The organism is Haloferax denitrificans ATCC 35960 (genome assembly GCF_000337795.1).
In the GTDB taxonomy this organism is placed as follows: Archaea; Halobacteriota; Halobacteria; order Halobacteriales; family Haloferacaceae; genus Haloferax; species Haloferax denitrificans.
Map to the genome: position 1 here is coordinate 108315 of NZ_AOLP01000005.1, position 41881 is coordinate 150195.

Below are 41881 nucleotides of genomic sequence, written 5' to 3' on the forward strand. Positions count from 1 at the left end.
GAGCGTCGCCTCGGCGGCCGAGACTATCCAGCGGTCGCGCACGTCGGCGTCGACGGTGTTGACGCTCTCGGGGCGGACCGAGGAGTACACCACGTCGGCGTCGTCCGGTTCGTAGGTGCGGGCCTTGCCCGCGAGCGAGACGAACGCCGGGGGCGTCGCCGCGTCGAGGTAGGCCATCGGTTCGGGCTGGTACTGCCCGGCGTAGGTGACGAACGCGCCCGTCGGGTCCGCGATGCGCCCGCGGAGCACCTCGTCGTTGACGTGTTCGACCTCGGTGAGCACGCCCGCGACGAACGTCCGGTTGAGCCGCGCGCCGGTGGGCGTGACCACGTAGTTCGGCGCGCGCTCCTCGTCGCTCTCGGAGTACGACAGCGACGCGTCGTCGAACTCGGCGGCGAAGACGCGGTAGGCGATTTCCCGCGTGCCGACGACCGGCGAGGCGCTCATGCGCGCACCTCCGTGAGGAGGGCGGCGGCGCGTTCGGCCGGGTCGTCGTCGGTCTCCTCGAACTCGTCGGCTTCGAGGTTCGCGCCGTACTCGTCCACCGAGAGGTTCCCGCGGACGCGGTACTCGCGGCCGACGAGCGTGTCGGCGATGTCGTCGGCGACGACCTCTTTGTCCATCGCCTCGCGGGCGGCCTCCATCGCGTCGGCCATCGTCCCGCCGTAGATTTCCTCGGTGAGGTCGCGGTCGAGGATGGCGGTCACCGTGCCGGTGCCGTCGTCGAGAATCGCCTTCACGCGCATGTCGTCTTCGCCGTCGACCTCGCCGTGCTGTCGGCACTGGCCGTTCTGGACGACGCGGCTACAGTCGGGACAGCGCTCGATGAGCCCGGAACCGTCGCGCACTTCGAGGACGTTCCCGAGCACTTCCACGTCGAACATCCCGCCGGCGTCGACGGCCTCGCCGACCTTCAGGCGCGGCGCGGAGTCGGTCACGGAAACGGGGTCGTCGAGCACGTCGAGCGTCGTGAACTCCGAGAGGTTCACCTGCGGCACGCCGCGGAACTCGCGGACGTACACGTCCGAGAGTCGCAGGCTCGCGCCCTCTTTCACGTCGGGACGGGGTGCCCAGTCGGTGAAGGGGAGCCGCCCGGACTCGTCGGCGACGACGCCCGAGAGGATTGTCGTCTCGCCGTTGCGGCCGTCGATGGTGCGCGAATCGACTTCGAGGACGCGGACCTCGACGGTCCGGCCGCGGTCGCCGGCCTGCAGGTCGATGAGGTCGGCCTCGCCGCCGATGCGGTCGTCGTAGGGCGTCTCGACCGTCTCGGACTCCACGCCGACCGTCGAGGACGCGCCGATGTTCAGTTCGGGCTTGCCGTCCCACTCGCGGACGCCGGCGTTGCCGATGACGACGGAGTCGCCCGGCTCGAAGCCGAAGTCCTGCCACGCCGTGTAGGAGATGACGCCGGACTCGTCGGCGAGTTCCCCCTCGCGGATGGTCTGTTCGTCGCCCTGATAGACGATAGAGCGGGTGCCCACGGTGAGCACGCGGACCGTCACCGAGACGTTGCCGCCGTCGGGGTCGATGTCGGCGATGCGCTTCGTCGAGGGCGCGCCGTCGCTCCCGCCGGAGCTTCCGCCGCCGTGTTTTCGTCGGACGCTCTGTTTCGCCTCGTCGAGCGGGACGCTGTACTGCAGGAGGTTCTGCAGGTCGGATTTGACCTCCTCTTTGTCGACACCGAGGGCGGAGGCAAGCTCCTCGGCATGCTGGTCGAGTTCCATCGAGTCGGGATTCGCCCCCGTCGGATAAAAAGTGTTGCCGGGCGGTCGGGCGACCGGACGGTCGGGTGACCGGCCGCGGGCGAATCACTAAGTGCTCGCGTGCCAGTTGGACTCGTATGTCGAACGACGAGGGCCCGGACGCCGGCGACGCCGACGAGGAGATCTCCTTCTCCGTGACCATCGAAGACGGCTGGACGACTATCGTGATGGAAGGCGACAAGGACAGCGCGGTCGTCGTCCGCTCGGCGTCCGGCGAGCGAATCTACCTCCCGCCGGAGGGGTTCGACGCCGAGGCGGCGGCCGACAGCGCGTACCAATCGTCGGACAGCCCCTACCAGTCGGCGTACGACTCGCCGTACCAGTCGGTCCAGACCGACGATTCGCCGTACCAGTCCGCCCGCGGCACGATGCCGCGAGAGGGGATGGTGCCGACCCGCGGCGGCTACCGGATTCGCCACCCCGAGCCGGTGACCGACGTGCGACTCCTCCGCTGAGTTCCGATACCGTCGATTTCTGAGCCGGCGTGCTGACCCCCGAGTTCGACGGTCAGTTCGCGTCGGACTCGGCGGCGTCCGCGTCGCCGGCGTCGACTTCGTTCTCCGCGCCGGCCGAGGGGTCGTCGTCCCCGTCGAGGATGCTGTGGTAGTACGCCACCGTCTCGTCGACGACGCGGTCCCACGTGTATGGTTCGTACTCCGGTTCGCCGTCGAGCGAGAGGCCGTACTCGATGCCGTCGGCGATGGAGCGCGAGTCGGGTTCGACCTCGATGACGCAGTCCTCGGGGAGGACCTCCGCCGCGCCGCTCTCGGTGGCGACGACGCGCGTTCCCGTCGAGAGCGCCTCGACGATGGTGATGCCGAACGGCTCGGACAGCGACGGCGAGACGAACAGGTCCGCCGAGGCGTAGTAGTCGCCGAGCGCCTCCTCGGGGACGTAGCCGGCCCACTTGATGCGGTCTTCGACGCCGAGCAGTTCGGCGAAGCGCTTGAGCTGAGCGGTGAGGTGGCCCGACCCGCCCATGACGAGCGTCACGTCGTCGCGGGCGAGTTTCTCCATCGCGTAGACGAGATGCGAGATGCCCTTCTGGTCCGTGTGCCGGCCGACGAAAAACAGCATCTTCCCGTCGATGCCGAGTTCCTCCTTGAGGTCGCGGCCCGTCGTCTCGCACTCCGAAAAGCCGTTGTAGATGACGTGGCAGTCGCCGCCGTACTCGCGTTTGACCTTGTCGGCGAGGAGTTCGCTCACCGCGAGCAGGTGGTCACAGCGCTCGGCGATGCGGCGCTCGGTCTCGACTTCCCGTTGCGGCGGGTCGATGTTGCGGTCCGACGAAAGCGAGTGGAACGTGGTCACCCACTCCACGTCCTCGTTGTTCGATTTCGCGCGCGACCCCGGCCCGTAGCCGAACCAGTCGTGGGTGTGGACGATGTCGGCGTCGGCGGCGCGCTCCGCGAACGTCGAGCCCAGCCGTCCGATTCGGGTGATGATGTCGCCTTCGCCCGTCGGGACCCCGACGATGCCCTCGCGGTCCGGCGCGTACTCCGCGGGGAGCACGAGTTCGATGTCGACGTCCTCGCGGTCTTCGAGTCGCTCGAACATCTCGCCGACGTGCGTGTCGAGCCCGCCGCTGACGTTCGGCGGAAACCCCCACCCCAGCATCAGGACCTTGGCAGTCATAGATGACACAATGTACCACAGAGGCCTATTTAATTCCTGTCCGGCAATACTCCGACGCCACTTCACCGAAAGGCGTTTTCGCCGCGGCGACGACCCGCGAGTATGCACGTCCACGTCAACGCCGCCGCGAGCCTCGACGGCAAGCTCTCCTCGCGCCGCCGCGAGCAGGTGCGGATAAGCGGCGACGACGACTTCGCCCGCGTGGACGAGATTCGCGCGGCCGCCGACGCCGTCGCCGTCGGCGTCGGGACCGTCCTCGCCGACGACCCGCATCTCACGCTCGACGACCCCGCCCTCGCCGCCGCCCGCGAGGACCGGGGCGACTCGCCGCACCCCGCCCGCGTCGTCGCCGACTCGCGCGCTCGAACCCCGACCGACGCCCGGATTCTGGACGACGCGGCGACGACTTACGTGCTCGTCTCCGAGGCCGCGCCCGACGCCCGCCGCGAGGCGCTCGAAGCCGCCGGCGCGGAACTCGTCGTCGCGGGCGCGGAGCGGGTGTCGCTCCCCGACGCCCTCGACGCGCTCGAAACCCGTGGCATCGACCGACTCATGGTCGAGGGCGGCGGCGAACTCATCTTCTCGCTGTTCGAGGCCGGCCTCGTCGACGAACTCACCCTCTACGTCGGCTCGATGGTCATCGGCGGCCGCGACGCGCCGACGCTCGCCGACGGCGAGGGCTTCGTCGCCGACTTCCCCCGACTGTCGCTCCGCGACGTGGAGCGCGTCGACGACGGAGTGCTCCTGACCTACGACTGCTGAGACTCGCTTTCGAACCGGCCGGTTTCGCCGCGAACGCGGAGTTTCGCGGTCGTGCGTCGGCGCGCAAACAGGCGCAATGGGTAAGAGTGTCGCGCCGGTACGTGGAGATATGAGCACTCCGAAGACAACCGACGTGCCCGTCCATATCGAGAGTTCGGACCAACTCGACGAACTCATCGCCGACAGCGCGGTCGTCCTCGTGGACTACCACGCCGACTGGTGCGGCCCGTGTAAGATGCTCGAACCCACCGTGAAGGAAATCGCCGAGGAGACCGACGCCGTCGTCGCCAAGGTCGACATCGACGAACTCCAAGAGCTGGCCCGCGAGCAGGGGATTCGCAGTGTCCCGACCCTCCAGTTCTACGCCGGCGGCGAGCAGGTGAAGGAGGTCATCGGCGTCCAGAGCAAAGCGGACCTCGTCGACATCATCGAAGCGGCCGCGTAAGCCGGCGTCAGCTCCCCTCGGCTCCATTCTTCGTTTTTCTATCACGGCGAGCGACGGCGCGGCGCGCGCTCGGGTGCGTTCGGGCGTCGTCGCTCTCGGGGGAGTTCGGTCGAAAAGCGATGTCAGAAGGCCGCTCAGAAGGGCGCGTCGGACACGTCGGGTTCGAACCCCGCGCCCGAGTCGTCGTCGTAGAAGCCGCCGGTCGAGGCGTGGACCGCGTCTATCTCCTCGAACTCGGCGACCATGCGCGCCTTCAGCGCCTGAATCGTCATCGGCGAGATACCGCACCCGGAACACGCGCCGGTGAGGGAAATCCACACCTCGCCGGTCTCCTCGTCGATGGCCTCGATACCCGCGTCGCCGCCGTGCATCTCGATTTGGGGGAAGTTCCGCCGCATGAACAGGTCGAGCCGTTCTTCGAGGGACTTCTCCGACGTCTGCGAACTCATACCGAGACGTGGGGTGCGGGCGAGCATAACGATTGCTCCGAACGGGGTCGCGGCGAATTTCGCGAGACGCTGTCGGGGAGGTCGGTCGGCGAGGGCTTTTTACCACGGAGAGAGTATCGGAACCTATGATTTCACTCGACGAGGCAGTCACGGCCCGCCTGGAATCCCACGGCGCGCGGTTCGAGGTGCTCATCGACCCCGACGCGGCGCTTTCGATAAAGCGCGGCGAGTTCGACGGCGACCTCGAAGAGGTCATCGCCGCCGAAGACGTGTTCGAGGACGCCTCCCGCGGCGACCGCCCCGCCGAGAACGACCTCGAAGAGGTCTTCGGGACGACCGACCCGCTGGAGATAATCCCTCAGGTCGTCAAGAAGGGGGAGATTCAGATCACGGCCGAACAGCGCCGCGAGATGCAAGAACAGAAGCGCAAGTCGCTCATCAACCGCATCGCGCGAAACGCGGTGAACCCGCAGATGAACGACTCGCCGCACCCGCCGGAGCGAATCGAGCGCGCGCTCGAAGAGGCCGGCTTCAAAATCGACCCGATGGAGCCCGTCGAGTCGCAGGTCGACGACGCCCTCGACGCGCTCCGCCCCGTGTTGCCCATCAAGTTCGCCGAGGTCACCGTCGCCGTCCAACTCCCCGCCGAGTACGCCGGGAGCGGGCAGGCCCAGATTCGGAGCTACGGCGACCTCGAACGCGAGGAGTGGCAGAACGACGGCTCGTGGGTCGGCGTCATCACGTTCCCCGCGGGGATGCAAAACGACTTCTACGACAAGGTGAACAACATCACGAGCGGCACGGCCGAGACGCGCATCGTCAAGGACGAAGACGAACTCTGAGACGGTCGGGGCGTCTTCGAGGCGCGGCGATTACCCCTTATTACCCCTTCTTGAAGCCGACGAGGAAGCCGCCGGAGAAGCCGGCGGAGACGGACAGCGTCGAGAGAATCGTCGAAATCCAGTCCGGCGGTGTGCCGGCCGCGGCGTCCTGCGTGGCGCTCACGAGTCCGCCGGTGAGGCGCTCCCAGTCGACGGTGAGGATGCCCCGCGATTCGAGGAACTTGAACACGGCGAGTTCGAGGCCCACGATGACGGCGATGAGCTTCGCGATTTTCTTGGCCGCGAAGCCGATGATGCCGCCGATGACGGCCCCGCTCCCGAACTCGATGCCGAGCTGTTGGGGGTCGATGCTCAGTTGTAAGGGGTCCATACGGCGAACAACCCGCCCGTCGATATAAGTGATTTGTGGGGAGACTGTCGCCGTCACCGAACTGTCAGGTCGCGGCCGGGCAACCTACAAGAGTCCCGGCGTCCAAACGCGGCCATGGAACGGGAGGTGACGGGACGCCATCTCGACGCGTGACCCCGGCCGAGCGGGGCTTAAGTGCCTCCGGCGGCTAGTACCGACTGACACAGTGCAGGCAACGTACCCCACAATCGAGGTGCGGCGATGAGCCGCGTCGTCGTCGCGAAGCGCGTCGACCGCGGAGACGCCGACCTCACGGAGATATCCGACCTCGCCCGCGCGGCGGGCCACGAGGTCGTCGGCGAACTCACCCAGACCCGCGAGGAGGACGCCGCCTTCCACTTCGGCGAAGGGAAAGTCGGCGAGTTAGCGTCGCTCGTCGCCCGCGAGGACGCCGCCGCCGTCGTCTTCGACAACCGGCTGGGCCCCTACCAGACGTACAACATCGCCCAGAAGCTCCCGGACGACGCGGAGGTCATCGACCGCTTCACGCTCATCCTCGACATCTTCGGCCAGCGGGCGAACACCCGCAAGGCGCAGTTGCAGGTCGAACTCGCCGAGCTACGCTACGAACTGCCGCGCGCCGAGGCGAAGGCGTCGCTGGCGAAGCGCGACGAGCGCCCCGGCTTCATGGGCCTCGGCGAGTACGACGAGAGCCGCGAGCAGGACATCAAGGCCCAGATTTCGCGCATCAAGAACGAACTGGACGCCATCGCGGACAAAGAGGAGACCCGGCGCGAACAGCGCCGCGAGTCCGGCTTCGACCTCGTGGCCCTCGCGGGCTACACGAACGCCGGGAAGTCGACGCTGATGCAACGGCTCGCCGCCGACCTCGAAGTCGGCCAGAACGACGACCTCCACCCGGACCTCGACCCGACCGCCGAGTCCCAGGACAAGCTGTTTACCACCCTCGGGACGACCACGCGCCGCGCCGAGACGGGCAAGCGAGACGTGCTTCTCACCGACACCGTCGGCTTCGTTTCGGACCTCCCCCACTGGCTGGTGGAGTCGTTCAAGTCCACGCTCGATTCGGTCTACCGGGCCGACCTCGTGTTGCTCGTCGTGGACGCCTCCGAGCCCGTCGAGGAGATGCGCGAGAAGCTCGTCACCAGCCACGACACGCTCTACGAGCGCAACGAAGCGCCCATCGTGACCGTGTTCAACAAGGTTGACAAGGTCGAGGCGGCGGAACTCGACGAAAAGCGCGCGGCGCTGTCGGCGCTCGCGCCCAACCCCGTCGCCGTCTCGGGGCTGACCGGCGAGAACGTCGAGGAACTGGCCGCCCGCGTCGAGGACGAACTGCCCCCGTGGGAGCGCGAGCGGCTCCTGTTGCCGATGGCCGACGACACGATGAGCCTCGTCTCGTGGCTCTACGACCACGCCCACGTCGAGACCGAGGAGTACGAGGGCGAACAGGTCCACGTCGAGTTCGAGGCGCGCCCCGCTATCGTCGAGAAGGCGCGGGCGAAGGCCGCCGACCTCTCCGTGCCGGCCGACTCGGCCTGACCCGAACCGGGCCGTCCGACCGGACGCGGGCGGCGAGAGCCGGGCCGCCGGTTCGACTCAGTCGAGCGTCGCTTTCTCCTTCGTGACGACCTCCACGTCCGAGATTCGCGTCCCCGGATACTGGCCGTCGTCGTCTTTCTCCGCGGCTTTCACCATGTCCCAGACGACGTTGAGGCCGGTCGTCACGCCCTCTAGCGCCTCCATCTCACAGCCCGTCTTGCCGGTCGTCCCGACCGTGACGGAGAGCGTGACCGACTCGTCGGCCACCTCGAACTCGGTGTCGACGTTCGTGATGGGTATCTGGTGGCACATCGGAATCGTCTCCCACGTGTGCTTGACGGCCTGAATCGCGCCGATTCGGGCGGTCGCCAGCACGTCGCCCTTCCCGATTTCGTCGTCGCGGATGGCCCGAACCGTCGAGGCGCTGAGGTGGATGGTCCCGCGGGCGACCGCCCGGCGGCGGCTGTCCGGCTTCGCGCCCACGTCGACCATCTGGACGTTGCCCTCCTCGTCGACGTGGGTCAGGTCGCGGTCGTCGCCGTCGGCCGACTCGTTCGACTCCGCACCGGCGCGCTCGTCGCTCATGCTTCGTCACCTCGCAGGGCCGCGGGCAGTCGTTCGAGCAGGTCCGTGGCGACGAGGCCGCCGCCGAACGCCTCGGCGGCGAGGTCGCCCGCGCGGCCGTTTCCGTAGGCCGCGACGGCGGCCGCGTCGAGCGGGGGCAGGACGGCCGCGAGCGCGCCGGCCGCGCCCGCCAGCACGTCGCCGGTGCCGCCGACGGTCATGCCGGGGTTCCCGGTTCGGTTGACGCGGACCGCGTCGCCGTCGGAGACCACGTCGTACGCGCCCTTCACGAGGAGCGTGTGGCCGAGGTCGGCGGCGAACTCGCGGACGAGGTCGCGTCGCGTCTCCCAGTCGGCGTCGGTCTCGCCGCCCATCTTCCGCAACTCGCCCTGATGGGGCGTGCAAATCAGGGTCGCCTCGGTATCCACCTCGGGGACGACCTGCAGGGCGTCGGCGTCGACGACGGCGGTCCCGCCGTAGGCGGCGAGGAACTCGCGGACCGCGGCGAGCGACTCGTCGGCGTCGCCGAGACCGGGACCGAAGACGACCGCGTCGCGGTCGGCGGCGAAGTCGAGGAGGTCGGGGACGTGTTGGAGCGCGAGTCGGTCGCCCGAAAAGCCGCGGACGATGAGGTTCTCGGAGTAGCCCTGTACCTCGCGGGCGACGGCCTCGGGGCAGGCGACGCGGGCGAGGTCCGCGCCGGCTCTGAGGGCCGACTGCGCGGCGAGCGCGGGCGCGCCGGTGTACGGGCCGCCGCCGACGACGAGCACGTCGCCGTGGTCGCCCTTGTGGCTCTGGGCGTCGCGGTCGAGCGCGAGCAGGTCGCCGGGACCGGTGAACAACTCGGCCGCCTCGGGAATGCCGATGTCGGAGACGACGACCTCGCAGTCGAGGTCGCCGAGGCCGGGCTTGTCGTCGTGGAAGGTGACGACCCGGTCGGCGTCGACCGCGAGTCCCGCCGCGTCGCCCGTGTCGGCGTCGACGCCGGAGGGCACGTCCACCGCGAGGACGGTCGCCGAGGAGTCGTTGATGGCGCGCGCGGCCGTCGCCTCGGGTTCGCGGAGCGCGCCGGTGACGCCGGTGCCGAGCATCGCGTCCACGACGAGGTCGGGGTCGCCGAGGTCGAAGCCGGCCGAGTCCGTGACGGTCCGGCGGTCGGCCTCGGCCGCGACGAGGGCGTCCCAGTTCTCGCGGGCGATATCGGTCGAAATCGTCTCGGGGCGGCCGAGCAGATGGACGGTCACGTCGTACGCCTTCAGGAACCGCGCGGCGACGAGGGCGTCGCCGCCGTTGTTGCCGCGCCCGGCGACGACTGCGACCGACGCGCCGGGGTCCGCGAGGTCGCGGCACGCCCGCGCGACGGCGTTCCCGCTCGACTCCATGAGCTGTTTCCGCGGCACGCCGAGCGCCTCGGCGTTCAGGTCGACCGCGGCCATGCGTCGACTCGTAATCATACGCCCCCGTTTGCCCGGCGGCGCGTTAACACATGTGGTCGCGGGTCGGATTCGCAACGTTTGACACGGCGGCGGCTGAATCCGCGGTAGTGACTCGCCGCCTCTTCGGAACTCTCTGCGGACTCGTCTTCCTCGTCAACTTCGGCCGCGTCGCGTTCCCGCCGCTCGTCGAGACGCTCCAGACGCAGTTCTCGGTCGGTCCGGCGACCATCGGCGTCGTGACGAGCCTCGTCTGGCTCGGGACCGCCATCCCGCGCATCCCCGTCGGCTACCTCCTCACGCGCATCTCGCGGTCGAAGGTCGTCCTCGGGTCGGGCACACTCCTCGTCGTCGCCGCGGCGTTCACCGCGAGCGCGACGTCGGTGCTGACGCTCCAAATCGGCGCGTTCGGCCTCGGCCTCGCCTCGGGGGCGTACTTCGTCTCCGCGACCCCGCTCGTCGGCGAACTGTTCCCCGAGCGCGTCGGCCGCATGGTCGGTATCCACGGCGCGGCCAGTCAGGTCGCCGCCGTCGTCGCCGCGCCCGTCGTCGTCTTCATCCTCGCGTCGTACTCGTGGCGCGAGACGTTCTGGGTGCTGGCGGTCGCCGGCGCGCTCGTGACGCTACTGCTCTACGCCGTCTCCCGCGACGGGAGCGCGGGGGCCGGCACGGGCGCGGACCGCGACTTCTCCGCCGCGCTCGGCCACTGGAAGCTCATCCTCACGGGCATCCTCCTCATCGCGCCCGCGGGGTTCGTCTGGCAGGGGCTTTTCAACTTCCTCGTGTCGTACATGACGCAGGCGAAGGCGTTCGACGCCGCCACGGCGAGCACGATGCTCACCATCGTCTTCGCGGCGGGCGTCCCCGCGTTCTCGCTTTCGGGCCGCCTCGCCGACAAACTCCCGCACGTCCCGTACATCTTCGGCCTGCTCGTCGCCTTCATCGGCGCGCTCGTCGCCCTGACGTACGCGCAGGGCTTCGTCGCCGTCGCGGTCGTCGTCGCGGTGCTCGGCTACGTCATCCACAGCCTGTTTCCCGCGCTCGACACGTTCATGCTCTCGTCGTTGCCGAGCGACGCCCGCGGGAGCGCCTACGCCGTCTTCAGCGGCGCGGCGCTCCTCTTGGAGGCCAACGGGAGCGGCGCGGTCGGCTTCCTGACCGAGGCGAACTACGCCTTCGAGGCCGTCTTTCGGACCCTCGCCGGGGGACTCGCGGTGTTCGTCGCCGCGCTCGCCGTCCTCTACGCGCTGAACCGACTGCCGGGCGTCGACCGCGCCGAGCCGTCGAGCGCCTGACAGCCGAAACGATTTACTTCTCCCTCCAGAGATATCATTCACGTGTCAGAGTTGCGACCGTCCGACGGAGCCGTCGATGCGAGCGGTGAGGCCGACCCTCGGGTTCACTGGCTCGACGACGACGAGACGGCGCGACTCCTCGGAAGCCTCTCCTGTGACACCGCCCGCGACCTGCTTTCGTGTCTGCAGGAGTCGCCCGCGACGGCGACCGAACTCTCGAAGCGGGTCGACACCTCCGTCCAGAACGCCCGTCACCACCTCGGAAACCTCATCGACGCCGACCTCGTCCGCGTCGCCGACACCCGCTACTCCGAGAAGGGCCGCGAGATGAAGGTGTACGCCGCCGCCGCGCCGTTCGTCGTCTGCGTCGGCGGCGACGCCGACGACCGCGAGGCCTTCGCCGAGGTCATCTCCGCCTTCCTCGAATAGCTCGGCGCGCCCCGTGCGCCTCCTCGCTCCGCCCCGCCCCACACCTCCTCGCCCCGGCGCGAACGTTCAAGTGCGACGCCGCGACCACTCACCGACACCCCTATGGCCGTCGCAACTGGACCACAGAGCGTGACCTGGCAGGAGGTGTTCGGCCACCCGGAGGCGTACCCGGAGCAGGCCGACGGAATCGAGACCGCGATACAGACCGCCCGAGACGACGGGTTCGCCGTCGTGGAGGGCGCGTGCGGGACCGGCAAGACGATGCTCGCGCTCACCGCCGGCATCGACCTCGTCCGCGACCCCGACTCCGACTACGAGCGCGTCTTCGTCCTCACGAGCGTCAAGCAACAGCTCCGGCAGTTCGAGGCCGACCTCCGAACCATAAACGAGAACCTCCCGACCGACTGGAAGCCCGTCTCTGGGCTCACGCTCGTCGGCAAGTCCGACGTGTGTCCCTACAGCCGCGAGGGCTGTGGCGGCATCGACGACGCGACCGTCTACGACCGCTGTGAGGCGCTCCGCGACCGGACCCGCGGGCTCGTCGGCGACGGCGGCCGAACCAGCGCCGAGGCGCTCGCCAAGGACGCCCGCGAGCAACAGACCGGCCTCCTCGACACCGGTTCGACGGCCGCGGGGCCGGACTACCTCGAAACCGCCGGCGACCCGACGCCGTACCCGACGTCGATGCCGGAGTACGAGGACGTGGAGTACTGCCCCTTTTACGCGAACTTCCTCGCTGACCTCCCCGAAGACGGCGACCCAATCGAGGCCGTCCCCTTCGAGTTCGACGAGCAGGGACTCATCGGGACCGAGGACCTCGTCTCGCTGGCCGCGGGCGCGGGGTCGTGTCCCCACTCCGTGATGGGCGCGCTGTTGCCCCACGTCGAGGTCGTCGTCGGCAACTACTACCACGCGTTCGACCCGACGACCGTCGGCACGTTCACCGGCGCGCTCGTCGACGACTCGACGTTCGTCATCTGCGACGAGGCGCACATGCTCGAACCCCGCGTCCGCGACCTCGTCTCCGTCGGCGTCGGCGACCGGACGCTCCGCGACGCCGAAAGCGAGTTCACGCGCGTCATCCAGCCCGTGAAGTTCGACGACGCCGGCAAGTCCACCGTCGACGCCGACCTCGTCCGCGGGGAGCTACAGGAGACCGACGTGACGCTCCGCGAACTGGAGGAGACCCGCGACTTCATCCGCGACCTCCGCGAGGAGCTCGACCGCCGCGTGACCGCCCATCTCGACCGCGAGTACGTCGGCTGGCGCGCCGACCTCACCGAACTCGAAGACGAGGAGCTACCCCTGCGGGACCCCGAAGAACCCGGCGTCGACGAACTCACCGAGTGGGCCGAGGAAAAGGGCCACGACGAGGGGACGTGGGTCCGCGCCGAGGCGACCGGTTCTGCGGTCGCCCGCATCCTCGATTCGGTGGAGGACGACGACAAGCGCCGGGCGGCCCCCGCGGCGGGGCGGGCGCTTTCGACGTGGGCCTACGCCGACCACGAAAAGCACTTCCGCGAAATCGAACTCGAACGGACGTGGGACGAGATGGAGCCGCCGGAGTCGTGGCGGCGCGCGTACAACGCCCGGCTGTCGGTCCACAACTGCGTTCCCGGCGAGGCCATCGCGGAGCGCCTCGGCGACTTCGGCGGCGGCGTCCTCATGAGCGCGACGCTCGAACCCATCGACGTGTTCCGGCGCGTGACCGGCCTCGACGCGCTCGCCGACGACGGCCGCCCGGTGGCAGAGCGGACGTTCGGCCTCGGCTTCCCCGAGTCGAACCGCGCGAGCTTCGCCGTCGACGTGCCGAAGTTCACCCACAGCAACCGCGGGCCGCCCGGCGAGGAAAACGAGACGCGGCTCGCGTACACCGACGCCGCGGTCGAGGTGTGCGAGCGGTCGCCGGGCAACGTCCTCGTCGGGATGCCGAACTACGCCGAGGCCGAGTGGATGGCGGGCGCGCTCGAAGCCCGCGTCGACAAGCCCGTCCTCCTCGACGAGTCGTCCGACGACGGGGCCACCGAGCGACTCAAGCGCGACTTCTTCGGCGGCGAGGGGAAGGTGCTCGTGACGAGCCTCCGCGGCACGCTCACGGAGGGCGTCGACTACAGCGGCGACAAGCTTTCCGCGGCGGTCGTCTGCGGCGTGCCGCTCATCAACACGTCGTCGCCGCGGACCCGCGCGGTGAAGACCGCCTACGACCGCGAGTTCGGAGACGGATTCGAGACGGCCCTCACGGTGCCCGCGGTGCGAAAGGCGCGACAGGCCATCGGGCGCGTCATCCGCGGGACCGACGAGGTCGGCGTCCGCGTCTTCGTCGACGCTCGGTACGCCCGCGACTCGTGGAACGGCGTCCGCGACTACCTGCCGGCACAGGAGCGCGAGGAGTTCAGACCCGTCAGTCCGGACATGCTCGGCTTCGGCCTCGACCAGTTCTGGTCGTCGGTCGAGTAGTCGCGCGAGGCGCCCGCCCCGCGGAGCGACCGTCAGAAAGGAGCTACCGCTCGTCGTCCCACGCGTCCCGGCAGTCGTCGTCGCAGAAGTGCCGCGCCTGCACAGCGTCGTCTTCGACCCACGTGACGACGTGGTGCGTCGGGCTGTTCACAATCGGTTCCCCGCACGTCGCGCAGGTCGGGGCGTCTTCTGGGTCTACGTTTTCTTCCAAATCGGACGTGGGATCGACCATTGACACCCAGATGGCGGTTCCGGGCACTTCAACCCGTCTCCGCCGGCAGAAGTCGCCCGACGGCGCGGCCGACGCCGCGAAACTGTGGAATCCACGCCTTCGCGTCGGCGAGCGCGGCTATGTATCACTCCGTACTCCCACTTGGTGCAACGTTTTGTAACCCTCGGGTATTGTCAATGCCTACCACACTTAGTGAAGGTTATGTAATCACCGTCGCGTTTGTCTACGTGACGGCGAATGTCCGAACTGCCCGCATCTCAGAACTCGGTTGCAGGGACCGCTGACCGCGCCGGCGCGGATACCACCGGGGAACGCTTCCTCCATAGCGTCGTCGTCTCCTATCGAGGGAGCCCGGACCAGGTCACCGTCTACCCCCGACGCGACAGCTGTTGCGACCGGATGGAGGCGTGGTTGACCGCCGACGCCGACGCGTTCGTCTCGCTCGACGAGATGTGCTGAGTCGCCGACGCCGACGCGGTCGACGCGCCGCCGACGAGAGCCTCCGCCGCCGCTAGCCCCCTCCGACGCCGCGTCGCGTCAGCCGACGAACTCGGCGTCGGACAGCGTCTTTTGTACCGCCTCTTCGCCCACCGCCGCCGCCAGCGCCTCGAAGCCGGCGCGCTCGGCGCGGTCGCCGGCGTTCGCCACCAGCCGCGAGACGATGAACTCCGGCGTGGACTTGCCGACCGTCCCGAACCGCGGCTGGTAGTCCACGCGCAGTTCCAGCTCGTCGGTCAGCCCCTCGGCGAAGATGCCGTCGATGCGGGCCTCCGGCGGGAGCGGGCTCAGTTCGTCCGCGAGGTGCGTGACGTAGACGCCGAAGGCGTCGCGCTCGACGGTGAGGTTCACCAGTCCGTTGAGCAGGTCGGCCGCGCGACCGGGTTCGGTGATGGCCTCGAACTCGTCGACGAGCATCAGCGTCCGCCCGTCGCCCGACAGCGGCGGGACGATGGACTTGAGCGTCGATTCGAGCACGCCGGCGTTGAAGCTCGCGTGCCGGCGGTGGAACACGACCGAGTCGAACCGGCCGACGACCGCCGACTCCGCGGGGACGGGGAGCCCCATCGACGCGAGGATGGCGACCTGCGAGAGCGTCTCCAAGAGCGTCGTCTTCCCGCCGCTGTTGGCCCCCGTGAGGACCGACACGCGGTCGCCGACCGGCGGCGTCGGCCCCGACGCGCACGCGAGTTCGTGGTCGCCGACGGCGTACGAGACGGGCTGTGGGTCGTCGAGAAAGAGGTTGCGCGCGCCGCAGACCGCCAGCCCGGTCTCGGCGATGTCCGGCGGCGTCAGGTCGTACTCGTCGGCGAACCGCGCGAGCGACAGCGACAGCGCCACCTCGTCGACGGCCTCGACCGCGAGGTCCACGTCGTCGCGGGCGGCCCAGATGCGGTCCCGAAGCTCCTCTGCGACGGTCTCCTCCCGGGCGGCGACGTCGGCTTCGAGGTCCTCGACGAGCGCCCGGAGCGACGCGCTCACGAAGTCGGTCGCGTCGCGGGCGTCCTCGGCGGCGACCGCCTCGACCTCGCCGCGCGAGAGGTCGGTCTCCTGAGCGACGTACTGGACGAACGCGGCGCGGAAGTCGTCCAGCGAGCGGACGCCCCGCGACTGGATGGTTTCGAGCACGTCGAACGAGCCGGACCGGAGTTCGTTCGCGGTGTCGAGCCGGCTCCGCAGGCTGTCGAGGCGGTCGTCGGCACCCGCCGCGACCGAGCCGTCGTTGTCGACGTAGCCGAGCGCCCCGAGCGCGTCGCGGAGGGCGTCGGGGTCTGCCTCCGCCAGCGCGTCGAACGGCTCGCCGCGGAGTCCGGCCTCGCGGAGTTCGAGCGCGGCGCGGACGGCGGCGCGCTCGGTCTCGCCGGCCTCGTCGTAGTCGCGGAACGCCGCCTCGATAGCGTCGCGGGCGTCGCCGTCGAGGTCGGCCCACGCCTCCCGCGCCGCGAGGATGCGGTCGAGGCGGTCGCGCCGGGCCTCGACGGTCGGAAGCGGCGTCAACACGCGGATGCGGTCGGCGGCGTGTTCGGTCAGCGCGCGGTCGCTGGCGAGTGACAACAGGTCGTCGTACACGTTCCGAGCGTCGCGGGTCGCCAGCGCGTCGATACCGGCCTGCCCGTCGGCCCGGCGGAGAATTCTGACCGCCCGCCCGCGGGTGACGCCGGCGTCGACGAGCGCCCGCACGTCGGCCGACTCGATGGCGGCGACCGCCCCCTCCCTGCCGAGCGCCGATTCCAGTCGGCCCGAGGTCTTCGGACCGACGCCCCAGTAGTCTTCGAGTCGCATACCGAGGGCGTCTCACCGGGCGCTCTTAGGTCCATCCGTCGGGCGGTGCCGCCGCTGTTCGAGGGAGACCGCGAAGAAAGGTCAGTACGACGTGGCGCGCTGGTCGGTGTCAGTGCCGGCCGTCTCGTCGGACCGGAGCAGGCGTCGGCCGGGCACCGCCTCCGCGTCGCGGTCGAGGTCGCGGGCCGCACAGACCGCGAGCACGGCCGTGAGCGTCCGGACGGCGCGCTCGTGGTCGGCGCGGCAGTCCCGGAGGGCCATCGGGCTGATTCCCAGTCGGTTGTACGGTTCGAGGTCGGCGCTCGTGACGACCCCGCTGTCGCGGTAGTCTGTGGCGATTTCCACGAGGAGCGAGTGGACGTGGATGAGTTCGTTTTTCTTCATGAGTTGCACATATGTGCTCATCGGGCGTAAATGGCGCGGTGAGGCGTCCTTTCGGTCTTGTATCTGCCTCCGCTAGAAATGAATGTACGAGTCGGGGACACGAACGAAACACCCGTCGCTCGTCGGTCGATTTCGCGGAAAGGGAGTTGGGGTTTGGGCAGGGACACGTCCCCTGGGCGGAGAGGGGGTGGGTTGTCGATTCCGCCGTGGGGGCGTGCGGGCACGACGAGTGACCCGGGCAGGTCACTGTGGCCACATAGTGGAATGGAACGGTCGGTAGTAATTCACGGCCCTACGTGGTTAGGGAAGAGCCGGCCCGACCGAGAAACGCACAAGTCGGTGGGGGTCAGAGTCGGGGTATGCACGCACGACTGGACGCCGATTCGCGGGGGGGTCGAGAGGGATGACCGACGGGTCTCGGCGGTCGGTCGGCGAGCCGTCGGCGACCGAGCGGGAACTGCGCCAGCGGCTCGACATCCTCGCGACGTTCAACGAGGTCGTCGCTGACGTGAACGAGACCATCGTCGACGCCGCCGGGCGCGCGGACATCGAACGGCAGGTCTGCGAGCGGCTCGTCCAGACCGGGGAACTCCGGTTCGCGTGGGTCGGCGTCGTCGACGAGACGACGGGCGACGTGGAGCCGACCGCGTGGGCCGGCGCCGAGGACGGCTACCTCGACGAGATTTCCGTGTCGGTGTCGGCGGACAGCCCCGCGGGAAACGGCCCAGTCGGGCGAGCGGTCCGGTCGAACGCGGTACAGGCGACCCACAGCATCGCCGACGACCCGGCGTTCGGGCCGTTCCGCGAGCCGGCGCTCGAACGCGGCTACCGGTCGGCGGCGTCGGTCCCGCTGGTCTACGACGACGCGCGCTACGGCGTGCTCACGATGTACGCCGAACACGAGCGGGCGTTCACCCCGGAGCTCGACGAGCCGATTTGGAACCTCGGCCACGCCGTCGCCCACGGCATCGACACTCACGTCCGCCGGGAGCGCGAGCGCGAGCTCGAACGCCGCGAGCAGGCGTTTTCGCGCATCGTCGAGAACATCGAGGAGTACGCGCTGTTCCGGCTCGACGCCTCGGGGCGCGTCGAGAGCTGGAACCGGGGCGCGGCGGCGATTAAGGGCTACGACACCGAGGAGATACTCGGAGAGCACATCGAGACGTTCTACACCGACGGAGACATCGAAGCCGGCCTCCCAGAGCGCCTCCTCGACCGAGCGCGGACCGAGGGCCGGGTCGAAAACGAGGGGTGGCGCGTCCGGGCCGACGGCACCCGCTTTTGGGCGTCAGTCACCATCACCGCCCTGACCGACGATACCGGCGAGGTCGTCGGCTTCGCCAAGGTGACCCGCGATATGACCGACCGGAAACGCCGCGAACGACAGCTGGACGCGGTGTTCAACAGCACCTTCCAGTACATCGGGCTGGTCGACCCCGACGGGACGGTCCTCCGGGTGAACGACGCCGCGCTCGACCTCGTCGACGCCGACCGCGACGACGTCATCGGACTGCGAGCGTGGGAGACGCCGTGGTGGCGCGACGACGACGAACGCGTCGCCGACCTCCGGGACTCGCTGGACCGCGCGGTCGACGGAGCGTTCGTCCGCCACGAGGTCGAAATCGACCGCGAGAACACAGACCGGACGGTCGTCATCGACTTCTCCGTCACGCCGGTCGACGACGACGAGGGCGAGGTGTCGTTTCTGGTCCTCGAAGGCCACGACATCACCGCCCGCAAGGAGCGAGAGCGGGCGCTCCGCCGGGAACAGGAGCGACTGGAGTTCGTCAACCGCATCATCCGCCACAACCTCCTGAACGGGCTGAACGTGGTCGGCGCGCGGGCGGACATCGTCGAGGACTTCGTGAGCGACGCGGGGCTGACGCACCTCGAAACGATACAGGGGCGCGTCCGCGAGATGACCGAGCTGGTGGGGACGATGCGGACGTTCATGAAGGTCATCGTCGAACGCGAGTCCCACGAGTTCCGCCCGCGCCGAATCGACGAGGCGGTCGGCCACGGCGTGGAGTCGCTCCGGCGGGAGTCCGACGCCGCGAGCGTCGCGGTCGGGCGACTGCCGGAGATTTCGGTCGTCGCCGACGACCTGCTGGACGAGGTCGTCGAGCACCTGCTGAAAAACGCCGTCCAGCACAACGACAAGCCGGCCCCCGCGGTCGAAGTCGAGGTGGCCGCCGGCGACGACGCGGTCGAACTCCGCGTCTCCGACAACGGGCCGGGCGTCCCCGACGAGGAGAAACACCGCATCGTCGACCAGCGCATCGAGGACCTGTCGAACCCGGGCAACGGCTTCGGGCTGTTTCTGGTCCGCGAAATCGTCGAGAGCTACGGCGGCTCGGTCGGAATCGAGGACAACGACCGCGGCGGGGCGACGTTCGTCGTCACGCTCCCGCGGGCGTGAGGCCGCCCCGCGCCCCGCGCACCGCTCGCCTTCCGCTCTGTTCTCCCCGTCTTCGGTCGGGGTAACTCGGCCGTCGGAGACCGCCGACTCGGGTCGCCGTACCGCCTAAATTCCACCTTCTGGGATGGGCAGATATATTACTGTTCGCCGTCACTGTGTGTTCGATACGATGGTCACCGAACGCTCGGCGCGCGAGAGCCCCGAACTTCGGGCCGCCGAGCAGGTCGTCCTCGTGGTCGACGACGACGAGGACCTCGCGGACACCTGCCGGTACTGGCTCGACGGCGAGCGGTTCGCCGTCGAGACCGCCTACGGCGGAAAAGAGGCTCTCAGTCGGCTGGACGACACCGTCGACGTCGTCCTCCTCGACCGCCGGATGCCGAACGTCACGGGCGACGACGTGCTCGAAGAGATTCGCGAGCGCGGCCTCGACTGCCGCGTGGCGATGATGACCGCGGTCGAGCCCGACACCGACATCGTCGACATGCCGTTCGACGCCTATCTCGTCAAGCCCGTCTCGGAGACGGAGGTCAAAGAGACGGTCGAGGAACTGCTCGTGCGGTCGGGGTTCGACTCCGAGGTCCGCGAGTACTTCGCGCTCGAATCCACCGAGGCGGCGCTCGACAGCCGCGACGTCGAGGAGCTCCGCGAGCCGGAGGCGCTTTCGGACCTCCGCAGTCGCCTGGAGGCCGTGCGCGCCGAACACGAGGAGGCGATTCGCAACCGCGAGGCCCAGCTCGACCGCCTGAACCGGACCAACGAGCTCCTCCGCGACGTCGACCGGGCGCTCATCGACGCGCGAACCCGCGACGAAATCGAACAGACCGTCTGCGAGACGGTCGCGAGCGCCCACGAGGCCGCGTTCGTCCTCAGGCGCACCGCCGCCGGCACGCTCCGGTGTACCGCGGCGGCCGGTCACGGCCTCGACCCCGCGGGCGTCGACATCGGGTTCGTCGACGAGGCGTTCGACATCGACGGGACGGTCGAAGACGGCTTCGCCTTCGACGACATCTCCGAGGCGCACCGCGCGGCGGTCTTCGGCGACGACGCCGCCGCCCTCGACGCGGTGTCGGCGCTCTGTGTCGCCATCGACTACCGCGAGACGATGTACGGCGCGCTCGTCGTCTACGACGAGACCGACGGCTTCGACGACGAGTCCGCCGCGCTGTTTTCCGACCTCGGGGCGACAGTCGGCAACGGCATCAGCGCGACTCAGAGCAAACAGCTTCTCAACGGCGACAGCGTCGTCGAACTGGAGTTTCAGGTCGGCGGCGACGCCGGCGACACCGGCGTGCTCGCCGGGCTCTCGGCGACGCTCGACTGCCAGCTTTCGCTCGACAGCGCGAGCCGCCTCGACGACGGTCTCACCTGCTTCGTCAGCGTCGCGGGCGCGTCGGGGGCGGACGCCGTCGAGGCCGCCGTCGACGCCGACGACGTCTCGCAGGCCCGCGTCGTCTCCGACGGAGACGAGGAGTCGGTCGTCGAACTCCGCACCGACGCCGAGGCGGTGCTTTCGACCGCTATCGACCACGGCGCGAGCGTCGAGCGGTTGACGCTCTCGGAGGGCTCCGGCAGTCTCGCGCTCCACGTCGCGGCCGACGCCGACCACGGCGCGCTGGTGGAGGCGGTGACGACGGCCGCACCGGGCGTCTCCGTCGTCGCAAAGCGCGAGGTCGAGCGGTCCGTCCAGTCGCCGGACTCCTTCCGGCGGGCGCTCGACTCGAAGCTGACCGACCGACAGCGGACGGTCCTCGAAACGTCGCTCGTCTCCGGGTACTTCGAGTGGCCCCGCGGGAGCACGGCCGAGGAGGTCGCCGACTCGCTCGGTATCTCGCCGCCGACGCTCCACGAACACCTCCGGACGGCGGAGCGAAAGCTCATCGAGACGTACTTCGACGAACTGAGTCCCGCGCCGGCGGACGACTGAGAGACGCGGATACGGCGGGAGAACGCGGATACGGCGGGAGAACGGTTACTCGAGTTTCGCTTCTGGCGCGTCGCCGACGAGCCGAGCGGCGGCGTCGAAGACATCGCGTTTAGTGACCGGCTTCGTGAGGACGTCGTCGACGGGGAGCGCGGTCAGTTCGTCGCCGGGCGAGGCGCTGAGCATGACGACGCCGAACGACGACGGGTCGACCCGGCGGCGGAGTTCTTCGAGGACGGACTCGCCGGAGAGACCGGGGAGGTTGCGGTCGAGAAAGACGAGGTCGACGTCGTCGTCGAACGCCTGAAGCGCCTCGCGCCCGGAGTAGGCGACCCGGACGCGGTAGCGGCGTTCGAGCCACAACGCGAGGCTGTCGGCGAGGGCGGCCTCGTCGTCGACGAGGAGGACGGTCGGCGTGTCGTCAGTGTGAGTCTGTGTCATGGCTCGGGCCGTGGTTACGTCGTCGCGGGCGTGGTCGTCCGGAGTCGGACGCGGGTGGAGGTCGGCCGCCGGTCGGGAGCGCCGCTCACGCGTCGTTCATGCGCTGGGACTGCGTGTCTCCACAGCGCGTACAGCGCGTGACGCGGTACGGTTCGCGGGAGAACTGACGGTTCTCGCGTTTCCGGCTCTCGGTCTTGATTTCGATGGAGACGTCGTGAGGCGTCCGCGACTCACACGACGGGCACTCTTCGACGAACTCGTTGTTTCGGGGACTGCTTTTACTCTTCGACATAGAGTGGTCGTAGCAGTAGCTATGGACTGTATGCGGTTGAATACGGAACCTAATCGATTTGGGACGCGCGAACCAATCGAGGGGCGACGGCCGCTCGTCGACCGAACGAACTCACTCTGCGGGGACGATTTTCTCGTCGTACTTGTCGCGGAACTCTTGGATGAGCGTGCCCATCTGGGCGTACCAGTCGTTGAGCATGCGTTGCATATCGTCTGCGACCTCGTTGGGGTCGGTCGGGTGGTAGACGTGGTAGTAGCCGCCGTGTTCGTAGTTGACCTGTTCCTTCTGGATGAGCCCCGCCTGCAACAGGCGCTGGATGGAGCGGTAGGCGGTCGAGCGCTCGCGTTCGACCGCGTCGGCGACCTCGTCGACGGTGAGGTGTTCCTCGGTCTCGACGAGCACCTCGAAACACCGCCGGTCGAGTTGCTTCAGTCCGTGGAGACACTCGAGGAGCCCCTCACACTCCATGTCCGATTGCAGGTATTCGACCATCGAGCTAGCCATTATCGGTTCGGGCTACGTGGTCAGCCCTCAAAAGGGTTTGTATAGTTTGCACAACACCGGGGGAGAAACGGCGGCCCGGTGTCGCGGATTCGTGTTCGATGCGAGTGCGGTTCGCGTGTGAGTCGTCGCCCTCAGTCGGCGGTCGAACTCCCGGTGGCCGAGGGCGCGCGCATGGACTTGACGGCGCTGTAGAGCACCGCGCCGGAGACCATGAGCGCCGAGCCGAGGATGAGCGCGAGGCTGACGTAGTCGAGGACGCCCATACCGAGGTAGTTCCCGGCCTGCCGCACGGCGACCGCGAGCGCGCCGAGGAGGAGCATCAGACCGAAGTAAATCTTGATTTCGTCCTCGTTGACGATGGAGGTCGCGGCGGAGCCGACGCGCGCGCCGAGCGCCGAGCCGGCGAGGAGCGGCGCGACGATAGAGAGGTCGACGCCGCCGGACTGGGCGTAGAGGAACGAGCCGATACCGCCCGAGAACATGATTTCGAACAGGTCGGTCCCGACCGCGATGGGCACCGGGACGCCGATGAGGTAGAACAGCGCGGGCATGCGGATGAAGCCGCCGCCGACGCCGAGGAACCCCGAGAGGAGCCCCGTGGCGAACGCGACGAGCAGAATCATCCACAGCGAGACCTTGACGCCGCCGCGAAGCGTTATCATCGGCGGGAGCGAGTAGCTCTGAATCTTCTTCGCCAGCTCGGGGATGTCGTCGGCGTCGACGTCGGCGTCGCCGTCCACGTCGTGGCTGACGCCGCCGCCGTCGCCGCCCTTCAGCGCCTCGTAGGTGACGAACAGCCCGATACCGCCGAGCAAGAGCACGTACGTGACGCTGATGATGTTACCGGCGAGTCCGAGCTCTTCGAGGTAGAGGACGATTTCCTTCCCGACTTCGAGGCCGACCGTGGTCCCGATAATCATCGAGATGCCGAGTTTGTAGTCGACCTGTCCGAGGTCGCGGTGTTTCAGCGTCGCGATAACCGAGGTCCCGAAGACGAACGCGAGGCCGGAGCCGACGGCCACGCGCGAGGGGTAGCCCATGACGAGGAGCGCGGGCGTCACGAGGAACGACCCGCCCATGCCGAAGAAGCCGAACAGGATGCCGATGAGGACGCCGAACGCGACGAAAAGCGCCAGCATCCCGGCCGACATGCCCAGTAGCTCGAACACGCTCACTCACCACCGATGGCCTTCCGCACGGACGGACCGACCGCGGCGGTCAGCGCGCCGTAGCCGACGTACAGGACCATCGCCTCGACGAGGACGATGCCGACGAGCGCGGCGGCCTGAACGTTGCCGCCCAACGTCTCGATTCCGAACATCTTACCAGCACCCCTCGGGGTGCCCGGTGTGTATTGTGCGAATCATACTTTCTTGTACATGGCTGGCTAACCGGAGTGAGGATATAACGCTTTTGGGAATACTGTACAATACCATATCTCCGTTGCATACACATAAGTTATAGAAACAGCATAGAAATACCACTAAATCGGGGCAAATTTTGTATCACGCGGCCTTACGAACATATTTGGCCGCTATCTATGACAAAATAGTATTTTATCTATTGTACAATTCTGCCGGCACACAGGTCGCGACCGAAAGAACGGCGTCGACAGGCGCTCACGGCGGCACATACGAGCGTCTGGGTGAGATTCGAACGCCACGCTGGGAGGGAACACGAGTCTCCGCACTCGACGGCGCGCGCGACTCGTTGCCTCGCGTTCGCGTTCAACGGAGCGGCCGTCGAGGGCGTCGCCGCCGCTTACGGTCGAGGTCCGAAAAGAACGAAATCGAAACCGGGTTGGTCGCGAGGCGGCTCAGTCGGCGGAGGTGCCGGTCGCGGCGCTCTCGGCGCGGCGGGCGCGCCAGAGCCCCTGTAGGTACGCGCCGACGAACATCCCGCCGATGGCGATGAGGATGGGGTAGTTGCCGATGCCGACGCTGGCGTAGGCCGCGCCGGGGCAGATACCCGAGATGCCCCAGCCGGCTCCGAAGATGACCCCGCCGACGACGACGTTCTTGTCGAACGACTTCAGGCGGCGGCCGTAGTCGCGCCCGGTGAGGGGCGCGCGGTCGCCGAACGCCTCGGCGAGCGCGAAGACGGTGCCGGTGACGACGGCGGCGCCGCCCATCACGAAGAGGAGGCCGAAGTCGTCGAACTGGAGGAAGTCGAGGACGACCTCCGGGCGGGCCATGTTGCTGACGGCGAGGCCGAACCCGAATATCAGGCCGCCCGCGATGACGACCAGCATGAATCCGAGTCCGCGCTCGTCGTCGCTCACGGCGACACCCCCAGCGCGCTCAGGAGCTGTGCGACCCCGATGGCCACGAGCATGAAGGTGGCGACGTTGACGAGCGAGGTCCGCGAGCGCGAGCCGACGCCGCAGACCCCGTGGCCGGACGTACAGCCCTTCCCGATGCGGGTGCCGACGCCGACGAGCACGCCGCCGACGGCGAAGCGCCACGGTTGCACGTCGGAGACCCACCAGCCGTCGCCGAACAGGACGGTGTAGAGCGCGGCCCCGGCGACGATGCTCAGCGTGAACACGACCCGCCAGTCCCGCGAGGCGACGTACTTCGCCTTGTTGAACCGCGGGAGGTCGGAGACGTACGACAGCGTCGATTCGAGGAAGGTGCTCGCGCCGGCGATGACGCCCGTCCCGAGGTAGATGACGGCGGTCCCGAGGCCGATGAGGAGGCCGCCGAGCGCGTAGTGCGCGATGCCGTTCGGGAAGAGCCCGTCGACGAGGAGCGGCGTCAGACCCGACATTTAGTTCGTCAGGGCTTCGTTGCTGGCCGCGCAGTTGTTCGGCCCGAGTTCGAGCTCGAAGGCGCGGTCGTCGTCGGACTCCTGCACGCCGAGGTTCGTCTCGATGATGTCGACGTAGTTGGCCGGCCGCGGCGGCATGTCCGAGAGAATGAACTCCACGAACTCGTCTTTGGGCATCGAAAGTGCGTCCATCGTGTCCTTCAGTTCCCCGAGCGTGGCGGTGTAACTGCCGTCGTCGGCGGGGATTGCCGCGTCGCTGAAGTGCGCGGAGGCGACGATGGCGTCGTCGTCGTGCGAGAGGACGCGCTCCTGCAGGGAGTCGTAGAGCATCCCGGCCGCGTCGGGCGCGCCCTCGTCCCCGTCTTCGAGGTCGGGGCGGGCGACCGACTCGATGAACAGGCCGTCGCCCGTGAACAGCACGTTGTCGACCTTGTAGGTCGTCATGCCGGTCGTGTGGCCGGGCGTGTGGATGGCCTCGATGTCGGTGTCGCCGACGGTGCGGGTCTCGCCGTCCGCGATGGTCTCGTAGGGGGTGTCGTAGTCGACGCCGCGGCCTTCAGCGGCCTCGGGGATGACGCCCGTGACGCCGTAGTCTTCGACCAGCGTGCGGACCCCGCTGATGTGGTCGGCGTGGATGTGCGTGTCGATGGCGTACTTCAGCTCCGCGCCGAGCGCCTTCGCGTCGGCGACGTACTCGTCGGCGAAGTAGCGAAGCGGGTCGACGACGGCGGCCTCGTCGCCGTCGACGACGAGGTACGCCAGACAGCCGCTGGAGGGGCGCTGGTACTGCGCGACGAGCGCGTCGCCGTCGGTCTCCAGTTCGGTGTACTCGTAGATGCTCGCCCAGCCGTTCATGCCGCGTTCGAGCGCCACGGCGTCGTAGCCCTCCTGGATGAGCAACCCGGCGACGTACTCCGAGGAGTGGCCCTTCGCACAGAGGACGACGAACTCCTCGTCCTCGGGCAGGTCCTCGAACAGCGACTCGTCGAGCTCCTCGTCGAGGAACTCGAAGTAGGGGATGTTGACGTGCGAGACGTTCTCGCCGTCGATGCGCCAGTCCTCGTGTTCCGACGGCACGCGGTTGTCGAGGATGGTGAGCGCCTCGCCCTCGTCGATGCGGGCTTTCAGCGCCTCAGGTTCGATGACTGGCACGTCGACTTCGAGTTCCGGCAGGTCTGGAACGGTCATGTATGCATCACCCACTATCGGGTGGTTCGACTTAAGCTTTCGGATGGTAGTTTGGATTTCATGCAATATTCACTCCGCCGAGACCGACCGAAACTAGTGCGATTTCGTACCTACACGAGCACACAATGGCTCTACTACCCGAGAAACGCCGATTCTGACGCCTATCGGCGATTTCGATAAGGTATTGTGGTGTCTCCCCAAGAACCGACACACTTTTACGAAGCACCCTTATATTGTGGAATACACCCAACACAGGTGACCTCGAAAATGAGTACATACGAACCCACCGAGACCCTCGACGTGAAAGGACTGTCCTGCCCGATGCCCGTCGTCAAGACCCGCGGCGCGGTCGACGACCTCGACTCCGGCGAGATTCTGCAGGTCGTCTCGACCGACTCCGGCAGTATGAGCGACCTGAAGGGCTGGGCCGACTCCACCGACGGCGTCGCCATGCTCGAACAGGAAGAGGCCGAGGAAGACGGCGACGCGGTCTTCCGCCACTTCATCCAGAAGGAATGAGCTCGGACGCCGACGCGCCCGTCGACGCGGGAGCCGACTCCGTCGAAGACCTCCGTGCGCAGGTCCAAGCCCTGCAGGAGGAGGTCTCCGACCTCCGGGAGGCGACCGACGACGACGGACAGAAGTCGATGACCATCATCGCGACCAAAGGAACCCTCGACATGGCGTACCCGCCGCTCATCCTCGCCAGCACGGCGGCCGCCTTCGGCTGGGACGTCGTGGTCTTCCACACGTTCTGGGGACTCGACATCCTCCACGAGGAGAAGTCGAAGAACCTGAAGCTCAGCGCGGTCGGCAACCCGAGCATGCCGATGCCGAACGCCGTCGCCGCACTGCCCTTCATGGACAACGTCGCCACGAGCATGATGGAAAAGAAGATCAAGGAAAACGGAACGGCGACAATCGAGGAACTCATCGAGACCTCCCTCGACATGGGCGTCGACCTCCAGGCCTGCCAGATGACCATCGAACTGATGGGCTACGACGAAGCCGAGTTCTACGACGGCGTCACCACCGGCGTCGGCGCGGCGACGGCCCTCCAGCACATGGCCGACGCAGACGTGCAACTCATGATTTAGGCCGGGTCGTCGTCTCCACCAGTAATCCAATCCCCCTACTTCCCCGCCCCAACCCCAGCCACACCACTCCACCTAACCCAACCCCACCCCACCCCACCCCACCCCACCACCACACCTGCGGTTCCCCTTTTCACTTTCTTCGGACGCGACGAGAGCGGTCGCTGTCGCCCGCTCGGCGCGTGAGACGAAAAGTCCGAGCCCGACGACCGCGCCGGTCGCCGGTTCAGACGTTCCAGCCGTCGCCGAACGACGAAAAGCGGTCGAGGTCGTGGCCGAACAGCACGTCGCCGCCGGTCCGGCGTTCGAGTTCCTTCACCGTCTGGAGGCTCTCGAACCAGTCGCGCTCGCTCCACAGCAGGCCGGGACCGAGCGGCACCTCGTCGGCGTAGTTGCCCTCGACGTAGCACTCGTCGCCCGCGACGAGCACGTCGCCGGCGGGCGTCTCGATGTGCGCGCCCAGCACGCCGGGAGTGTGACCCGGCAGGTGAATGAGCCGGAAGCCGTCGAACAGCGTGTGCTCGTCGCCGTGGACGACGTGCCAGTTCAGGTCGCGGTCGAAGTCCGACGCGAGGTACGCGATGGAGCCCTCGGTCGTCTTCGCCGAGTAGTACGCGAACTTCAGTTCCTCCTCGTGGACGTATATCGGGACGTCGGTGCCCTCGAACGCGGCGAGGCCGCCGGCGTGGTCGAGGTGCAGGTGGCTCATCACCACGGCGTCGATGTCGGCGAGGTCGTAGCCGACCGCGCCGAGGTCGCCTTCGAGCGTGTGTTCCGCGGCGTCGACGTGCGAAAACGCCTCGTACAGCGGTTCGGGCCAGTAGCCGTCGCCGGCCGCCGGGTTCGAGCCGGTGTCCCACAGCACCGTCCGGTCGGGGCCGTCGACGACGGCGTTCCAGACGACGAACTCGCTCATCTCGTGGTCGGGGTTCGGGTTCGACGCGCTCCCCATGGAGTAGCCGTCGAGGACGTAGCCGGTGTCGGCGTGGACGCGACCGCGGTCGACCAGGTGGACGCTGATGTCACCCATACACCGGGGTTAGGACGGCGCGGCCATAACCGTTCAGGCAGTCAATATATCACCGTCGGGCACTAGTGGTACGCGTCGTTTCGGCCCGCTCTGGGCCGGGTTGCGGGACGAACGGTCGATAGAAAGCGAGAACGGGAGCCGGGCGGGGCGGAGAAAACGACTACTCGCCGGGGCCGACTTCCTCGAACGGCTGGACGATGACGAAGCCGTCGTCGCCCGCGAATTCGAGCTGGTAGGACTCGCCCGACGAGCGGCCGAGCAGGCCCTTGATGTTGATGTCGCGGTTCGACGACGGCGAGACGTTGCCGCTCCACGCGACGGTCGCGTTGGGGTCGGTCTTGGCCGGCGTCTGGAGGACGATGGGCTCGCCGTGGGTCGTGATGGCGACGTGGCCGGGACCTTCGAGGAAGACGTTGAACAGGCCGCCCGAGGAGGTGCCGGCGATGCTCGTCAGCATCTTGATGTCCCAGTTCACGCTCGACTCGAACGCGAGCACGTCGTTGCCGTTGACGCTCAGCTCCTCGCCCGCGTCGAGTTCGAGAATCTGGACCTCCTTGCCCTGGTCTGCGAGATAGAGGTGGCCGGTGCCGGTCGCCTGCATCATGACGTCGCCCTCGCCGGTGGCCTTCTTCTTGAGCATTCCCGTCAGGCCGCCGGCGGACTTCCGCTCGAAGGAGATGTCGCCGGTGTAGCCGACCATCGACCCGGCTTTCGCCATGACGTTCCCGTCGAGGGCCACGTCGAGGAGCTTCGAGTTTTCGAGTTCGAAGGAGTCGCCGCCTTCGGACGGTGCGTGCGCGCTGACGAATTCGTCTAGATTCATTGGAGTCACCGAGTCGTAGCGGAGACGACTCTACCGGAGAGGCGACTGTCAGGGATATAGTTCTGTTTGCCGCGAAAAAACAGACCCGAACCGCCGGCGCGCTCAGTCCTGTCGGCTTCGGTGGCCGGGGGTCCAGTCGGCGTCGAGCGCCTCGTGGGTGAAGGGCACGGCGTCCTCGCCGGCGTAGGTGGCGACCAGTTGGCCGTCGCCTTCGAGGTAGTACTTGTAGGTCGTCAGGCCTTCGAGGCCGACCGGGCCGCGGGCGTGAATCTTGCCCGTCGAGATGCCCACCTCCGCGCCGAGGCCGTAGCGGTAGCCGTCGGCGAATCGGGTCGAGGCGTTGTGGAAGACGCTGGCGGCGTCGACGCCGGTCATGAACGTCTCGGCGCGCTCGGCGTCCTCGGTGACGATGGACTCGGTGTGTTTCGAGCCGTGGGCGTTGATGTGGTCGACCGCGTCGTAGAGGTCCGAGACGACCTTGATGGAGAGTTCGAGGTCGCCGTACTCGGTGTCCCAGTCGTCGTCGGTCGCGGGGTCGATATCGACGTGTTCGCGGGTCGCCTCGTCGCCGCGGAGGACGACGCCCTCGTCGCGGTAGCGCTCGACGACCGCGGGCAGGAAGTCGGCCGCGACCGCCTCGTCGACGAGGAGCGTCTCGACGGCGTTGCAGACCGCGGGGTACTGCACCTTCGCGTCGAGCGCGATATCCTCCGCCATGTCGAGGTCGGCCGCCTCGTCGACGTAGACGTGGCAGATGCCCTCGGTGTGGCCGAGGACGGGAATCTGCGTGTTGTCCTGGATGTAGCTGACGAACTCCGAGGAGCCGCGGGGCATCACGAGGTCCACCATGTCGTCGAGTTCGAGCAGGCGGTCGACCTCCTCGTGGGCCTCGATGAGCGTCGCCCAGCCGTCCGGCAGGTCCTCGGTGGCGGACAGAATCGTCTCGTACAGCACGCGGTTCGACTCGCTTGCTTCACTGCCGCCCTTGAGGATGACGGCGTTGCCGGACTTCAGCGCCAGCGCGGCGATTTGGACCAGCGCGTCGGGCCGCGACTCGAAGATGGTCGCGACGACGCCGATGGGGACGGAAAGCTTGTACAGTTCGAGGTCCTCGTCCAGCTCTCTCGCCTCCAGCGTCTCGCCGAGCGGGTCGTCCTGTTCGGCGACGGACTCGACCATCCCGGCGATGTCGTCGAGCTTCGCCTCGTCGAGTTTGAGGCGGTCGACGAGCGCCTGCGTGTACTCGCCCTCTGCGAGCATCGCCTCGGCCTCCTCGACGTCCTCGCGGTTGGCCGCGAGAATCGCCTCGCTGTTGTCGCGGATGGCGTCCGCGATGGCTCCGAGCGCGGCGTCGCGGTCGGCCGCGTCGACGTTGGCGAGGCGGAGCGCCGCCGACTGTGCCCGTTCGACCTGCGCGGTCGTGTCTCGCTCAGTCATCGAGTTCACCATCGAGGGGGAGGAACATTGTTCCCACCGATTCGCGCTCGGCGATCTTCGCCAGCACGTCGGGTTCGGTCGACTTCGCAATGACGGCGGGGATACCGTACTCGGCGGCGTCGCGCGCGCCGCGGACCTTCGTCTGGATGCCGCCGAAGCCGCCGGTCGAACTCGCGGTGACGACGTCCTCGACGTCGCTGTAGTTGTCGCCGACGACCTCGATGCGCTCGGCGTCGGGGTTCTCCTTCGGGTTGCCGGTGTAGACGCCGCCCACGTCGGTGAGCGTCACGAGCAGGTCGACGCCGATGCCGACCGCGATGTTCGACGAAATCATGTCGTTGTCGCCGATTTGGAGTTCCTCGGTGGCGACCGCGTCGTTCTCGTTGATGATGGGCACGACGCCCCACTCCAGAAGCGTCTCGACCGTGTTCCGGAAGTTGGTGAAGCGCTCGGGGTTCTCCAGGTCGTGCTGGGTGATGAGAATCTGGGCGACCTTCCGGTCGTAGCGCTCGAAGCTCTCCGTGTAGCGGTGCATGAGCAGGCTCTGACCGACCGTCGACAGCGCCTGCGACGCTTCGAGGGTGTCGCGGTCCGCCGTGGGATGGTCGAGGCGACCGATACCGGCACCGACCGCGCCCGAGGAGACGAGAAGCACCTCCTTGCCGCGCGAGAGGAGCGACTCGATGTCGTCGACGAGCTTGTCGAGCTTCGCGTCGTCGAGGTTGGAGTCGTCGTCGGTCAGCGAGTTGGTGCCGGCCTTGACGATGACGCGGTCCGCCTCGGCGGCGGCCTCGCGGGCGGCGGCGACCGCGTCGGGGTCGACGGCAGGGGTTTCGGTCGCCTCCGACGCCCCGGTCGTCTCGCTCAGTTCACTCATCGGCGAACTCCTCCGCGAGTTCCTTCGACCGGCGCTCGGCCGCGACGACCGCCTCGGTGACGGCCTCGTCGGCGTCGCTGTCCCAGAGGACCTCCATCCCCTCGATGGTCGTCCCGTTCGGCGAGCAGACCGCGTCGATGAGTTCGTCGGCGGTGCGGTCGTCCTGCACGACGGTCTCGGCCGCGCCCTTGAACGTCTGGGCGGCGAGAATCTCGGCGTCTTCCTCGGAGAGTCCGCCCGCGATGCCGGCCTGCGTGACGGCCTCGATGAGATAGAAGACGAAGGCCGGCCCGCTGCCGTTGACCGCGGTCGCGATGTCCATCTGCGACTCCTCGACCTCGACGAACTCGCCCACGTCCGAGAGGAGTTCGCGGACCTCGTCGGTCAGGTCGCCGGTCGCCGCCGCGGCCATGTCGCGGGTCTCGGCGGCGAGGTTCGGCATGATGCGAACGACGCGGGCGTCGGTGTGCGCCTCGACGAACGCGGTCGGGACGCCCGCGGCTATCGTGACGAGAGTCTGGTCGGGAGACAGGTCGAGTTCCGAGAGGACGGCCTCGACGATGTCGGGCTTGACCGCGACGAACACCACGTCGGCCTCGGCGGCGCGCGACACGTCGTCGGTCGTCTCTTCGCAGTAGTCGGCGACCGCGGCGAGGGCGTCGGGGTCGAGGTCGCAGGCGATGACCGAGTGGCCACCCGCCTTCCAGAGCCCGGTGAGGAGGGCGCTCCCCATGTTTCCACAGCCGATAACGCTCGTTCGTACCATTGGTGCTGACTCAAGGTACGACGCTCAGATAGTAACTGCGTTCCGGTCAAGCGATGCCAAACCGGAAAACGAGTTGTCAGTTCCGGGGGCTGTGTCGGGGGCTGTTCACAGCGCGCCCTGCCGGTAGATGAGGTTGCGCTGAATCTCGTTTGCGCCCTCGTAGATGACCGGGATGCGCACGTCGCGGTAGACCCGGGAAATCTTGTACTCGTTGAGGACCGACCGGCCGCCGTGGAGTTGCATGCCGCGTTCGGCCACGTCGACCGCCGTCTCGGTCGATTTCGTCTTGGCCGCGGCCGCCCAGAAGCCGGCGTCCTCGCCGTTTGCGACCTTCTCGGCGGCGCGCCAGTTGAGCGCGCGCGCCGCCTCGAACTCCATTCGCATGTCGGCGAGGATGTGCTGGACCGCCTGGAACTCCGAGACGGTGCGCCCGAACGCCCGCCGGTCGTGAACGAACTCCCACGCCTCCTCGATGGCGGCGGCGGCGAGGCCGAGGCTGTGGCCGCCGACGACGACCCGGCCGTGGTTGAAGAAGTCCGCGAGCATGTAGAAGCCGCCGCCCTCGGTGCCGATGAGGTTCTCCTCGGGCACCTCGCAGTCGTCGAAGACGATGTGTCCCTGCTTCGACGCGCGCATGCCCATCTTCTCGGGGATGTGTTCTGCCTCGTAGCCGGGCGTGTCCGTCGGCACGACGAACATCGAGTAGTTCGAGTAGCGGTCGTCGGTGTCGGCGGTCTTGGCGTACACCGTCAGCCAGTCGGCCTCGACGGCGTTGCCGACCCAGTACTTCTCGCCGTTGAGGACGTAGCCGTTTTCGGTCTTGTCGGCGGTCGTCTCCATGCCGGCCATGTCGGAGCCGGTCTGCGGCTCGGAGACCGCGAGCCCCGAAATCTGCTCGTTTTCGGCGACCGGGCGGAGCCACTTCTCCTTCTGTTCCTCACTGCCGTAGTCCTCCATAATCTCACAGCCGAACGAGGCGAGTTGGAGCGTCAGCGCGATGCCGGCGTCGGCGCGGTAGAACTCCTCGGAGATGGCGAGCATCTGCTGGAGGTCGAAGCCCTTCCCGCCGTACTCCTCGGAGATGTCCTGTGCGACGAGCCCCGCGTCCATCCCCGCTTGGAGCACCTCGTGGGGGTACTCGCCGGACTCGTAGTAGTCCGCCGCGACCGGGTCGATGTGCGCCTCGGCGAACTCCCGCGCCTCCTGCTTGAGGTCACGGGCGTGTTCGGGCACGATGGTGTCGTCGAGAAGTTCCATACCACGCCATAGAATTGTACAGTAAAAATAGTGTATGGAACCAGTCTAAACTTCAAACTCGTTTTTAGTTAAAACATCCGTCCGCCCCGCCGCTCACTCGTCCGACGGGGCCTCCGCGTCGGGCGTCTTGCCCTCGATGAGCGACGAGTCGTCGTACTGGTCGCGGAGCACCTTCTTGTCGAACTTGCCGGTCGCGGTCTTCGGCACCTCGTCGATGAACACGACTTCGTCGGGGGCCCACCACTTCGGGAACTCGTCTTCGACGAGCGCGACGAGTTCGGCCTTCAGCGCGTCTTGGTCTGCGCCGCCCTTCGGGACGATAAACGCCACGGGGCGCTCCTGCCAGCGCTCGTGGGGGACGCCGATGACGGTCGCCTCGGCCACGTCGTCGTGGGCCATGATGCTGTTTTCGAGTTCGAGCGACGAAATCCACTCCCCGCCGGACTTGATGACGTCTTTCGCCCGGTCGACGATTTGGACGTAGCCGTCTTCGTCCACCGTGACCACGTCGCCGGTCTTCAGCCAGTTGCCCTCGTAGTCCTCCTCGTTCGCGTCGGGGCGCTCGAAGTACTCGGTCGTCACCCACGGGCCGCGGACCCACAGTTCGCCGAACTCCTCGCCGTCCCACGGGACCTCGTTCCCGTCGTCGTCGACGACGCGCATCTCAAGCCCCGGCGCGAGCAGGCCCTGCTTGGCGCGCTTTTCGTACTGCTCTTCGGCGGAGAGCTCTTCCATCCCCGGCTTGAGGTGGGCGACGGTGCCGACCGGCGACATCTCCGTCATGCCCCACGCGTGGAGCACGTCCACGTCGTACTCCTCGTCGAACCGGCGGATGACCGACTTGGGCGCGGCCGACCCGCCGATGATGATGCGTTCGAGCGACGAGATGTCCGCGTCGTGCTCGTCGAGGTAGTCGAGCAGGCCGAGCCACACCGTCGGCACGCCCGCGGTCATCGTCACGCCCTCCTCCTCGATGAGTTTCGCGAGGTCCTCGGGCGTCGGCGACGGGCCGGGATAGACGTGTTTCGCGCCCGCCGCGGTCGTCGAGAACGGCAGGCCCCACGCGTTGACGTGGAACATCGGCACCACCGGCATGATGACGTCCTTCGCGCCGATGTCGAGGCCGGACTCGGGGAGCGTCGCCATCGTGTGCGCCCACAGCATCTGCTGGGAGTACTCGACGCCCTTCGGCTCGCCGGTCGTCCCCGAGGTGTAGCACATCCCCGCCGGCTGGTCCTCCGGGAGGTCCGGCCAGTCGTAGTCGTCGGGGAAGTCGGCGATGAACGACTCGTAGTCCGTCACGGGCGACAGCCCCACGTCGTCCGGCACTTCGGAGGCCATCACGACGAACTGCTCGACGGAGGCGAAGGCCTCGGCGTCGACCGCGCCGGCGAGTTTCGGCGCGAGCGACGGGTCCACGAAGATGATGCGGTCTTCCGCGTTCTCGACGATGTACTGGATGTGGTGGTCGGGCAGAAGCGGGTTGATGGTGTGCAACTGCGCGCCCATCGAGGGCACGCCGAAGTACGTCTCGAAGTGTCGGTTGTGGTTCCAGCAGAACGTCGCCACCCGGTCGCCGTCCCCGATGCCGGCGTCCGAAAGCGCCCCCGCGAGCCGTGCCACGCGTCCCTCGTACTCCGCGTACGTGTAACGTTCCAGCCCTTCGGCGGTCCGAGAGACGATTTCGCGGTCCGGATAGAGCTTGCCCGCGCGCCACAGGAACGGCCGAAGCGTCTGGTTGGTAGCACCTACCATAGTATCCTCTTGTGGTAAAACATAATGATTGTTTGGAAGCGACTCGGCGGGGCGCGGGCTGTGGATTCGGCGTCACCCGCGGGCGCGTTCACTCCTCGTCGCGGTCGGAAGCGAGTTCGTCGGTGCCGTCAGTGTCGTTGGTGCCGTCGCCGTCGTCGGTGTCGCTCTCTGCGCTCCCGGCGTCGCCCTCCGCGCGCTCGGCGTCAGCGTGTTCGTCTCCGTCGGCGCTCGCCTCACCATCGTCGTCGGCCTCGTCCTCATCGGCGTCGTCGCGGTCGGCATCTACGACGGCCGTGTCGTCCTCGGCGTCGTCGATGGCGTCCCCGTCGATGTCGGTGGCGGGCGTCGCCTCGCCGGAGTCGGTCTCGACTTCACCGGAGTCGCCGTCGCTGTCGTCGCCACCGCCGTCGTCACCGTCATCGTGATCGGCCGCGCGCTCCGGCTCGGCCTCCGCGACGGGCTTGGCCGCGACCAGTCGCTCGCGGACCGCCTCGCGGTCGACGGTCCCCGAGACGGTCCGCGGGAGTTCGTCCGCGGTCGCGACCAGTCGCGGGCATTTGAACCCGGCGAGTCGCTCGCGGCAGAAGTCGTCGAGGTCCTCGTCGTCCGGCGGGTTCTCCGGGTCCGCGGGAACGACGAGGGCGGCGACGCGCTCGCCCCACTCGGAATCGGGGACGCCGAGCACGGCGGCGTCGTCCACGTCGGGGTGGTCCCGCAGGACCGCCGCGACCTCGCCGGGGTCGACGTTCTCGCCGCCGGTGATGATGCGGTCGTCCTTCCGGTTCAGGACGTACAGGAGGCCGTCGTCGTCGCGATAGCCGATGTCGCCGGTCCGGAGGCCGGCGTCGGCGAAGGCGTCGGCGGTCGCCTCGGGGTTCCGGTAGTAGCCGGGCGAGACGGTCGGTCCCGAGACGACGAGTTCGCCCGGCGTGCCGGGTTCGACGAGGGTGCCGTCCTCGTCGACGACCCGGAGGTCGGTGAAGTAGAGCGGCCGCCCGACGGTCCCCACGTCGGCGAACGCCTCCCGCGGGGTCGCGGTGGCGACCTGCGACGCCGTCTCGGTCATGCCGTAGGTCGGGTGGACCGGCACCGAGTAGTTCCGACAGCGCTCGACGAGTTCGTCGGGGGCGGGCGCGCCGCCGAGGAGCACCACGCGGAGCGAGTCCGAGAGCGTCCCCCTGCTGTCGAGCATCCGCTTGAGCATCGTCGGCACGAGCGAGACGCCCGTCACGTCGTACTTGCCGATGTCGTCGGCCGCGCCGCCGGCGTCGAACCCCTCGCGGAGGACGACCGTCGTCCCGTACAGCGGGCCGCGGAGAATCGGGCCGATGCCGCCCATGTGGTGCAACGAGAGCGTGACGAGCCACCGGTCGTCGCGCGAGACGCCGAGTCGGAACGCCCCGGCGACGGCGTTCGCGAGCAGGTTGCCCATGGTGAGTTTCACCGCCTTCGGCGTCCCGGTCGTCCCCGAGGTGAAAAGCAGGAGCATCGTCTCCGAGAGGGACCAGCCCGCCGGTTCGACCCGCTTCGGCGCGATGGACGAGAGGTTGATGACGCCCTCCCACCGCGGGTCGTCCACGGAGACGACGGGCACGTCGGCCGTGGCCTCGACCGCCGTCGACTCGGTGGACTCGCCGCAGACGAGCGTGGTCACGTCCGCGAGTTCGAGGTTGCGAGCGATTTCGTCGGCGGTGAGTCGGTCCCCGAGGGGGACGAGCACGGCCCCGAGGCGCGTCGCGGCGTGGATGAGTCGGACGTAGTCGACGCCGGGGTCGAGAACGACGCCGAGGTGGTCGCCGGCCTCGACGCCGAGGGCGGCGAGCTGGCCGGCGGTCTCGTCGACGAGCGCGTCGAGTTCGCGGAAGGTCCACGAGTCGCCGGTCGGCGCGTGGATGAGCGCCTGTCTCTCGGGGGTCGCGGCGATTCGGTGGGAGAGCCAGTCGCGCATCGGCCCGGCGAAGCCGCGGTCCCCGTCGTCGGAGTCGGAACCGCTCGCGGCGGGGTCGTCGCCGCGTTCGGCCGAGCCGTCGGTGGCGGCCGTCTCGTCGGCCGAGTCATCGGTAACAGCCGTGTCGTCGGTGGCGGCCGTCTCGTCGGCCGCGTCGTCAGGAGAGTCCGTCATCGCTCAGTGCGAGACGAACTCGACGAGGACGCCGCCCGTGGACTTGGGATGCAAGAAGGCGACCTCGTGACCCCACGCGCCGGGGCGAGGTTCCTCGTCGATGCGGTCGATACCCGCGGCCTCGGCGGTCCGGAGCGCGGCCTCGATGTCGTCGGTCTCGACGGCGACGTGGTGGATGCCGCCGCCGCGCTTGTCGAGGAACTTCGAGATGGCACCCTCCTCGTGGGGTTCGAGCAGTTCGAAGTAGCCGTTTTCGAGTTCGAGGAAGACGACCGACATGCCGTCGAACGTCTCCTCGTGGGCCACGGGCGCGTCGAACAGCTCCGCGAACAGCGCGGCCAGCCCGGCGGCGTCGGGCGTGGCGATTCCGACGTGGTCGAAGTGCATGCCTCCAGTTCGTCGGGCGCAACGGATAAACCCAGACGGTTCGATACTCATGTCATGATAGTAACTACAACTGAGTCGGTCGTCGGCCGCGACATCGAGGAGACGCTGGGCGCCGTCCGCGGGAACACGATTCGCGCCCGGAACGTCGGCCGCGACATCACGCAGGGGCTCCGAAACATCGTCGGCGGCGAGCTCAAGTCCTACACCGGGCTGATGGCCGAGGCGCGCGACGAGGCGACGGAACGGATGGTCGCCGAGGCGGAGGCGATGGGTGCCGACGCCGTCGTCGGCGTCCGGTACGTGACCGCCGAGGTGGCGCAGGGCGCGGCCGAGATTCTGGCCTACGGGACCGCCGTCACGCTCGTCGGCGGTTCCGACGACGACGCCGAACCCGCGTCCGAGTCGAACGCCGACGTGGCGTGAGCCGACGATGACGACGACGACCCGACGCGCCGCCCGCGACCCACGGCGGCTCGCACGCGGGTTCGCCCGACTCGCCACGGACCGGGCCACGCTCGCCGTCTTCGCCGTCCTCGTGGCCGTGTGGGCGGTCGGCTTCTTCGGCGTGGTGCCGATAGAAGTCTGGGTCCTCGACTACCCCGCGCTGGTGGCCGCCTTCTTTTTCGACACGCTCGCGGCCAACGAGTTCGGCGTCCGCGAGACGTCGGTGTTCTACCCGGCGCTCGCCGTCTTCGGCTACCTCCAAGCGATGCTCGTCGTGGCGGTCGCTCGGTGGCTTCGGGGTCGGTTCCTCGAATCCGGGGAGTGACGGGACGGAGCGAAGCGAGTCGGGACGGAGCGCGGAGGGGCGCGTCAAGAGCGGGACGCGAGGGGCGAGTGGTCGCGGGGTGTGAGCGTCGGAGGTGCGCGAGCGGGGTCGGCGTGGATTCACGGCGTCGGGTCGGGCCTCAGTCGCGGGCGGTCCGGGAGACCGTGACCTCGACGGGGACGCCGGGCACGTCGACCGTCAGCATCGAGCGGTCGGCCCGGGTGACGATGACGCGGGCGACGGCGACGACGGCGGCGACGGTGACGGCGACCGCGAGCGACGCCACGGGAAAGGTGACGACCGCGACGACCGCGGCCATCGAGGCGAGCAGGACGGCCTGCGTCGCGAGCGAGGGCGCGGGACGGTGATGGGAGGGGTGGTAATCGGAGCCGGTACGACTGTCTCGGGAGCGTCTTCGTGACATTCGTCTGGTGAGGTGGACAATCGGATGCGATACCGGGGGCTCTCCGGTCGAAGAGCCCCGCAACGCGACGGCCGCCGCTCGAACGTCGAGCGACTGGTGGCGCGAACCTCGCGCCGACAGACGGCGACCGGGCGTGTGACGGGTTTAGAACGCGATAAACGGCATCATAAGCCTCGGTTGGCTCCACTCGGGGGGTGATAATAAAACTGGTTAGCCGGGTGAAATTATAGACTTAGTGACTTGTTGGCACGGGGCGGGGGCTGTCGTCGGCGCTGGTCGTTCGGGAGTGTCGGGGCCGCTTCAGGCCATGCCGGGTTCGTACTCGCCGAACTCCTCGCGGAGGACGCCGCATATCTCGCCGACCGTCGCGTAGGCCTTGACCGCCGTGACGATGAGCGGAAGGAGGTTCTCGTCGCCGTTGGCGGCGGCGCGGATGTCCTCCAGCGCGGCCTCGACGGCCTCCTCGTCGCGGTCGTCCTTCCGGGCGTCGAGCGAGTCGACCTGCTTGCGCTCGTCTTCCTCGGAGACCTCTTGGACCTCGACGGTCGGCTCCTCGTCCACCTGATACTCGTTGACGCCGACGATGACGCGCTCGCCCTCCTCAATCTCGCGTTGGCGCTCGTAGGCCACGTCCTGAATCTCCCGCTGGACCCACTGGTTCTTGACGGCGTCGAGCATCCCGCCGCGGTCGTCGACCTCGTCGAGCAGGTCGAACGCCTCGTCTTCGATGTCGTCGGTCAGCGCCTCGACGTAGTAACTGCCCGCCAGCGGGTCGATGGTGTCCGCCGCGCCCGACTCGTGGGCGAGAATCTGCTGGGTGCGGAGCGCCGTGCGGACCGACTTCTCTGTGGGGAGCGACAGCGCCTCGTCCTTCCCGTTGGTGTGGAGCGACTGCGTGCCGCCGAGGACGGCCGCCAGCGCCTGATAGGCGACCCGGACGACGTTGTTCTCGACCTGCTGGGCGGTGAGCGTCGACCCGCCGGTCTGGGTGTGGAACTTCAACTGCATCGACTTCGGGTTCTCCGCGCCGAAGCGCTCTTCCATGATTTTCGCCCACATCCGCCGGGCGGCGCGGAACTTCGCCACCTCTTCGAGGATGTTGTTGTGGGCGTTGAAAAAGAAGGACAACTGGGGAGCGAACTCGTCCACGTCGAGACCCGCCTCGACCGCGGCCTCGACGTACTGGATGCCGTTTCCGAGGGTGAACGCGACCTCTTGGGCGGCGGTCGAGCCGGCCTCGCGGATGTGGTAGCCGGAGATGGAGATGGTGTTGAACTTCGGCGTCTCCGCCGCGCAGAACTCGAAGATGTCCGTGATGAGTCGCATCGACGGCTCCGGCGGGAAGATGTAGAGGTTCCGCGCGATGTACTCCTTCATGATGTCGTTCTGGATGGTGCCGCGGAGCTCCTCGCGGGGGACGCCCTGCTTGTCGCCGAGGGCGACGTACATCGCCAGCAACACGGCCGCCGGGGCGTTGATGGTCATCGACGTGGAGACCTCGCCGAGGTCGATGCCGTCGAACACCGTCTCCATGTCGTGGAGGCTGTCGATGGCGACGCCCGACTTCCCGACCTCGCCGGCGGCCATCATCGCGTCGGAGTCGTAGCCCATCTGCGTCGGCAGGTCGAACGCGAGCGACAGCCCCGACGAGCCGTTGTCGATGAGGTAGCGGAACCGCTCGTTCGTCTCGGCGGCCGTCCCGAAGCCCGCGTACTGCCGCATCGTCCAGAGCCGCCCGCGGTGCATCGTCGGATACACCCCGCGCGTGTACGGTTTCTCGCCCGGGAAGCCCACGTCTTCGTCGTAGTCCACGTCGGCGTCGTCCGGGGTGTAGAGCCGCTCGACGACGTTGCCGCCCGTGTCGGTCGTGAACTCGTCTTTCCGCTCCCCGAAGCGGTCGAGCGTCGGTCCCAGCGTCTCCTCCTCCCACTCGGCTTTCGCCTCCCGAATCTCTTCGAGCTCGTCGGGGTCAAACATGGTCGAAGATGTGGTTTGTCTCTACTTAAGCGTACGCGGGTCGGCGAATAGCGGACGCCGTCGCCGACCGCGGGTGCGCCGACCGAGTGAGTGACGGCAGTCCCCGCGAACGCGGCCGCGGCGACCGATTTTATGTCCCTCGCGAGCGCCCCTCCGGCATGGACATCCTGACCGACGAGACGCGGCGGTTCCTCGCGGCGACCGCGCCCGAACACGACGCGGTGCAGGCCGAGATGGCCGCCTACGCCGACGAGCACGGCTTTCCCATCATCGGTCCCGAGGCGGGCGGCGTGCTCCGCGTCCTCGCGCACCTCGCGGACGCGAGGCGGCTGTTCGAGTTCGGCTCCGGCTTCGGCTACTCCGCGACGTGGTTCGCCGAGGGGATGGCCGACGACGCCGAACTCTACCTGACGGAACACGACGCCCACGAACTCGACATGGCGCGGGACTTCCTCGACCGCGCCGGCCTCGCCGACCGGACGACGTTCCTCGAAGGCGACGCGCTCGACCTGTTCGAGGGCGTCGACGGCGAGTTCGACCTCGTCCTCTTGGACCACCAGAAACACCGCTACGCCGAGGCGTTCGACCTCGTCTCCGACCGGGTCGCGGTCGGCGGGGTCGTCGTCGCCGACAACGTGATGCGCGGCCCGGTCGACTTCGGCGCGCTCACCGACTGGAGCGAAGGGCAGGCAGAGGCGCTCGACGGGGCCGACGCCGACACCCGCGGCATCGCGGCGTTCC

Annotated in this window: 45 protein-coding genes (1 of these 45 running past the window's edge); 16 read left to right on the forward strand and 29 right to left on the reverse strand. The window is 68.2% G+C overall.

Annotation, left to right across the window (positions count from 1 at the left end; translation table 11 throughout):
* Window positions 1–447, reverse strand: the start of a protein-coding gene (locus tag C438_RS04600; protein ID WP_004968111.1) for a hypothetical protein. The gene continues 1467 nt to the left of window position 1, outside the view; the window shows 447 of its 1914 coding nt (coding positions 1–447); its start codon is at window positions 445–447; its stop codon lies beyond the left edge, outside the window.
* Window positions 444–1727 (reverse strand): Single-stranded DNA binding protein, encoded by a 1284-nt coding sequence (locus C438_RS04605; protein WP_004968113.1) that lies wholly within the window; start codon window positions 1725–1727, stop codon window positions 444–446. The genes C438_RS04600 and C438_RS04605 overlap by 4 nt, the downstream gene beginning before the upstream one ends.
* 116 nt (window positions 1728–1843) lie before the next feature.
* On the opposite strand from C438_RS04605, the gene C438_RS04610 reads away from it, so the two are divergent.
* Entirely contained in the window at window positions 1844–2221 is a 378-nt protein-coding gene (locus C438_RS04610) for a DUF7510 family protein (protein WP_004968114.1), read from the forward strand.
* Window positions 2222–2273: 52 nt separating this feature from the next.
* On the opposite strand, the gene C438_RS04615 is transcribed toward C438_RS04610, so the two are convergent.
* Window positions 2274–3383 carry a glycosyltransferase family 4 protein gene (locus C438_RS04615; protein WP_004968115.1) on the reverse strand — a complete coding sequence of 370 codons (1110 nt, stop codon included), beginning with the start codon at window positions 3381–3383 and terminating at the stop codon, window positions 2274–2276.
* A 120-nt stretch (window positions 3384–3503) separates the two neighbouring features.
* On the opposite strand from C438_RS04615, the gene C438_RS04620 reads away from it, so the two are divergent.
* Window positions 3504–4163 (forward strand): 2,5-diamino-6-(ribosylamino)-4(3H)-pyrimidinone 5'-phosphate reductase, encoded by a 660-nt coding sequence (locus tag C438_RS04620; RefSeq protein WP_004968116.1) that lies wholly within the window; start codon window positions 3504–3506, stop codon window positions 4161–4163.
* 109 nt (window positions 4164–4272) lie between these two features.
* Complete coding sequence (trxA, locus tag C438_RS04625; RefSeq protein ID WP_049917732.1) at window positions 4273–4608, forward strand: thioredoxin; 336 nt, start codon at window positions 4273–4275, stop codon at window positions 4606–4608.
* Between the two features lie 134 nt (window positions 4609–4742).
* Here trxA and C438_RS04630 read toward each other — a convergent pair whose 3' ends face one another.
* A complete protein-coding gene (locus C438_RS04630; protein WP_004968118.1) occupies window positions 4743–5057 on the reverse strand; it encodes a NifU family protein in 315 nt (104 codons plus the stop codon).
* A 125-nt stretch (window positions 5058–5182) separates the two neighbouring features.
* On the opposite strand from C438_RS04630, the gene C438_RS04635 reads away from it, so the two are divergent.
* Entirely contained in the window at window positions 5183–5899 is a 717-nt protein-coding gene (locus tag C438_RS04635; RefSeq protein ID WP_004968119.1) for a ribosome assembly factor SBDS, read from the forward strand.
* 40 nt (window positions 5900–5939) lie between these two features.
* Here C438_RS04635 and C438_RS04640 read toward each other — a convergent pair whose 3' ends face one another.
* Window positions 5940–6269: an FUN14 domain-containing protein gene (locus C438_RS04640; protein WP_004968120.1), complete on the reverse strand. Its 330-nt coding sequence runs from the start codon at window positions 6267–6269 to the stop codon at window positions 5940–5942.
* A gap of 240 nt (window positions 6270–6509) precedes the next feature.
* Here C438_RS04640 and hflX point away from each other — a divergent pair, with 240 nt between their 5' ends.
* Entirely contained in the window at window positions 6510–7811 is a 1302-nt protein-coding gene (gene hflX, locus C438_RS04645) for a GTPase HflX (RefSeq protein WP_004968121.1), read from the forward strand.
* 57 nt (window positions 7812–7868) lie between these two features.
* Here hflX and moaC read toward each other — a convergent pair whose 3' ends face one another.
* Both moaC and C438_RS04655 read right to left on the reverse strand, forming a co-directional pair.
* Entirely contained in the window at window positions 7869–8396 is a 528-nt protein-coding gene (moaC, locus tag C438_RS04650) for a cyclic pyranopterin monophosphate synthase MoaC (RefSeq protein WP_004968122.1), read from the reverse strand.
* Window positions 8393–9829, reverse strand: coding sequence for an NAD(P)H-hydrate dehydratase (locus tag C438_RS04655; RefSeq protein WP_275039874.1), 1437 nt, complete (start codon window positions 9827–9829; stop codon window positions 8393–8395). Before C438_RS04655 ends, moaC begins: the two co-directional genes overlap by 4 nt.
* 89 nt (window positions 9830–9918) lie before the next feature.
* Here C438_RS04655 and C438_RS04660 point away from each other — a divergent pair, with 89 nt between their 5' ends.
* The 3 genes from C438_RS04660 to C438_RS04670 all read left to right on the forward strand — a co-directional run bounded on the left by C438_RS04660 (window position 9919) and on the right by C438_RS04670 (window position 13989).
* Window positions 9919–11103, forward strand: a complete 1185-nt coding sequence (locus C438_RS04660) for an MFS transporter (RefSeq protein ID WP_004968124.1) — start codon at window positions 9919–9921, stop codon at window positions 11101–11103.
* Window positions 11104–11145: 42 nt separating this feature from the next.
* Window positions 11146–11532, forward strand: coding sequence for an ArsR/SmtB family transcription factor (locus tag C438_RS04665; RefSeq protein ID WP_049917733.1), 387 nt, complete (start codon window positions 11146–11148; stop codon window positions 11530–11532).
* Between the two features lie 102 nt (window positions 11533–11634).
* On the forward strand, window positions 11635–13989 hold the full coding sequence (locus C438_RS04670; RefSeq protein ID WP_004968126.1) for an ATP-dependent DNA helicase: 2355 nt from the start codon (window positions 11635–11637) through the stop codon (window positions 13987–13989).
* A 43-nt stretch (window positions 13990–14032) separates the two neighbouring features.
* Here the strand turns inward: C438_RS04670 and C438_RS04675 are convergent, their stop codons facing one another.
* Complete coding sequence (locus C438_RS04675) at window positions 14033–14221, reverse strand: DUF7576 family protein (RefSeq protein ID WP_049917741.1); 189 nt, start codon at window positions 14219–14221, stop codon at window positions 14033–14035.
* 237 nt (window positions 14222–14458) lie between these two features.
* Between C438_RS04675 and C438_RS04680 the strand changes: the two genes are divergently transcribed.
* Window positions 14459–14680 carry a DUF7511 domain-containing protein gene (locus tag C438_RS04680; RefSeq protein WP_049917734.1) on the forward strand — a complete coding sequence of 74 codons (222 nt, stop codon included), beginning with the start codon at window positions 14459–14461 and terminating at the stop codon, window positions 14678–14680.
* 78 nt (window positions 14681–14758) lie between these two features.
* Here C438_RS04680 and C438_RS04685 read toward each other — a convergent pair whose 3' ends face one another.
* Both C438_RS04685 and C438_RS04690 read right to left on the reverse strand, forming a co-directional pair.
* Window positions 14759–16501 (reverse strand): DNA mismatch repair protein MutS, encoded by a 1743-nt coding sequence (locus tag C438_RS04685; RefSeq protein ID WP_004968128.1) that lies wholly within the window; start codon window positions 16499–16501, stop codon window positions 14759–14761.
* A gap of 81 nt (window positions 16502–16582) precedes the next feature.
* Window positions 16583–16885 (reverse strand): UPF0058 family protein, encoded by a 303-nt coding sequence (locus tag C438_RS04690; protein WP_007273836.1) that lies wholly within the window; start codon window positions 16883–16885, stop codon window positions 16583–16585.
* Between the two features lie 403 nt (window positions 16886–17288).
* Between C438_RS04690 and C438_RS04695 the strand changes: the two genes are divergently transcribed.
* Complete coding sequence (locus C438_RS04695; protein WP_004968130.1) at window positions 17289–19304, forward strand: PAS domain S-box protein; 2016 nt, start codon at window positions 17289–17291, stop codon at window positions 19302–19304.
* Between the two features lie 169 nt (window positions 19305–19473).
* Window positions 19474–21231, forward strand: coding sequence for a bacterio-opsin activator domain-containing protein (locus C438_RS04700; RefSeq protein ID WP_004968131.1), 1758 nt, complete (start codon window positions 19474–19476; stop codon window positions 21229–21231).
* A gap of 45 nt (window positions 21232–21276) precedes the next feature.
* Here the strand turns inward: C438_RS04700 and C438_RS04705 are convergent, their stop codons facing one another.
* The 8 genes from C438_RS04705 to C438_RS04735 all read right to left on the reverse strand — a co-directional run bounded on the left by C438_RS04705 (window position 21277) and on the right by C438_RS04735 (window position 26422).
* A complete protein-coding gene (locus tag C438_RS04705; RefSeq protein WP_004968132.1) occupies window positions 21277–21669 on the reverse strand; it encodes a response regulator transcription factor in 393 nt (130 codons plus the stop codon).
* Window positions 21670–21754: 85 nt separating this feature from the next.
* On the reverse strand, window positions 21755–21961 hold the full coding sequence (locus C438_RS04710; RefSeq protein WP_004968133.1) for a DUF7835 family putative zinc beta-ribbon protein: 207 nt from the start codon (window positions 21959–21961) through the stop codon (window positions 21755–21757).
* A 111-nt stretch (window positions 21962–22072) separates the two neighbouring features.
* Window positions 22073–22453, reverse strand: a complete 381-nt coding sequence (locus C438_RS04715) for a helix-turn-helix domain-containing protein (RefSeq protein ID WP_004968134.1) — start codon at window positions 22451–22453, stop codon at window positions 22073–22075.
* Between the two features lie 143 nt (window positions 22454–22596).
* Window positions 22597–23640 (reverse strand): sulfite exporter TauE/SafE family protein, encoded by a 1044-nt coding sequence (locus tag C438_RS04720; protein WP_204365896.1) that lies wholly within the window; start codon window positions 23638–23640, stop codon window positions 22597–22599.
* Window positions 23637–23786, reverse strand: coding sequence for a DUF7512 family protein (locus C438_RS19630; RefSeq protein WP_004968137.1), 150 nt, complete (start codon window positions 23784–23786; stop codon window positions 23637–23639). Before C438_RS19630 ends, C438_RS04720 begins: the two co-directional genes overlap by 4 nt.
* A gap of 495 nt (window positions 23787–24281) precedes the next feature.
* On the reverse strand, window positions 24282–24746 hold the full coding sequence (locus C438_RS04725; RefSeq protein ID WP_004968138.1) for a DUF6691 family protein: 465 nt from the start codon (window positions 24744–24746) through the stop codon (window positions 24282–24284).
* Window positions 24743–25234, reverse strand: a complete 492-nt coding sequence (locus C438_RS04730) for a YeeE/YedE family protein (protein ID WP_004043575.1) — start codon at window positions 25232–25234, stop codon at window positions 24743–24745. The genes C438_RS04725 and C438_RS04730 overlap by 4 nt, the downstream gene beginning before the upstream one ends.
* Window positions 25235–26422, reverse strand: a complete 1188-nt coding sequence (locus C438_RS04735) for an MBL fold metallo-hydrolase (protein WP_004968141.1) — start codon at window positions 26420–26422, stop codon at window positions 25235–25237.
* A gap of 267 nt (window positions 26423–26689) precedes the next feature.
* Here C438_RS04735 and C438_RS04740 point away from each other — a divergent pair, with 267 nt between their 5' ends.
* Both C438_RS04740 and C438_RS04745 read left to right on the forward strand, forming a co-directional pair.
* A complete protein-coding gene (locus tag C438_RS04740) occupies window positions 26690–26941 on the forward strand; it encodes a sulfurtransferase TusA family protein (protein WP_049917742.1) in 252 nt (83 codons plus the stop codon).
* Window positions 26938–27519, forward strand: coding sequence for a DsrE/DsrF/DrsH-like family protein (locus C438_RS04745; RefSeq protein ID WP_004968143.1), 582 nt, complete (start codon window positions 26938–26940; stop codon window positions 27517–27519). Before C438_RS04740 ends, C438_RS04745 begins: the two co-directional genes overlap by 4 nt.
* Window positions 27520–27742: 223 nt before the next feature.
* Here the strand turns inward: C438_RS04745 and C438_RS04750 are convergent, their stop codons facing one another.
* From C438_RS04750 to mce, 9 genes are all read right to left on the reverse strand, one after another.
* A complete protein-coding gene (locus tag C438_RS04750) occupies window positions 27743–28546 on the reverse strand; it encodes an N-acyl homoserine lactonase family protein (protein ID WP_004968144.1) in 804 nt (267 codons plus the stop codon).
* A 160-nt stretch (window positions 28547–28706) separates the two neighbouring features.
* Window positions 28707–29369: an AIM24 family protein gene (locus tag C438_RS04755; protein ID WP_004968145.1), complete on the reverse strand. Its 663-nt coding sequence runs from the start codon at window positions 29367–29369 to the stop codon at window positions 28707–28709.
* Between the two features lie 102 nt (window positions 29370–29471).
* Window positions 29472–30806, reverse strand: coding sequence for a glutamate-5-semialdehyde dehydrogenase (locus tag C438_RS04760; RefSeq protein WP_004968146.1), 1335 nt, complete (start codon window positions 30804–30806; stop codon window positions 29472–29474).
* Window positions 30799–31683, reverse strand: a complete 885-nt coding sequence (proB, locus tag C438_RS04765) for a glutamate 5-kinase (RefSeq protein ID WP_004968147.1) — start codon at window positions 31681–31683, stop codon at window positions 30799–30801. The genes C438_RS04760 and proB overlap by 8 nt, the downstream gene beginning before the upstream one ends.
* Window positions 31676–32449: a pyrroline-5-carboxylate reductase gene (gene proC, locus C438_RS04770; RefSeq protein ID WP_083899948.1), complete on the reverse strand. Its 774-nt coding sequence runs from the start codon at window positions 32447–32449 to the stop codon at window positions 31676–31678. The genes proB and proC overlap by 8 nt, the downstream gene beginning before the upstream one ends.
* Window positions 32450–32554: 105 nt before the next feature.
* Entirely contained in the window at window positions 32555–33706 is a 1152-nt protein-coding gene (locus C438_RS04775) for an acyl-CoA dehydrogenase family protein (RefSeq protein WP_004968149.1), read from the reverse strand.
* 93 nt (window positions 33707–33799) lie between these two features.
* Window positions 33800–35461 carry a long-chain fatty acid--CoA ligase gene (locus tag C438_RS04780; RefSeq protein ID WP_004968150.1) on the reverse strand — a complete coding sequence of 554 codons (1662 nt, stop codon included), beginning with the start codon at window positions 35459–35461 and terminating at the stop codon, window positions 33800–33802.
* An 88-nt stretch (window positions 35462–35549) separates the two neighbouring features.
* Complete coding sequence (gene menE / locus C438_RS04785) at window positions 35550–37583, reverse strand: o-succinylbenzoate--CoA ligase (RefSeq protein WP_004968151.1); 2034 nt, start codon at window positions 37581–37583, stop codon at window positions 35550–35552.
* Between the two features lie 3 nt (window positions 37584–37586).
* Window positions 37587–37970, reverse strand: a complete 384-nt coding sequence (mce, locus tag C438_RS04790; RefSeq protein ID WP_004968152.1) for a methylmalonyl-CoA epimerase — start codon at window positions 37968–37970, stop codon at window positions 37587–37589.
* A gap of 54 nt (window positions 37971–38024) precedes the next feature.
* Between mce and C438_RS04795 the strand changes: the two genes are divergently transcribed.
* Window positions 38025–38393: a YbjQ family protein gene (locus C438_RS04795; RefSeq protein WP_004968153.1), complete on the forward strand. Its 369-nt coding sequence runs from the start codon at window positions 38025–38027 to the stop codon at window positions 38391–38393.
* 7 nt (window positions 38394–38400) lie between these two features.
* Window positions 38401–38739 carry a hypothetical protein gene (locus tag C438_RS04800; protein WP_004968154.1) on the forward strand — a complete coding sequence of 113 codons (339 nt, stop codon included), beginning with the start codon at window positions 38401–38403 and terminating at the stop codon, window positions 38737–38739.
* A gap of 139 nt (window positions 38740–38878) precedes the next feature.
* Here the strand turns inward: C438_RS04800 and C438_RS19935 are convergent, their stop codons facing one another.
* Together C438_RS19935 and C438_RS04810 are read right to left on the reverse strand one after the other, a co-directional pair.
* Window positions 38879–39163 carry a hypothetical protein gene (locus C438_RS19935; RefSeq protein WP_239640640.1) on the reverse strand — a complete coding sequence of 95 codons (285 nt, stop codon included), beginning with the start codon at window positions 39161–39163 and terminating at the stop codon, window positions 38879–38881.
* A 300-nt stretch (window positions 39164–39463) separates the two neighbouring features.
* Window positions 39464–41140: an acyl-CoA mutase large subunit family protein gene (locus C438_RS04810; RefSeq protein WP_004968156.1), complete on the reverse strand. Its 1677-nt coding sequence runs from the start codon at window positions 41138–41140 to the stop codon at window positions 39464–39466.
* A gap of 158 nt (window positions 41141–41298) precedes the next feature.
* On the opposite strand from C438_RS04810, the gene C438_RS04815 reads away from it, so the two are divergent.
* A partial coding sequence (locus tag C438_RS04815; protein ID WP_004968157.1) for an O-methyltransferase occupies window positions 41299–41881 on the forward strand: 583 nt, incomplete at its 3' end.

What these genes read in the sequence shown, in the direction of transcription:
- C438_RS04605 (WP_004968113.1), bottom strand. Translation starts at nt 1,727, where the DNA reads ATGGAACTCGACCAGCATGCCGAGGAGCTTGCCTCCGCCCTCGGTGTC.
- C438_RS04610 (WP_004968114.1), top strand. Translation starts at nt 1,844, where the DNA reads ATGTCGAACGACGAGGGCCCGGACGCCGGCGACGCCGACGAGGAGATC.
- C438_RS04615 (WP_004968115.1), bottom strand. Translation starts at nt 3,383, where the DNA reads ATGCTGGGGTGGGGGTTTCCGCCGAACGTCAGCGGCGGGCTCGACACG.
- C438_RS04620 (WP_004968116.1), top strand. Translation starts at nt 3,504, where the DNA reads ATGCACGTCCACGTCAACGCCGCCGCGAGCCTCGACGGCAAGCTCTCC.
- trxA (WP_049917732.1), top strand. Translation starts at nt 4,273, where the DNA reads ATGAGCACTCCGAAGACAACCGACGTGCCCGTCCATATCGAGAGTTCG.
- C438_RS04630 (WP_004968118.1), bottom strand. Translation starts at nt 5,057, where the DNA reads ATGAGTTCGCAGACGTCGGAGAAGTCCCTCGAAGAACGGCTCGACCTG.
- C438_RS04635 (WP_004968119.1), top strand. Translation starts at nt 5,183, where the DNA reads ATGATTTCACTCGACGAGGCAGTCACGGCCCGCCTGGAATCCCACGGC.
- C438_RS04640 (WP_004968120.1), bottom strand. Translation starts at nt 6,269, where the DNA reads ATGGACCCCTTACAACTGAGCATCGACCCCCAACAGCTCGGCATCGAG.
- hflX (WP_004968121.1), top strand. Translation starts at nt 6,510, where the DNA reads ATGAGCCGCGTCGTCGTCGCGAAGCGCGTCGACCGCGGAGACGCCGAC.
- moaC (WP_004968122.1), bottom strand. Translation starts at nt 8,396, where the DNA reads ATGAGCGACGAGCGCGCCGGTGCGGAGTCGAACGAGTCGGCCGACGGC.
- C438_RS04655 (WP_275039874.1), bottom strand. Translation starts at nt 9,829, where the DNA reads ATGATTACGAGTCGACGCATGGCCGCGGTCGACCTGAACGCCGAGGCG.
- C438_RS04670 (WP_004968126.1), top strand. Translation starts at nt 11,635, where the DNA reads ATGGCCGTCGCAACTGGACCACAGAGCGTGACCTGGCAGGAGGTGTTC.
- C438_RS04675 (WP_049917741.1), bottom strand. Translation starts at nt 14,221, where the DNA reads ATGGTCGATCCCACGTCCGATTTGGAAGAAAACGTAGACCCAGAAGAC.
- C438_RS04680 (WP_049917734.1), top strand. Translation starts at nt 14,459, where the DNA reads ATGTCCGAACTGCCCGCATCTCAGAACTCGGTTGCAGGGACCGCTGAC.
- C438_RS04685 (WP_004968128.1), bottom strand. Translation starts at nt 16,501, where the DNA reads ATGCGACTCGAAGACTACTGGGGCGTCGGTCCGAAGACCTCGGGCCGA.
- C438_RS04690 (WP_007273836.1), bottom strand. Translation starts at nt 16,885, where the DNA reads ATGAAGAAAAACGAACTCATCCACGTCCACTCGCTCCTCGTGGAAATC.
- C438_RS04695 (WP_004968130.1), top strand. Translation starts at nt 17,289, where the DNA reads ATGACCGACGGGTCTCGGCGGTCGGTCGGCGAGCCGTCGGCGACCGAG.
- C438_RS04700 (WP_004968131.1), top strand. Translation starts at nt 19,474, where the DNA reads ATGGTCACCGAACGCTCGGCGCGCGAGAGCCCCGAACTTCGGGCCGCC.
- C438_RS04705 (WP_004968132.1), bottom strand. Translation starts at nt 21,669, where the DNA reads ATGACACAGACTCACACTGACGACACGCCGACCGTCCTCCTCGTCGAC.
- C438_RS04710 (WP_004968133.1), bottom strand. Translation starts at nt 21,961, where the DNA reads ATGTCGAAGAGTAAAAGCAGTCCCCGAAACAACGAGTTCGTCGAAGAG.
- C438_RS04715 (WP_004968134.1), bottom strand. Translation starts at nt 22,453, where the DNA reads ATGGTCGAATACCTGCAATCGGACATGGAGTGTGAGGGGCTCCTCGAG.
- C438_RS19630 (WP_004968137.1), bottom strand. Translation starts at nt 23,786, where the DNA reads ATGTTCGGAATCGAGACGTTGGGCGGCAACGTTCAGGCCGCCGCGCTC.
- C438_RS04730 (WP_004043575.1), bottom strand. Translation starts at nt 25,234, where the DNA reads ATGTCGGGTCTGACGCCGCTCCTCGTCGACGGGCTCTTCCCGAACGGC.
- C438_RS04735 (WP_004968141.1), bottom strand. Translation starts at nt 26,422, where the DNA reads ATGACCGTTCCAGACCTGCCGGAACTCGAAGTCGACGTGCCAGTCATC.
- C438_RS04740 (WP_049917742.1), top strand. Translation starts at nt 26,690, where the DNA reads ATGAGTACATACGAACCCACCGAGACCCTCGACGTGAAAGGACTGTCC.
- C438_RS04745 (WP_004968143.1), top strand. Translation starts at nt 26,938, where the DNA reads ATGAGCTCGGACGCCGACGCGCCCGTCGACGCGGGAGCCGACTCCGTC.
- C438_RS04750 (WP_004968144.1), bottom strand. Translation starts at nt 28,546, where the DNA reads ATGGGTGACATCAGCGTCCACCTGGTCGACCGCGGTCGCGTCCACGCC.
- C438_RS04755 (WP_004968145.1), bottom strand. Translation starts at nt 29,369, where the DNA reads ATGAATCTAGACGAATTCGTCAGCGCGCACGCACCGTCCGAAGGCGGC.
- C438_RS04760 (WP_004968146.1), bottom strand. Translation starts at nt 30,806, where the DNA reads ATGACTGAGCGAGACACGACCGCGCAGGTCGAACGGGCACAGTCGGCG.
- proB (WP_004968147.1), bottom strand. Translation starts at nt 31,683, where the DNA reads ATGAGTGAACTGAGCGAGACGACCGGGGCGTCGGAGGCGACCGAAACC.
- proC (WP_083899948.1), bottom strand. Translation starts at nt 32,449, where the DNA reads ATGGTACGAACGAGCGTTATCGGCTGTGGAAACATGGGGAGCGCCCTC.
- C438_RS04775 (WP_004968149.1), bottom strand. Translation starts at nt 33,706, where the DNA reads ATGGAACTTCTCGACGACACCATCGTGCCCGAACACGCCCGTGACCTC.
- C438_RS04780 (WP_004968150.1), bottom strand. Translation starts at nt 35,461, where the DNA reads ATGGTAGGTGCTACCAACCAGACGCTTCGGCCGTTCCTGTGGCGCGCG.
- menE (WP_004968151.1), bottom strand. Translation starts at nt 37,583, where the DNA reads ATGACGGACTCTCCTGACGACGCGGCCGACGAGACGGCCGCCACCGAC.
- mce (WP_004968152.1), bottom strand. Translation starts at nt 37,970, where the DNA reads ATGCACTTCGACCACGTCGGAATCGCCACGCCCGACGCCGCCGGGCTG.
- C438_RS04795 (WP_004968153.1), top strand. Translation starts at nt 38,025, where the DNA reads ATGATAGTAACTACAACTGAGTCGGTCGTCGGCCGCGACATCGAGGAG.
- C438_RS04800 (WP_004968154.1), top strand. Translation starts at nt 38,401, where the DNA reads ATGACGACGACGACCCGACGCGCCGCCCGCGACCCACGGCGGCTCGCA.
- C438_RS19935 (WP_239640640.1), bottom strand. Translation starts at nt 39,163, where the DNA reads ATGTCACGAAGACGCTCCCGAGACAGTCGTACCGGCTCCGATTACCAC.
- C438_RS04810 (WP_004968156.1), bottom strand. Translation starts at nt 41,140, where the DNA reads ATGTTTGACCCCGACGAGCTCGAAGAGATTCGGGAGGCGAAAGCCGAG.